At 64.1% G+C, this 57109-nt stretch carries 50 protein-coding genes, 1 tRNA gene and 2 pseudogenes (2 of these 53 running past the window's edge); 32 read left to right on the top strand and 21 right to left on the bottom strand.

Going from position 1 to position 57109, the window contains the following annotated elements; genetic code table 11:
* The 5 genes from FG93_RS03925 to glpX all read left to right on the top strand — a co-directional run.
* Positions 1 to 433, top strand: the final stretch of a protein-coding gene (locus FG93_RS03925) for an LL-diaminopimelate aminotransferase (protein WP_043232319.1). The gene continues 788 nt to the left of window position 1, outside the view; the window shows 433 of its 1221 coding nt (coding positions 789–1221); its start codon lies beyond the left edge, outside the window; it ends in the stop codon at positions 431 to 433.
* A gap of 77 nt (positions 434 to 510) precedes the next feature.
* Positions 511 to 942, top strand: a complete 432-nt coding sequence (locus FG93_RS03930) for a hypothetical protein (protein WP_043232092.1) — start codon at positions 511 to 513, stop codon at positions 940 to 942.
* A 177-nt stretch (positions 943 to 1119) separates the two neighbouring features.
* Positions 1120 to 1935 carry a class I SAM-dependent methyltransferase gene (locus tag FG93_RS03935; protein WP_043232094.1) on the top strand — a complete coding sequence of 272 codons (816 nt, stop codon included), beginning with the start codon at positions 1120 to 1122 and terminating at the stop codon, positions 1933 to 1935.
* Between the two features lie 108 nt (positions 1936 to 2043).
* Positions 2044 to 3390, top strand: a complete 1347-nt coding sequence (locus tag FG93_RS03940) for a homoserine dehydrogenase (RefSeq protein ID WP_052513360.1) — start codon at positions 2044 to 2046, stop codon at positions 3388 to 3390.
* A 64-nt stretch (positions 3391 to 3454) separates the two neighbouring features.
* Positions 3455 to 4450, top strand: a complete 996-nt coding sequence (gene glpX, locus FG93_RS03945; protein ID WP_043232096.1) for a class II fructose-bisphosphatase — start codon at positions 3455 to 3457, stop codon at positions 4448 to 4450.
* Positions 4451 to 4578: 128 nt separating this feature from the next.
* Here glpX and FG93_RS03950 read toward each other — a convergent pair whose 3' ends face one another.
* Positions 4579 to 5472 (bottom strand): LysR family transcriptional regulator, encoded by an 894-nt coding sequence (locus FG93_RS03950; RefSeq protein ID WP_043232097.1) that lies wholly within the window; start codon positions 5470 to 5472, stop codon positions 4579 to 4581.
* 120 nt (positions 5473 to 5592) lie between these two features.
* On the opposite strand from FG93_RS03950, the gene ilvD reads away from it, so the two are divergent.
* Complete coding sequence (ilvD, locus tag FG93_RS03955; protein WP_043232323.1) at positions 5593 to 7266, top strand: dihydroxy-acid dehydratase; 1674 nt, start codon at positions 5593 to 5595, stop codon at positions 7264 to 7266.
* A 292-nt stretch (positions 7267 to 7558) separates the two neighbouring features.
* Here the strand turns inward: ilvD and FG93_RS03960 are convergent, their stop codons facing one another.
* The 3 genes and pseudogenes from FG93_RS03960 to FG93_RS03970 all read right to left on the bottom strand — a co-directional run bounded on the left by FG93_RS03960 (position 7559) and on the right by FG93_RS03970 (position 12794).
* Positions 7559 to 9208, bottom strand: coding sequence for a bifunctional aspartate transaminase/aspartate 4-decarboxylase (locus FG93_RS03960; RefSeq protein WP_052513361.1), 1650 nt, complete (start codon positions 9206 to 9208; stop codon positions 7559 to 7561).
* Positions 9209 to 9226: 18 nt separating this feature from the next.
* Entirely contained in the window at positions 9227 to 10912 is a 1686-nt protein-coding gene (gene aspT, locus FG93_RS03965) for an aspartate-alanine antiporter (protein ID WP_043232099.1), read from the bottom strand.
* Positions 10913 to 11137: 225 nt separating this feature from the next.
* Positions 11138 to 12794: pseudogene (locus FG93_RS03970) on the bottom strand (FAD-binding dehydrogenase).
* Between the two features lie 114 nt (positions 12795 to 12908).
* Between FG93_RS03970 and recJ the strand changes: the two are divergent.
* From recJ to FG93_RS03985, 3 genes are all read left to right on the top strand, one after another.
* Complete coding sequence (recJ, locus tag FG93_RS03975; RefSeq protein ID WP_043232101.1) at positions 12909 to 14711, top strand: single-stranded-DNA-specific exonuclease RecJ; 1803 nt, start codon at positions 12909 to 12911, stop codon at positions 14709 to 14711.
* A 131-nt stretch (positions 14712 to 14842) separates the two neighbouring features.
* Positions 14843 to 14917, top strand: a tRNA-Glu gene (locus FG93_RS03980).
* Positions 14918 to 15395: 478 nt separating this feature from the next.
* Complete coding sequence (locus FG93_RS03985) at positions 15396 to 15695, top strand: hypothetical protein (protein ID WP_043232102.1); 300 nt, start codon at positions 15396 to 15398, stop codon at positions 15693 to 15695.
* 674 nt (positions 15696 to 16369) lie between these two features.
* Here the strand turns inward: FG93_RS03985 and FG93_RS32255 are convergent.
* On the bottom strand, positions 16370 to 16846 hold the full coding sequence (locus FG93_RS32255) for a hypothetical protein (protein WP_152579295.1): 477 nt from the start codon (positions 16844 to 16846) through the stop codon (positions 16370 to 16372).
* A gap of 318 nt (positions 16847 to 17164) precedes the next feature.
* On the opposite strand from FG93_RS32255, the gene FG93_RS03995 reads away from it, so the two are divergent.
* The 3 genes from FG93_RS03995 (at position 17165) to FG93_RS04005 (ending at position 19411) form a co-directional block, all read left to right on the top strand.
* On the top strand, positions 17165 to 17662 hold the full coding sequence (locus tag FG93_RS03995; RefSeq protein WP_043232106.1) for a hypothetical protein: 498 nt from the start codon (positions 17165 to 17167) through the stop codon (positions 17660 to 17662).
* A 210-nt stretch (positions 17663 to 17872) separates the two neighbouring features.
* Entirely contained in the window at positions 17873 to 18373 is a 501-nt protein-coding gene (locus FG93_RS04000; RefSeq protein WP_043232108.1) for a hypothetical protein, read from the top strand.
* Between the two features lie 576 nt (positions 18374 to 18949).
* Positions 18950 to 19411 carry a L,D-transpeptidase gene (locus FG93_RS04005; RefSeq protein ID WP_244448488.1) on the top strand — a complete coding sequence of 154 codons (462 nt, stop codon included), beginning with the start codon at positions 18950 to 18952 and terminating at the stop codon, positions 19409 to 19411.
* Between the two features lie 80 nt (positions 19412 to 19491).
* On the opposite strand, the gene FG93_RS31025 is transcribed toward FG93_RS04005, so the two are convergent.
* From FG93_RS31025 to FG93_RS04050, 10 genes are all read right to left on the bottom strand, one after another.
* Complete coding sequence (locus FG93_RS31025; RefSeq protein WP_052513362.1) at positions 19492 to 20199, bottom strand: hypothetical protein; 708 nt, start codon at positions 20197 to 20199, stop codon at positions 19492 to 19494.
* 874 nt (positions 20200 to 21073) lie between these two features.
* Entirely contained in the window at positions 21074 to 21661 is a 588-nt protein-coding gene (locus FG93_RS04015; RefSeq protein ID WP_043232111.1) for a protein-S-isoprenylcysteine O-methyltransferase, read from the bottom strand.
* The gene (locus FG93_RS04020; RefSeq protein ID WP_152579296.1) at positions 21658 to 22725 is read right to left on the bottom strand and encodes a hypothetical protein; all 1068 of its coding nucleotides are present in this window, start codon (positions 22723 to 22725) and stop codon (positions 21658 to 21660) included. The genes FG93_RS04015 and FG93_RS04020 overlap by 4 nt, the downstream gene beginning before the upstream one ends.
* Before the next feature lie 203 nt (positions 22726 to 22928).
* Positions 22929 to 23051 (bottom strand): hypothetical protein, encoded by a 123-nt coding sequence (locus FG93_RS33785; protein WP_280114117.1) that lies wholly within the window; start codon positions 23049 to 23051, stop codon positions 22929 to 22931.
* A 365-nt stretch (positions 23052 to 23416) separates the two neighbouring features.
* Entirely contained in the window at positions 23417 to 24232 is an 816-nt protein-coding gene (locus tag FG93_RS04025; protein WP_152579297.1) for an IclR family transcriptional regulator, read from the bottom strand.
* Positions 24233 to 24485: 253 nt separating this feature from the next.
* Positions 24486 to 26687, bottom strand: a complete 2202-nt coding sequence (locus FG93_RS04030) for a hypothetical protein (RefSeq protein ID WP_043232120.1) — start codon at positions 26685 to 26687, stop codon at positions 24486 to 24488.
* 47 nt (positions 26688 to 26734) lie between these two features.
* Entirely contained in the window at positions 26735 to 27418 is a 684-nt protein-coding gene (locus FG93_RS04035) for a class I SAM-dependent methyltransferase (protein WP_043232122.1), read from the bottom strand.
* A 42-nt stretch (positions 27419 to 27460) separates the two neighbouring features.
* Positions 27461 to 28471, bottom strand: a complete 1011-nt coding sequence (locus FG93_RS04040; RefSeq protein ID WP_043232124.1) for a glycosyltransferase family 2 protein — start codon at positions 28469 to 28471, stop codon at positions 27461 to 27463.
* 37 nt (positions 28472 to 28508) lie between these two features.
* Positions 28509 to 29579 carry a GNAT family N-acetyltransferase gene (locus FG93_RS04045; RefSeq protein ID WP_244448491.1) on the bottom strand — a complete coding sequence of 357 codons (1071 nt, stop codon included), beginning with the start codon at positions 29577 to 29579 and terminating at the stop codon, positions 28509 to 28511.
* A 76-nt stretch (positions 29580 to 29655) separates the two neighbouring features.
* Positions 29656 to 30927: a lipopolysaccharide biosynthesis protein gene (locus FG93_RS04050; protein WP_348270466.1), complete on the bottom strand. Its 1272-nt coding sequence runs from the start codon at positions 30925 to 30927 to the stop codon at positions 29656 to 29658.
* Positions 30928 to 31167: 240 nt separating this feature from the next.
* Between FG93_RS04050 and FG93_RS04055 the strand changes: the two genes are divergently transcribed.
* Positions 31168 to 31914 (top strand): HemK/PrmC family methyltransferase, encoded by a 747-nt coding sequence (locus tag FG93_RS04055; RefSeq protein WP_043232129.1) that lies wholly within the window; start codon positions 31168 to 31170, stop codon positions 31912 to 31914.
* Positions 31911 to 33026 (top strand): hypothetical protein, encoded by a 1116-nt coding sequence (locus tag FG93_RS04060; RefSeq protein ID WP_043232130.1) that lies wholly within the window; start codon positions 31911 to 31913, stop codon positions 33024 to 33026. Before FG93_RS04055 ends, FG93_RS04060 begins: the two co-directional genes overlap by 4 nt.
* Positions 33027 to 33172: 146 nt before the next feature.
* Here the strand turns inward: FG93_RS04060 and nadE are convergent, their stop codons facing one another.
* From nadE to asnB, 4 genes are read right to left on the bottom strand one after another with little or no spacing between them, the layout of a single operon-like run.
* Complete coding sequence (gene nadE / locus FG93_RS04065; RefSeq protein WP_043232131.1) at positions 33173 to 34180, bottom strand: NAD(+) synthase; 1008 nt, start codon at positions 34178 to 34180, stop codon at positions 33173 to 33175.
* Positions 34177 to 35724 (bottom strand): class I adenylate-forming enzyme family protein, encoded by a 1548-nt coding sequence (locus tag FG93_RS04070; protein WP_043232133.1) that lies wholly within the window; start codon positions 35722 to 35724, stop codon positions 34177 to 34179. The genes nadE and FG93_RS04070 overlap by 4 nt, the downstream gene beginning before the upstream one ends.
* Before the next feature lie 25 nt (positions 35725 to 35749).
* Positions 35750 to 36016: an acyl carrier protein gene (locus FG93_RS04075; protein ID WP_043232135.1), complete on the bottom strand. Its 267-nt coding sequence runs from the start codon at positions 36014 to 36016 to the stop codon at positions 35750 to 35752.
* A gap of 23 nt (positions 36017 to 36039) precedes the next feature.
* A complete protein-coding gene (gene asnB / locus FG93_RS04080) occupies positions 36040 to 37977 on the bottom strand; it encodes an asparagine synthase (glutamine-hydrolyzing) (protein ID WP_043232137.1) in 1938 nt (645 codons plus the stop codon).
* Positions 37978 to 38488: 511 nt separating this feature from the next.
* Between asnB and FG93_RS04085 the strand changes: the two are divergent.
* The 8 genes and pseudogenes from FG93_RS04085 to FG93_RS04120 all read left to right on the top strand — a co-directional run.
* Positions 38489 to 39871, top strand: a pseudogene (locus tag FG93_RS04085) (GumC family protein); the annotation flags it as partial.
* Positions 39872 to 39880: 9 nt separating this feature from the next.
* Positions 39881 to 41212 (top strand): O-antigen ligase, encoded by a 1332-nt coding sequence (locus FG93_RS04090; protein ID WP_043232140.1) that lies wholly within the window; start codon positions 39881 to 39883, stop codon positions 41210 to 41212.
* On the top strand, positions 41205 to 41966 hold the full coding sequence (locus FG93_RS04095) for a polysaccharide deacetylase family protein (RefSeq protein WP_043232143.1): 762 nt from the start codon (positions 41205 to 41207) through the stop codon (positions 41964 to 41966). Before FG93_RS04090 ends, FG93_RS04095 begins: the two co-directional genes overlap by 8 nt.
* Positions 41967 to 41977: 11 nt before the next feature.
* The gene (locus FG93_RS04100; RefSeq protein WP_043232145.1) at positions 41978 to 43222 is read left to right on the top strand and encodes a glycosyltransferase family 4 protein; all 1245 of its coding nucleotides are present in this window, start codon (positions 41978 to 41980) and stop codon (positions 43220 to 43222) included.
* A gap of 297 nt (positions 43223 to 43519) precedes the next feature.
* Complete coding sequence (locus tag FG93_RS04105) at positions 43520 to 44647, top strand: glycosyltransferase family 4 protein (RefSeq protein ID WP_043232147.1); 1128 nt, start codon at positions 43520 to 43522, stop codon at positions 44645 to 44647.
* A gap of 76 nt (positions 44648 to 44723) precedes the next feature.
* The gene (locus FG93_RS04110) at positions 44724 to 45101 is read left to right on the top strand and encodes a VanZ family protein (RefSeq protein WP_043232149.1); all 378 of its coding nucleotides are present in this window, start codon (positions 44724 to 44726) and stop codon (positions 45099 to 45101) included.
* Positions 45102 to 45262: 161 nt separating this feature from the next.
* Entirely contained in the window at positions 45263 to 46048 is a 786-nt protein-coding gene (locus tag FG93_RS04115; RefSeq protein ID WP_043232151.1) for a DUF4239 domain-containing protein, read from the top strand.
* A gap of 131 nt (positions 46049 to 46179) precedes the next feature.
* Complete coding sequence (locus FG93_RS04120) at positions 46180 to 46470, top strand: GYD domain-containing protein (RefSeq protein ID WP_043232152.1); 291 nt, start codon at positions 46180 to 46182, stop codon at positions 46468 to 46470.
* A 23-nt stretch (positions 46471 to 46493) separates the two neighbouring features.
* Here the strand turns inward: FG93_RS04120 and hpaR are convergent, their stop codons facing one another.
* Positions 46494 to 46991, bottom strand: coding sequence for a homoprotocatechuate degradation operon regulator HpaR (gene hpaR, locus FG93_RS04125; RefSeq protein ID WP_081881292.1), 498 nt, complete (start codon positions 46989 to 46991; stop codon positions 46494 to 46496).
* Positions 46992 to 47206: 215 nt separating this feature from the next.
* Here hpaR and FG93_RS04130 point away from each other — a divergent pair, with 215 nt between their 5' ends.
* The 7 genes from FG93_RS04130 to FG93_RS32790 all read left to right on the top strand — a co-directional run bounded on the left by FG93_RS04130 (position 47207) and on the right by FG93_RS32790 (position 52979).
* Positions 47207 to 47605, top strand: coding sequence for a 5-carboxymethyl-2-hydroxymuconate Delta-isomerase (locus tag FG93_RS04130; protein ID WP_043232154.1), 399 nt, complete (start codon positions 47207 to 47209; stop codon positions 47603 to 47605).
* 53 nt (positions 47606 to 47658) lie between these two features.
* Positions 47659 to 49152, top strand: coding sequence for a 5-carboxymethyl-2-hydroxymuconate semialdehyde dehydrogenase (gene hpaE / locus FG93_RS04135; RefSeq protein WP_200878064.1), 1494 nt, complete (start codon positions 47659 to 47661; stop codon positions 49150 to 49152).
* A gap of 121 nt (positions 49153 to 49273) precedes the next feature.
* Positions 49274 to 50254, top strand: coding sequence for a 3,4-dihydroxyphenylacetate 2,3-dioxygenase (hpaD, locus tag FG93_RS04140; protein WP_043232157.1), 981 nt, complete (start codon positions 49274 to 49276; stop codon positions 50252 to 50254).
* A gap of 6 nt (positions 50255 to 50260) precedes the next feature.
* Positions 50261 to 50443, top strand: a complete 183-nt coding sequence (locus tag FG93_RS04145; RefSeq protein ID WP_043232158.1) for a hypothetical protein — start codon at positions 50261 to 50263, stop codon at positions 50441 to 50443.
* 99 nt (positions 50444 to 50542) lie between these two features.
* Entirely contained in the window at positions 50543 to 52186 is a 1644-nt protein-coding gene (locus FG93_RS04150) for a thiamine pyrophosphate-dependent enzyme (RefSeq protein WP_043232161.1), read from the top strand.
* A 123-nt stretch (positions 52187 to 52309) separates the two neighbouring features.
* Entirely contained in the window at positions 52310 to 52630 is a 321-nt protein-coding gene (locus FG93_RS04155) for a c-type cytochrome (RefSeq protein ID WP_043232334.1), read from the top strand.
* A 181-nt stretch (positions 52631 to 52811) separates the two neighbouring features.
* Complete coding sequence (locus FG93_RS32790; protein WP_161783768.1) at positions 52812 to 52979, top strand: hypothetical protein; 168 nt, start codon at positions 52812 to 52814, stop codon at positions 52977 to 52979.
* Between the two features lie 66 nt (positions 52980 to 53045).
* Here the strand turns inward: FG93_RS32790 and FG93_RS04160 are convergent, their stop codons facing one another.
* Entirely contained in the window at positions 53046 to 54230 is a 1185-nt protein-coding gene (locus FG93_RS04160; RefSeq protein ID WP_161783769.1) for an ROK family protein, read from the bottom strand.
* Between the two features lie 118 nt (positions 54231 to 54348).
* Between FG93_RS04160 and FG93_RS04165 the strand changes: the two genes are divergently transcribed.
* From FG93_RS04165 to FG93_RS04175, 3 genes are all read left to right on the top strand, one after another.
* Positions 54349 to 55092, top strand: coding sequence for a glucosamine-6-phosphate deaminase (locus FG93_RS04165; protein ID WP_043232166.1), 744 nt, complete (start codon positions 54349 to 54351; stop codon positions 55090 to 55092).
* 19 nt (positions 55093 to 55111) lie between these two features.
* Positions 55112 to 56161 (top strand): N-acetylglucosamine-6-phosphate deacetylase, encoded by a 1050-nt coding sequence (locus FG93_RS04170; RefSeq protein ID WP_043232167.1) that lies wholly within the window; start codon positions 55112 to 55114, stop codon positions 56159 to 56161.
* 74 nt (positions 56162 to 56235) lie between these two features.
* Positions 56236 to 57109, top strand: partial view of an ABC transporter substrate-binding protein gene (locus tag FG93_RS04175; RefSeq protein WP_244448492.1) — the 5' portion only. Its footprint extends 263 nt past the window's final position; 874 of the gene's 1137 nt are visible here — the first part of the coding sequence; its start codon is at positions 56236 to 56238; the stop codon falls past the right edge of the window.

A 57109-nucleotide genomic window follows, 5' to 3' on the forward strand; every position in this document is an offset into this window, starting at 1 on the left:
GGTCAAATCCTATCTCGATTACGGCGCCTATACGCCGATCCAGGTCGCCGCGGCGGCAGCGCTGAATGGCCCGGACGATTGCATCCGCGAGATGCGCGAGATCTATCGCAAGCGCCGCGACGCGCTTGTCGAAAGCTTCGGCAAGGCCGGCTGGGAATTCCCCGCACCGCGGGCCTCGATGTTTGCCTGGGTGCCGATCCCGGAAAAATTCCGCCATCTCGGCTCGCTCGAGTTCTCGAAGCTGCTGATCGAGAAGGCCGAGGTCGCCGTCGCGCCCGGCATTGGCTTTGGCGAACATGGCGACGAGTTCGTCCGCATCGCCATCGTCGAGAACGAGCAGCGCATCCGGCAGGCAGCCCGGAATATCGGTCGCTTCCTCAAGGGTGCGGACCAAACGCTTCACAACGTCATCCAGATATCCAAAGCCGGGTAAGCTGAGCTAAGACGAGGGCGCGATGGCCGGCGCAGACGCGCCGCCATCGGTCTTGCAGTTTGGGGCAGGGGCTCGGCATGTTCAGCAAAGGCCGCTTGATCGGCATCGGTTTTGGCCTGTTCGCGCTGGTCTGCCTCGTCGTCACCTATGATTATTCGCGCGGGCGCAACACGCAGACGAACTCGCCGCTGGTGTCGGATGTCCTCACCGCGACTCGCTCCAATGAGTGCGGCCGGGACGCGACCGAGATTGCCGCGCGCTATTTCCCCCTGGGACTGGAGCAGGCCGAAGCCGAACGGCGCCTGGGCACCATCAGCATCGTGCCGCCTGCAGCCTGGTTCTGGCGGCCCGCGATCGAGAACGCGACGACCTGGACCGGGCCGACGCTGGAAGCGCTGCACACCATCAAGACCACGGCTTTCGGCAATCAGCTGCTGCGCCTGCATCTGACCTTTGTCGATGGCAAGTTGAAGCGGCTCGCGGCCGAGGTCGTCTGCCGGTTCGACTGACGCCTGGGCGCAATCAGACGACAGCGACCCAGGCCCACACCAGCGTCGAGCCATTTGAGATATCCGTTTCGCGGCCGCATTCTCCAGCGTAAGCTCCTTCGGCTTGGATACGCGCGAACGACCGGCTGCGGCTCGGTCCAGCGCCAGATCGAACGTCCTGCCTCACAGGAGCGTGCCATGGCATCGACCGACAAGCTCTTCGCGGGGCCGATCCCTGAAATCTACGACCGCCTTCTCGTTCCGCTGCTCTTCGAAACTTACGCTGCCGATCTTGCCGACCGTGTCGCGCAGGCGAAACCGCAGCGCATCCTGGAAATCGCGGCCGGCACCGGCGCGTTGACGCGGGCGATGGCAGCCAGGCTCGATGGTGAGGCGCGTTTCGTCGCATCCGACCTAAATCAGCCGATGCTCGACCGAGCCGCAGAGCGACTGGGTGCGGATGCAAGAATCACCTGGCAGCAGGCCGATGCGCTCGCTCTCCCGTTCGAGGATCGCCGCTTCGATCTCGTGGCCTGCCAGTTCGGGGTGATGTTCTTTCCGGACAAGGCGCAGGGCTACAAGGAGGCGTACCGCGTCCTGAAGCCTGGCGGGCGCTACCTTTTCAATGTCTGGGACAGCATTGCGGAGAACGAGTTTCCGCAGGTCGTGACGGAGGCGCTGGCGACGATGTTCCCGACCGATCCGCCACGCTTCATGGAGCGCGTCCCGCATGGTTATCATGACCTGGATGCGATCCGCCGGGAACTTGCTGGCGCAGGCTTTGATGCGATCGCGATCGAGACCGTGACCCGCAAGAGCAGGGCAGGATCAGCTCAGGAGGCGGCGACGGCCTATTGCCAGGGCACACCGCTGCGGGCGGAAATCGAAACGCGTGATCCATCCGGTCTGGAAGCTGCCACCAACGCCTCGGCCGAGGCGTTGGCTCGCCGGTTCGGAAGCGGGCCGATCGAAGGGCGGATCAGCGCGCATGTGGTGTCTGCTATGAAGCCTTGATTGGTTGCCGGCGCTGAGCTGAGAAACCGCGCCCGTCGCACCAGGCTTCGGACCGAACCGTGCATCCGCTCCGTTGACTCGCCCGTTGTCGCGTGCGACCCCGGCGACATGACGACGCTCGCTCCCTCACCCGGTCCCGCTCCCCTGCGCGTTGGCGTGGCCGGCCTCGGCACGGTCGGCGCTTCGGTGCTGCGCATCCTCAACCGCCATGAAAATGCCATTGCGGCGCGCTGCGGCCGCGCCGTGCGTGTGACGGCCGTTTCGGCCCGCGACCGAACCCGTGATCGCGGCATTGATCTCGACGGCTTCACCTGGTTCGACGATCCGGTCGAGCTGGCTCGCTCTTCGCAGATCGATTGCTTCGTCGAGCTCGTCGGCGGTTCGGACGGGGTTGCCAAGGCAGCGGTCGAGGCCGCTCTGTCCTCCGGAAAGTCGGTGGTGACCGCCAACAAGGCGCTGCTTGCGCACCACGGCGTCGCGCTTGCCGCGCTCGCCGAAGAGAAGGGCGTGGCGCTTGCGTTCGAAGCGTCCTCCGCCGGCGGCATTCCGGTGGTCAAGACGCTGCGCGAGGCGCTCTCCGGGAACAATGTCTCGCGGCTCTATGGCATCCTCAACGGCACCTGCAATTACATCCTCTCGCGCATGGAGATGGAGGGGCTGACCTTCGAGGCCTGCCTCAAGGATGCCCAGCGTCTCGGCTATGCTGAGGCCGACCCGACCTTCGACGTCGAGGGCTACGACACGGCCCATAAGCTTGCCATCCTGACCAGCCTCGCATTCGGGGTGAAGATCGACGCCGAAGCGATTCATGTCGAAGGTATTTCCTCGATCGCGCCGCTCGATCTCAAGATGGCCGACGAGCTCGGCTACCGTATCAAGCTGCTCGGCGTCGCCGAGCGCACCCGCACCGGCATCGAGCAGCGTGTGCATCCGACGATGGTGCCGAAATCCTCCGCCATCGCGCAGGTCATGGGCGTTACCAATGCGGTCACGATCGATGCAGACGCGGTCCGCGAACTGACCCTGGTTGGTCCGGGCGCCGGTGGCGATCCCACTGCGTCTGCCGTCGTTGCCGATATCACCGATGTCGCGAGCGGCACCGCTGGCTTGCCCTTCGGCCTGCCGGTCTCCCGGCTCGAACAGCCGGTGCGCGCGCCGATGCAGCGCCACGAAGGCGGCTACTATATCCGCCTCGCGGTCGCCGACCGGCCGGGCGCGGCTGCTGCCATCGCCACCCGCATGGCGCAGGCCGATATCTCGCTCGAGAGCATCGTCCAGCATCGCTCGGAAGCCGCCGCCACCCGGGATCCGACGGGGCGCTCCGGGGCTCCGGTGCCGGTTGTGCTCATCACCTACGCCACCAGCGAGTCGGCGATCCGCGACGCGCTCGAAAAGGTCACCGCCGACGGTCACATTGCTGAACCGCCGCAGGTGATAAGGATTGAACGGGAATAGGCCTTCGGCCCCCCGCGTCTCCGACGTGCCGATTGCCGACTGCTGAATAGTTCGAGGGAGCCTCATGTCCGAACTCACCATCGCCTCAACCCATATCATCGAGCGCTATCTCTCGATGGAACTGGTCCGTGTCACCGAGCGTGCAGCGGTCTCCGCGGCGCGCCTGCGCGGCCATGGCAATGAGAAGGCGGCCGACCAGGCAGCGGTCGACGCCATGCGCCGCGAGCTCAACCGCCTGCCGATCGATGGCGAGATCGTCATCGGCGAGGGCGAGCGCGACGAGGCCCCGATGCTCTTCATCGGCGAGAAGGTCGGAAACCGGCACGGGCCCAAGGTCCACATCGCCGTCGACCCGCTCGAGGGCACGACGCTTTGCGCCAAGGACATGCCCGGCGCCATCGCCGTCATGGCCATGGCTGAAGCCGGCAAGCTGCTCTATGCGCCCGACGTCTACATGGACAAGATCGCGATCGGCCCTGGCTATGCACAGGGTGTCATCGATCTCGACGCATCGCCGACCGACAACATCCATGCGCTCGCCAGGGCCAAGGGCGTGAAGCCGAACGAGATCAGCGCGCTGGTCATGGACCGCCCGCGCCATGCCAAGCTGATCGAGGAGATCCGCAAGACCGGTGCGTCGATCCGCCTGATCACCGATGGCGACGTCGCCGGCGTGATCTTCTGCACCGAGCCTGCCAAGACCGGCATCGACATCTATATGGGCATTGGCGGTGCGCCCGAGGGCGTGCTGGCGGCGGCGGCGCTGCGCTGCGTCGGCGGCCAGATGCAGGGCCGCCTGATCCTCGATACCGAGGAGAAGCGCAAGCGCGCCCATGGCATGGGCGTCCTCGATCCGAACAAGAAGTATGACATGTCCGAGATGGCCTCGGGCGACGTCATCGTCTCCGCCACCGGCGTCACCGACGGCGGCATGCTGTCCGGAGTGAAGTTCGGCAAGGAGGTGATCGAGACCGAGACCATCGTCTACCGCTCGATCACCGGCACGGTCCGCCGCATCTATGGCGAGCACCGCGAATTCGGTAAGTTCAAGCTCGATTGAGACGGCGAGGCCCAGCGCCTCGCCGGGACAGGATTTTGAACAACGGCCGGGCATGTCCCGGCCGTTGCTTTTCGGGAGGGCTGCCTCGCACTGCGACGGGGGCATCCTCGCCCGTGCGGGCCAAACGTCTAGGACGCGATCTCGAGGAAACGCTGCAGCGTCGCCGAGCTGTTGGCCGCACGCCAGACCAGGCCGGTTTCGATCTCCGGAGCGGAATCCTGCAGCGGCAGGTAATGCGCCCCGCATCGGCGCAAGTTGGTCATGGATTGCGGCACGAGTGCTATGCCCATGCCGGCAGCGACGAGCCCGATGATCGTCTGCATCTGGATCGCCTCCTGATGGACGGCAAAGGCCACGCCATGTTCGGCGAAATAGCCGGACACGATGTCGTGGAACGCCGGGGCGATGTGGCGCGGAAACAGAATGAGGGGTGCGGCCATGATCGCCTCGGCGCGCAACGTCTCGGCCGTGAAGCCGGGGCGGCGCGCCGCGATCCAGGCCTCGGGAACAGCGGCGACCAATGGCTCGCGCAGGAGCGGGCGATAATTGAGCGTGGCCTGCAAGGCTTTGCGGTCCGGGGCGATGATCATGCCCGCGTCGATTTCCTCGTTCAGCACAGCCTCGATCTGGATGTCGCTGGTCGCCTCGCGCAGCGAGACCGCGACATGCGGAAAACTCTGGCGAAACTGGCTGACCATCCCCGGGAGCACGCTGTAATCGGCCGTGCTGACGAAGGCGAGGCGCAGGCTGCCGAGCTCGCCGCGCGAGAGGCGGCGGGCGGTTTCCGGCAGCCCGGCGGCCTTGTCGAGGACGGCGCGCGCATGAGCAAGCCATTCCTTGCCGACAGGCGTCAGGGCGACGCTACGCTTCGTCCGCACGAAGAGCTGCACGCCCAATTCACCCTCCAGGGCCTGGATCGACTGGCTCAGGGGCGGTTGCGTCATTCCCAGGCGCTCTGCGGCGCGGCCGAAATGCAGTTCCTCTGCGACGGAAAGGAAATGGCGGAGCTGACGGAGGTCCATGAGGTCTTCTAATATGCCACGCGACCTAATAGCGATGAAAAAGTATATTTCTCATTAGATTGGAGCCGCTCTAAAACGCGCTCACCACATCCGAATGCCGCCGACCGGGAGCACATGCCCATGCCCTTCAACGACCGTTCCAAGAATATCACCCAGGGCATCGCCCGCTCGCCGAACCGCGCGATGTATTACGCACTGGGTTACGAGAAGGCGGATTTCGACAAGCCCATGATCGGCATCGCCAACGGGCATTCGACGATCACGCCCTGCAATGCCGGCCTGCAACCGCTGGCGGACGCCGCGATCGCGGCGGTCAAGGCCGCCGGCGCCAATCCGCAGGTCTTCGGCACGCCGACGATCTCGGACGGCATGTCGATGGGCACTGAGGGCATGAAATACTCCCTCGTCTCGCGCGAGGTCATTGCCGACTGCGTCGAAACCTCGGTGCAGGGCCAGTGGATGGACGGCGTGCTCGTCCTCGGCGGCTGCGACAAGAACATGCCGGGCGGCATGATCGGCATTTTGCGGGCCAATGCGCCGGCGATCTATGTTTATGGCGGCACCATCAAGCCCGGAAAATGGAAGGGTGAGGATCTCTCGATCGTCTCGGCCTTCGAGGCGGTCGGTGCCTTCATGGCCGGCAAGATGAGCCAGGAGGACTTTGACGGGATCGAGCGCAACGCCTGCCCGACGACCGGTTCCTGTGGCGGAATGTATACCGCAAACACCATGAGCTCTTCGTTCGAAGCGCTCGGCATGTCGCTGCTCTATTCCTCGAACATGGCCAATCCCGATCAGGAGAAGGTCGACAGCACCGCTGAATCGGCCCGGGTTCTGGTCGAGGCGGTGAAGAAGGGCATCAAGCCGCGCGATATCGTCACGCGCAAGTCGATCGAGAACGCGGTTGCGCTGATCATGGCGACCGGCGGTTCGACCAATGCCGTGCTGCATTATCTTGCGATCGCCCATGCCGCCGAGGTGGAGTGGACGCTGGATGATTTCGAGCGCGTTCGCCGCAAGGTTCCGGTGATCTGCGACCTCAAGCCCTCCGGCAAATACATGGCAGTCGATCTGCATCAGGCCGGCGGCGTTCCGCAGGTGCTGAAGGTGCTGCTCAATGCCGGCCTTCTGCATGGCGATTGCCTGACCATCACCGGGCGCACCATGGCGGAAGAGCTGGCCCATGTGCCGGATGTGCCGGGAGCCTCGCAGGAGGTGATCCGCCCGATCAGCGGAGCGCTCTACAAGGAGGGTCACCTCGCCATCCTCAGGGGCAATCTCGCCGAGGGCGGTGCGGTTGCGAAGATCTCGGGCCTGAAGAGCCCCGTCATCAGCGGTCCGGCTCGGGTCTTCGAGGACGAGCAATCGGCGATGGAAGCCATCCTCTCCGACAAGATCCGCCCCGGCGATGTCCTGGTCCTGCGCTATCTCGGACCGAAGGGTGGGCCGGGCATGCCTGAAATGCTGGCTCCGACCTCGGCGATCATCGGCCGGGGCCTCGGCGACAGCGTCGGCCTGATCACGGATGGCCGCTTCTCCGGCGGCACCTGGGGCATGGTCGTCGGCCATGTCACGCCGGAGGCGTTCGAGGGCGGCACCATCGCACTCGTCCACGAAGGCGACCAGATCACGATCGACGCTCACAAACTGCTGCTGCAGCTCGATGTCGACGCGGCCGAGATCGAACGCAGACGGTCTTCCTGGACGCAGCCGGAGCCCCGCTACAAGCGCGGCGTTCTGGCCAAGTATTCAGCGCTCGCACGCTCCGCCAGCGAAGGCGCGGTGACGGGATAATTCCGAAGCGAATTTCGAAACGAACGCTTCTGATGATGGCCGGGCTCGTCCCGGCCATTTTCATTCAGATTGCTCGCCGCGCACTCGCGCAATCGCTGAAATGTGTGCCGGCCGACGGATCCCCCGGCGCCTCCTTCGCGTTACGACAGTGCTGGGTTCCTTCGCGGGAACGTGCCAAGCGCCACACCTTACGTCTTGCCGCACCTGCGGGATTTGTCCGGAGCCATGTCGCGGCATCACCCCAAACCGAATGTTGCGGTCCGGGATGATGCGACCGCCGATCGAAGTGTGATCAGGTTTTCTTCTTCTTGCCCGGCTTCTTCGCGGCTGAAACCTTGGCCTTGGCCGGTTTCCCGCCCTTCTTCTTGAACTCCGCATAGAATTCATCCGCCATGCCGAGCAAGGCGTGGCCGATCCGGGCATATTCGAACTCGTTCAGATTGGCGAGCGAGACGCGACCTGCCGGTTGCTGCGTGCCGAAACCGCGACCGGGCAGGAGCACGATGCCCGTCTCGTCGGCGACCCGGAACAGAAGGTCGCCGGCGCTCGCGCGATCCTTGACCCAGGCTGCGAATTCGGGGCCGTGAAGCTTGCGCGCGATATCTTCGAGATCGAGCAGGGTGTAGTAGTCGACGGCATTCGGCCCGGTTTCAGGCGGAAGTCCGAGCTCGCGGTAGAGCGCCGCTTCGCGCCGCCTGATCAGCGTCTTGAGTTCGGTCTTGTAGTTGTCGCCCTCGTCCATCAGCGCGAAGAGCGAGAACAGCACCATCTGCACCTGCTGCGGCGTCGACAGGCCGGCCGTGTGGTTGAGTGCAACCGTGCGGCTGTCGGCGACCAGCCGGTCGATGAACTTGAAGGAACGCACATCGGGAAGCAGCGAGCCGTAGCGCTTGTCGAGCCCGACCTTGGCGGACTCGGGCAAGGCTGCGAGCTGATCGTCGAAGATGTTCTGCTTGTGCGTCGCGATGACGCCGAGCCGCCAGCCGGTCGCACCGAAATACTTCGAGAACGAATAGACCAGCATGGTGTTCTGCGGGCAGATCGCGAAGAGCGACCGGAAATCATCGGCGAAGGTCCCATAGACATCGTCGGTGAGGATGGTGAGGTCCGGCCGGTGATCCCGGACGATGCGCGCGACCGTCTCCAGGCTGCGGTCGTCCATCTTGACGGAAGGCGGATTGCTCGGGTTGACGCAGAAGAACACCTTGATCGCCGGGTCCTTGAGTTTCTCGAGCTCCTTGTCCGGATATTGCCAATCCTGTTTGGGGTCGGCGTTGATCGCGACTTCTTCCAACCCGTATTCGTCGAGTTCCGGGATCTCGATATAGGGTGTGAACACGGGCAGGCCGATGGCGACCTTGTCGCCGCGCTTGACCAGGCCGTTCTGCTTCAGCGTGTTGAAGATATAGGTCATCGCGGCGGTTCCGCCTTCGACGGCGAAGAGATCGACGCTCGCCGCAGGCAGGAAGCCGCCGATCATCTCCTTGACGATGTATTGCCGGACGATGTCCTCGCTGACCTTCAGCATGCGTGGCGGCACGGGGTAATTGCTGCCCAGGATGCCTTCGACCATTTCATGCAGGAATTCCGAGGCTGAAAGCCCGAGCTGGTCACGGACATAGCTGAGGGCGCGCCCGAGGAAGACGACGCCCTGCTGGTCGCGATGCTCGGCTGTGAAGCGCTCGAACCGTCCCTCGATGCCCGCGATCTTGGGCAACCCGCCGACGCCGTTCTGCATGTAGGAATAGCTGAGCTCCGCTTCTGCGACGGCAAACAGGCCGAGGCGGAAGAAAGCCCGTCGCGGCAGCGTGGCCAGAAAGTTCGGATTGCCGCGCCCGGCATTCAGCATCAGCCGGTTTTCCCTGCTGGAGGCGAGCTTGATCAGCTCGTCCTTCAGCTCGAAGGGGCTCAGCTTGGCGTATTGCGAATAGTCGGTGGTCATGGGGCGTCTCCGGCTGGTTCAGGCAAAGGCGACGACGAGGGGGCCCAGCAAGGTGAGGAAGACATTCGCCAGCGCGTAGGTGATCGCGAAGGGCGTGGTCGGGATGGAGTTGCCGGCCTTGTCGAGCACCTCGCCAAAGGCGGGATTGGCGCTACGCGAGCCTGAGAGGGCACCGGCGAAGATGGCGGTGTTGTCGTAGCGAAGGATATAGCGGCCAACCAGCATGGTGATGATCAGCGGCAGGATCGTCACGATGACCCCGGCGATGAAGATCGAAACGCCGCTTTGCATGACCGTGCTGACCGCCTGCAGGCCCGATTGCAGGCCGACGACCGCAACGAAGCCCGCGAGGCCGAGGTCCCGCAGCAGGGTCGAGGCCGGCGTCGGCATGTTGCCGATCGTCAGGTTGCGGCTGCGATACCAGCCGAAGGCGAGGCCGGAGAGCAACGCGCCGCCGCCGCTGCCGAGAGTCAGCGGGATCGAACCGATGCGAATGACGAGGAGTCCGATCAGCAGGCCGACGACGAGGCCGCAGCCATGGAAGACGAAATCCGTCTTGTCGCTGGGCAGGATGATGCTGCCGACGATCCGTGCCATGCGCTGTACATCGTCCGACGTGCCGTAGAGGGTGACGACGTCGCCGGGCTCGATCATCGTGTCGCCCTTCAGCACAATCGGCTTGCCGGCTCGTTTGACCTCGATGACATAGATGCCGTGGCGGAGCTGCCCCGCGGTTGCCGCATTGATCTCGGCGACCGTCTTGCGCACGAAATCGGGATTGGTGATCGCGACGTCGCGTGTGACGACGATGACATCCATGCCTTCCGAGGATTGCAGCTCGGGGCCGAGCTCGGGGGCCAGTCCGACGACGCCGACCCGTCGACCGATGACAAGGACGATGTCGCCGGCTGTCAATTGCAGTGAAGGCTGCACCGCGATCAGGGCGCCGCCACGCTTGACGCGTTCGATACTGACGGGAGAAAGCGCCCTCCCTTCCAGGTCTGCAACCGTCTTCCCGGCTCCGGCCTCGATGCGGAAGATGCGGCCGACGAGATCGGGAGCGGCGGCATGTTCGCCGGCTCCATAGATCCTGGCGCCGGCCAGAAGTTCGGTCTCGGCCTTGATCGCATCGTCGCGGATGGTGCGCCCCATCAGCCAGGGCAGGACGTTGACGCAGATGATGATCGCGCCGAACGAGCCGAAGATATAGGTGACGGCATAGCCGACCGCGACATTGCCCTGCAGCCGCTGCACCTCTTCGGCTGCGAGGCCGAGCTTGCCGATGGCGGCGCTCGCAGTGCCGATGATGGCCGACTGGGTCAGGCCACCGGCCGCAATGCCGGCGGCGAGGCCCTTGTCCAGCCCCATCAGCCGCGCCAGCACGACGACGGTCGCCAGACCGCTGAGGGCGAGGACCGCCGCCATGACGATCTCGCGGATCGATCGGCGGCCGAGGGAGCGGAAGAATTGCGGTCCGCTTTCGAAACCGACCGCGTAGATGAACAGGGCGAAGAGGACCGATTTGATGCCGTTGTCGATGGAGACGCCGACCTGGCTGATCACCACGGCCACGAGCAGCGAACCGGCGACGCCGCCAAGCTGGAATTTCCCGAACTGGAACTTGCCGATCCAGTATCCGAGCGCCAGCGACAAGAAGAGCGCGATTTCGGGGGATTGGTTCAGGACAGAGTGAACCCAGGACACGAGGCCTCCTTGGTATCGACAAAGTCTTCCGCTGAGGAATTTCGCAGCTTCGGCTGGGGTTGCAAGCAAAAAGTGCAAAAACGGCATAAGGCCGCCGCATCTGACATATGTTTGCGGAACGGGCTGTCTAAAAAGCGATGAATGTCGCTGTTCTTCTCGCCTTTCCCTAAAGTACGCCGGCATGCCGCAGGCTCGTGACGCTCAGGGTCAGTCCGCCGGCGATGCTCAGCGCACCGCGCGCGCTGCTTCCCGCCCGGCAATCCTGCCTGAGAACAGGCAGCCGCCAAGGAAGGTCCCTTCCAGTGCGCGGTAGCCGTGCAGCCCGCCACCTCCGAACCCCGCCGCTTCTCCGGCGGCATAGAGGCCGGGCAGGGGCGCGCCATCGTCTCCCAGTACGCGCGAGGACAGGTCGCTCAGCAACCCGCCCAGCGATTTGCGCGTCAGGATGTTGAGGCGCACCGCGATCAACGGGCCATGGCGTGGGTCGAGGATGCGGTGCGGCCTCGCGGTTCGGATCAACCGGTCGCCGATATAGGCGCGTGCGCCGCGTAAAGCCGTTAGTTGCAGATCCTTGCCGAAGGCGCTCTCGGCCTCGCGGTCGCGGGCTTCGATCTCGGCGCGGAGACGCGCCTCGTCGATCAGGTTCTCGCCCGTCAGCGCGTTCATGCGGGCGCCGAGGTGCGAAAGCTCGGCTTCGACGATGAAATCCTCGCCCTTGTCCATGAACGCCTGAACTGGGCCCGGAATGCCGGCCGTGGCGCGCTCGATCACCTTGCGCCAGCTCTTGCCGGTGAGATCGGGATTCTGCTCCGAGCCCGAGAGCGCGAACTCCTTGGCGATGATGCTCCGGTCGAGCACGAACCAGGAATAATCAAAGCCGGTCTTCACGATGTGCTCGAGTGTTCCGAGCGTGTCGAACCCGGGAAAGAGCGGCACCGGCAATCGGTTGCCGCGCGCATCGAACCAGAGCGAGGAGGGGCCGGGAAGGAGGCGGATGCCATGCTTCGGCCAGATCGGGCTCCAGTTGTGGATACCCTCGACATAGTGCCACATCCGGTCGCTATTGATCAGGCGCGCACCGGCCGTTTCAGTGATCCCGAGCATCTTGCCGTCGACATGCTCCGGTACGCCCGACAGCAGGCGCTTCGGCGGCGCGCCCAACCGCGAGGGCCAGTGCCGGCGCACCAGGTCGTGATTGCCGCCGATGCCGCCCGAACAGACGATCACCGCCTGAGCCTTCAGCGCGAAATCTCCCGCGACGCCGCGGGAACTCGCCTCTCCGCGAGCGGCCCGGCTCGGTTCGAGGAGTTCGCCCGCGACGCCCTCGATCACGCCCGCGCTCTTCGTCAGGCGGGTGACGCGGTGGCGAAAGCGCAGCGAAACCAGCCCGCTTGCCGCGGCCTCGCGCACGCGTCTCAGGTAAGGGCTCGAGCAGACCGGGGCCGGTGCCCCATGTGACGTGGAAACGCGGCACCGAATTGCCATGCCCGGTGGCGAGATAGCCGCCGCGGTCGGCCCAGCCGACGATTGGAAACCAGCGGATGCCCTGGCCGTGCAGCCAGGCGCGTTTCTCGCCGGCGGCAAAATCGACATAGGCTCCGGCCCAGCGGCGCGGCCACTCATCCTCCTCGCGGTCGAAGCCGGCCGAGCCGAATCAGTCGTGCAGCGCAAGCGCGCGCGAGTCGCGGATGCGCAGCCGGCGCTGCTCCGGCGAATCGACCAGGAAGAGCCCACCAAAGGACCAGAATGCCTGTCCGCCGAGCGACTGTTCCGGCTCCTGGTCGAGCAGGATGACTTTGCGACCGGCATCCGCAAGCTCTGCCGTGGCAACGAGACCGGCGAGGCCTGCCCCTATGACGATGACGTCTGCATCGAGCGGCATGATCAGCCCTTCGTCAGGCCATTCCCCGCCGGCCACTATCGCCAAGCCGTCTGCGGCGACAAGGCGGCCTGGTTCAGGTTGACGAATGGCCCGGGCTGCGCGAACCCCTTGAACATGAATCTCATTGCCCAGCGCCCCTTCCTCGGTGTCACCGGCTCGGCACTCGGCCGCATCTGGCGGGACCGGCTCGATGCTGCCGGGCTCGGCCGTGCCGAGGCACTCACGCAGATTGAAGGGCTTCCTGATATCGTGGCGCGGGTGCTCGCCGGACGCGGCGTCGGGGCTGCCGATGCCATGCGCTATCTCGAGCCGAAATTGCGCGATCTCCTGCCCGACCCCTCGACGCTGGTTGGCATGGATGCGGCCGCTGCGCGCCTTGCAAGGGCGGTCGCAACAAGGGAGGCCGTCGCGATCTTCGGCGACTATGACGTCGATGGTGCCTGTTCCTCCGCCCTGCTGGCGGGTTTCCTGCGCGATGCCGGCGCCCGGCCGCGCATTCATATCCCTGACCGGCTGATCGAGGGATACGGCCCCAACAGCGAAGCCATTCGCATGCTGGCGGCCGAGGGGGCGACGCTCCTGGTCACGGTCGATTGCGGCACGACCAGCCATGAACCCCTGGCAGAGGCGCGCCGGCTCGGTCTCGATGTCGTCGTGCTCGACCACCACCAGGCACCCGAGCAGCTTCCGCAGGTCGAGGCGCTGGTCAACCCGAACCGCCAGGACGATCTCTCGGGGCTCGGCCACCTCTGCGCTGCCGGCGTCGTCTTCCTGACGCTGGTCGCGACCTCCCGCGAGCTGCGTCGGCACGGGCTCTGGGCCCAGCGTGGCGGCGAGCCCGATCTGCTCGCCGCGCTCGATCTCGTCGCGCTCGCGACCGTCGCCGATGTCGTACCGCTCAAGGGGCTGAACCGTGCCTTCGTCCGACAGGGCATCGCGATGCTGCGCGGCCGCACACGGGCGGGGCTCGCGGCGCTGCTCGACGTCGCCGGGCTCGATGGCCCCGTCCAGCCCTGGCATCTCGGCTTCCTGCTCGGGCCGCGCATCAATGCGGGCGGACGCATCGGTGATGCCGGCCTCGGCGCGCGGCTGCTGATGACCGCCGACGAGATCGAGGCGCGCAGCATCGCCGCCGAGCTCAACCGCTTGAACCAGGAACGGCAGGACATCGAGAAGCTCGCGGTCGAGGAGGCGGTGGCGCAGGCCGAGTTCGCATTGACGAAGGCTGAGGATCTGCCGGTCCTGCTGGCGCGTTCGGCGGACTGGCATCCCGGCATCGTCGGCCTCGTCGCGGCGCGCCTCAAAGAGCGTTTTCGCCGCCCGGCCTTCGCGTTGGCCCAGAACGGGGACGGTGGCGCCACCGGCTCGGGGCGTTCGGTCGCCGGCGTCGATCTCGGCCGCGCCGTCAGGCAGGCGGTGGATGCTGGCCTGGCGCTGAAGGGCGGAGGCCATGCCATGGCTGCCGGCGTCACGCTGGGGCCGGGGCAGGACGCGGCCTTCCACGCCTTTCTGGTCGAGCGCCTCGCTCCGGAGGTCGCCCAGGCGCGCGAATCGGAATCGCTGCTGGTCGATGCGGCGATGAGTGCGGGCGGCGCCAATCCCCGCTTGCTGGCCGAGATCGAGAAGGCCGGTCCCTATGGCGCCGGCTGCCCCGAGCCAGTCTTCGTCTTTCCCTCGCATCGCCTGGTCGATGCCGTCGAGATCGGCAGCGGCGGCCATGTCAGGATCAAGCTCCGCAGCGGCGATGGCGCCACGATCGGCGGTATAGCCTTCCGCGTAGCGCAGGAACCGCTGGGGCGTGCGCTGCTGGCGGCACGCGGCGAGAGCGTGCATCTGGCCGCCAGCCTCACCCTTAACCGCTGGGGCGGCAAGGAAACCGTGGAAGTCCGGGTGATCGACCTTGCCCGCGCGGCGTGAACGCATCTGGGCTGTGCATGACTGCTGCGAGGCAGCGAGAATTTGCCAAACTCAGGCTTGCCGATCCGGGAATGTCGCACTATAGCTCGCCCCGCTTCCGATGGGTTGCAACGAATTGCAACCGAAGCCCTGCGGCCTTCGTCTATCGGTTAGGACACCAGCCTTTCACGCTGGGGAGACGGGTTCGACTCCCGTAGGCCGCGCCACACTCCATAGGGGTGTCAAACATCTGAAATATGACGATAACCAGCGACGGAAAATCGAGGGTGCCCCCCCACGATGTCCCCCATTTGTGTCTCCCAGCGCGGCGCTCTAACGCATGGCGGCCAATTCTACCTACCGCCGACTCTGTCGATCGTTCGAGATCCCCGCCGGAATGACGACGAGCCCTGACACCACCTCGCGAGCATAAACGGCCAGAGCGTTCCCTATGGTCCGGGCAACCGCAAACCTGCGGGGGAGACTCTTTTCGCGGCGTGATCCAAGCATCTTCAGGTCGTGCAGCAGAGCGCGTATGCCTCCCTCGGGTCGCCTTTGAACTCGTAGATGCTCCATTCGTCGGATAGGGCGAGTCTGCTACCTAAGGCATTTTCCGTTCTGAGTACGTTCAGGTTCGCGGGTCGAAGTGGGAAACCCGTTAGCGTCCAGTACGTTGCCTGTGCACAACAGAAGGAGAACTGCGCGATGAAGCGCCTTGGCATCATGACCGCCTTATCTATCGCCGTCATCGGATGGGCCGGCATGGCCGCAGCCGATCCTTGGGAAGAGGGCGGAAAGAGGCGCTGGCGCGGTGGCTACGAACGTGACGACGACGGGTGGCGTGATCGCGGCTACGGCTACTATCGCGAGCGCCGCGCCTACAAGGAGGAGTACCGACACGGCGGCTGCAAGGTCAAGCGGAAGTGGGACGGCGACGAATACAGGGAAAAGGTTAAGTGCAAGCGTGGCTGGAACCCCCCGGCTTACGGCTATTATCGCTACTGACAATGTCGGTTGGGGTTCGTTGAAGCTGTCGTTCGGGTCCGCTACGGGGGAGTGCCAGCGGACGTTGCCACCCACGTGCTGTTGGCCCAAGCTAACATGCAGTTAATCGACCTAATAGCGGCGACCGAGTTTCGGTCTAACGATGACCTTAGGATACTTTATCGTTCAGTTTTTATTCACTTTTGACTGGTTACGTCTACCATCCACTTGATGGAGGGTGCCATGGGTGCGTTAAACCGGACGAGTGTCGTTGGCCTTCTGGCAATAGGCTTATCTATAGCCTCGTTGCCTCTTTCGACTACCGCGCAGGCCCGTGATGGCTTCAACGGCGCATTGTTTGGCGGTTTAGCGGCTGGCGCTATCGTCGGTGGCGCAATCGCCGGTGCTGGTCGAGGGTATGCTCCGCGACCTTACTACGAGCCCGCGCCCGTTTACGTAGCGCCGCGCTATTATGAGTCCGAGTGCTACGTCGTAAAGCGTCCAGTTTATGATAGCTGGGGCGATTTTGCTGGATACAGACGTGTCCGCGAGTGTGAATAGCTCGGAGCGTATGTTGAACTTTTTGAGCTGAGGGCAGTTCGACACAGGCCCTCAAGCTGGTGAGCGAATAGGCCCCGGAAGTCACCCTCCGGGGCCTCAATTCAATGCCGCCATACCGCCTAGGTGAAGTGACTTCACTCTTCGTCCCCACCCGGAACCATTGCCCGGTGCGCCCTGATCTTGTCCTTCAGGATCGCCTCACGGACCTCCGGATTCTCCTCGCCAAGGGCCCGTTCCGCTGCCTGCCGGTAAGCCCCGAGGATGCCCTTCAGGGCCTTGCTCCGTGACCCGTCGTACTCCTCATCGCCATCTGTCAGCTCTGGATTTGACCCGGTTCCGTGAACAGTCCACGGAACCGGGTCAACGTACCAACTGCTCCGGCTGAGACGCCGTTTCAGCTTCAAGGCTTCTGCCTTAGCCAGCCCATCGACCTCCTCATTCCGGAGGTGACCGGCATGAACCCTTTTGCCAACGCCATTCGAGCTTGGCCGGTTTCTCCGCCAGATCCACGCGCTGAAGCCAGAGGTCGCGATTGCTGACGGGGCTGATCGCCCGTGTTCACAACTGAACGTGAAGCGCAGCCAAGCCTTCTCAATTGCGAGCAAGCTCACCGGGGTGTAACTTCAGCGAGCGCCCAAAGTGCTGCGCAATTGCCGTTCCGCACGCCTGTTTCGGTCGGAATGATGCACGGAAGACAATTGCGCCGTGTCAGTCAATCACCTGCCAATCGCCGATCCGCGCTGGCTGCCTTCAGCACGATCAGGTCGGCCTGGAGGACCGGTTCAGCATGGCGCTTGCGATCCCGGGTGTGCCCGAGGTCGTCAGGCCGACGAGCGATGAGCATGCGGGCCAGGCTCGATGTTCTAGTGTGGCCTAACACGTGAAGGTTTCGCGATGTCTCGATAGCGCGCCAACCGCAGGAAGCGCTGATGGCGATCAAGGCCAGTTTTGAAGCTGACGAATGGAAACTGCTCCTCGGCAGCCCCCTGTTGGCCGGCATGGCTGTCACGCTTGCCGAACCCAACGGGCTGTGGGGCGTGTTCAAGGAGAGCCTGGCCAGCGGCCGCGCGCTTCTGAGCGCCAAGAGCGACGCGGACGCAGGCGAGCTTGCAAAGGCCATTGTCGCGGACATGGAGAGTTCCGAAGGTCGCGGTGAGGCGCGCGAGTCGCTTCGCGCCGAGCTGGCCGGTATATCCCCGGCTGATGCCAGGCAGAGCATTCTGGCGATGCTGACGCATGTCGCAGAGATCGTCGACGCCAAGGCTCCGGCCGAGGCTCCCGCGTTCAAGACATGGCTGTCGCATGTGGCGAAGACGGCGGCGGAAGCCGCGAGCGAGGGCGGTTTCATGGGATTTGGTGGAACCCAGGTCAGCGCAGCGGAGAAAGCCACCCTGGCGGATGTGTCCAAGGCGCTGCGCGCCGCCTGAGTGAGGCGCGTCACGCAAGCGCGCGCGTGAATGAGATAGGAGATCGACTGGGGCGCCAGGGAGCGCTGCGCAGCAGCGTAGCCCATGCGCCCTTTGAAGGGCGGGAGAGTTGGCCTGGGTGCAATCCGGCCCGCGGCGCGATGAATCGAAACCATCATCGCAGGCTTCGGGGCGACAGTGCCCAGGCGATCAGTTCGCGAGGATGGGCCAATGAAACATGCGCGAAGCTGCGGGCTGCTCATCATTGGTATGACCAGCTTCCTTCTGGTGCCACCCGCCCAATCCGCCGGTCTCCTGGATGACCTGGCGCGCGCGCTGTTCGGGCGACCTCAGCCGCCGCCCCAAGTCTATTTCGTTCAACCCGAGCCGCTGGCCGTGACCATTCGCCCCAAGCGGCGGCAGCAGCCGCGCAAACTCGTAGCGTCCAAGCCGACGCCACCCGTGGTCAAACTCGATCCGGCAGTTGATCAATACTGGTATCTGGATGACCCGACCTTGCGGCGCGGCGATATCATCGTGACCCATGCGGATGTGCTGGTCTTCGAAGGGCGCGCCGGCCAAAGCCATCGCGCCAACGATTTCACGGCCCTCAGCCGCTCCAAGCTCGTGTCGAAGGCGACGCAGCAGCGGGTCGGGGCGGCTGCCCGTGGCCACACGCCCGTGCTGCCCGCGGGCGTTCGAACGATGGCGGCTCGAGATCCGGCGGATTGATCCGTAGTCACTCGTAGCGTTGTTCGCGGTCGCGCCCGGCGCATTCAATATCCTGCTGCGCAGTTCGTGGCCCGCGCAGGCCGCTGAGGCTCCCTCTCCGAGCCGCTAGGTGCGGTGATCGGCTGGCGGGCAGTCACAAGACTGCGACGGTCCGGAAGGCCTCGTCCTAAGGCATCGGCCCGAAAAGTGGAATGCGGTTTTCGGGAAAGCCGATGCAAACACAAAAAGGTTAGATCATCGGACCGGATGCGATATCCGGTCCGATGATCTGGCTACGCCGCCGGGGGCGCTGCCTTGGCGTCGAAAACCGTGTAGGATGATAATGCCTCCACCCCGGCATGACCCTCTTGACTGTCATCATGCCGCGTACGGGTGAGCGCCCGCCGCTCCGACCTCATTGGCTCCCGGAGTGCGCGCAAAACTGCGCGTTACACTTCCTCTGGAGTAAACCCAAATCTTGCACTAATAGTCTTCGTGTTCTTGGTGTGAAGCGATCGTTGAAGTCGTCGGGACGCAGACGATCTGAGTGCAGGAAGCTTGGCAGTGCTCCGGACATGCATCGTGTTGGCGGCTATGATGGTCGCGATCCCAGTCAGCGCTCGCGAAACCGTTACCTATAAGGGAGATGCGTCACCAGGCGCCATCGTCATCAAGACAAAGGAGCGCCGGCTTTACCTGGTGCGAGGAGACGGAACTGCCATCCGCTACCGCGTCGCTGTCGGGAAGTCATCCAAGCAATGGCTCGGCGAGGTCGAGGTCGAGGGTAAGCATGTCGAGCCTGCCTGGTCGCCTCCCGATGAAATCAGGCGCGACAACCCAAATCTGCCGGACGTCATCCCCGGAGGCTCCCCACGAAACCCGATGGGAGCGCGCGCGCTCACATTGTCCGGCGGCGGTCAGTACGCAATCCATGGCACCAACAGGCCGGATTCCATCGGTACCTTCGCGTCTTATGGCTGCTTTCGCATGTTCAATGACGATATCGTCGATCTGTTCGATCGCGTCGGCGTCGGCACGCCCGTCATTGTCATGCGCTGACTGGCGCGCACGCGGCGGTTTCCGGCATCACCGGTTGCTCGTGGCGCACGCGCCAGCGAGCAACTGAGCGACGCCCCCGGCTATTGCTGGAGGGACGCCGGCGCGGTGTCGTCCCTGGCGCGCCCGCTATTGATGGCGCGCAGGCTGGCAATGTACTCAGGCGGGTAGAGCAGGGTATTGTCAGGGGCCTTCAGCCCCATGTACTGCGCAATCTCGCCAACCCATCTGTTGCAGTTATAGAGCACTGCGTGCCAGGCCGTCGGCTTCCGCTGCTTCTGCCTGATATAGGCCGCGACGCGGCGGTACTGCGCTTCAGTCAGCAGAACCCTGTATCGCGCCGAGATGTATTCATCCTCCAGGTCGCCATCGCTGGGGCCTGTCTCAGCTGGAACGGGAAGGACATGCCCGACAGACCAGAGTTGGGGGCCTTCGCCAGCCGGATGCAGGCCGGCGACCTGTTCCGCCCTGACCTGGCCGACCTCGCCCCGCGCATTCAGCCGGCCGTGGACGACAAAGGTATGGCCGTAACTGAGCGCATAGCGCGACCGGAACTCGACGAAATACTGACCGCTTCGCTGGTCAGCCTCCCGTCGCGACGCCCGGGTCGGCTTGCCGATCGAGCCGGTCGGCCGGGGATCCGGCGCGATAATCTCCTCGGAGGTCTCGGGAGGCGGCGCGTAGCGATCCTCCTGGGCACTCGCCGGGGCCAGCCAGAGAGACGATGAAATTGCAGCGGCACAAGCAAACAGAATGCTAGCGCGCGCTCGATTGTTTGAATCAAACCACACCGCAGAGCTCCGATTTCCGGAAGAACAACAGCCTCGGCGTTAGGCCCGACAACAGCGGCAGCCGTGTCATTAAACTCCCGGAAGGGTTACAAATCAAATGAAGAAAACGGCCGGATTGATCCGGCCGTTTTCAGTATATTGGGTGTCAGCCCTTCGTAACGATCGGAGAAGCAACTGGAGGCGGGGCCTTCCCCTTGCCCTTGCCAATAGCGGCACAGCCACCGACGCCTACCAACGCCACTGAAACGGCCAAGATCATAAGCTTTTTCATCGATTCGCCCTCGTTGAGAACATTCCAACTATGACTGAAACAAGTTCGCCTACTAGTGCGGATGCGCAACACCAAACCCACTTCCTTGCCCCCGGATAGCGGCAGTGCGGCACGACATCGAGTATTCCAAATATCCTCAGCACTTTCAATCGGCTAACGCCGCATCCTGCTGGAGCGAAGTCGTTCGTGGTTTCCGGGGGCTGAACCGGTCGAAGGTGCTCTAGCGTTGTCGATGCTTCGCTCGCCACTTACCGAGCGACGTCTCCGGCGTCGGGAGCGCATTCCTCGTCCGAGTACAATCGAACTCTGCAATTCTGGAATGGGATAGTTCTGTGCGACCGCCCGATCCCTGGTGGATTCTTGGGTTCCGTCGCTTCAGAACGTATTGACTGCACCAATATCGATCATTAGCCGGAAATGATCGCTGCGCCTGTCACGTGAACTTCAGCGATCGGTCCTGCCGGCCAGTCGCAGCGGCGGTCCCGCCGACGTACTTTGCAGGTGGTCAGCCGGAGCCCTGCCTCCTCCGTCGCGCCGCCCCATAGGGCCGAGCGCGCGACGGAGCCATGCGAACACGCAGGTCGCGAGACTGTGACCTGGCGCTCAGGCGTGGAATCTTGGCATGACGCGACCCGTCCGCGCCATGTAGTCGCCGTACTCAGTACCGAACGCGTCGAGCATCAGGCGCTCCTCCTGACCGACGCGGAAGAAATACAGCGTTCCAAAACCGACCAGGCCGGACAGCCCGGCGATGAAGTTGGGCAGCAGGAGAGCCTGGGCTATCGCCCAAAGCCAGAACGCCGAATACATGGGATGCCGGACATATCGGTACACGCCCTCTGTCACGAGGCGATGGCTCTCGCGGAGGTCCAGGGACACGGACCAGTTGCGGCCGAGAGCCCGGTGCGTGAGATGGAACAGGATGAGAGCCGCGATCGCGACAAGGGCGCCGAGCCAGGCAAGTGCCGGCTGAAACGGGTAGTTCGCAAAGCGCGGGAACCCGGTTGCGACATAGATGAAGGGCAGGAGTCCGAGGCCCGTGAAGGAAATGCTCAGCAGGATGATTTCCCGGAGTCCGCGAGCGCTCCGGGAAACCGGTGTCCGGCGGGCGCGCCGCTCATGCGGGATACGAATGATGTACCAGCCAATGGCAAGCAGGGCGTAGATCGCCTTGGCGATGCTCAGGGTCATCGCTTGGCGACCTCGGTGGAATGATCGCCCGTCAGGGCAGGGGAGTGCGTATCGCGAAATCGACCGTCGGCATCGAGTGCTTGCATGGCACCTTCCTTGGAATTGACCAGTTGTTCTGCATAGAGCGGCCCGCAGACGAACATGAAATAATCATACGGCGCGCGTCGATCATTGCCCCTGACGAACTGGCAATGCATCCGGTACCAGTTCCTGCGAATGCGGGGATAGCGGGCCGGATCAATCATGCGCCTGATGCTGACGCTGCGAATGACCGGGGAACCCGTGGCAGCCAGGCCCATCAGCGGCAGAGGATCGGCCCGGTAGAAATTCATGACGTCCGAGCGAGCCTGGTAGTCCGCCCAGAGCACGGCGCGGCAGGAACTCACCCGTCCGACGGCGGCGCGAAATCGACTTGCTGCGCGATGAAGCCCGATCTTGAGGGTCGAAGATCCCACGGAGAGAAAGGCCAGGCGGGGACAACCGTCCTGCTCGCCCAATCCGAGCTTCATCGCGTGGTCGATGAGATCGATGGCAAGCACGGCTCCAAGGCTATGCCCGACAATCAGGATCTCGTCCGCGGAGCCGCGACGCTGAGCCTCGACAAGATCGGCCGCCATGCGTTGCAAGCGCCCTTCGAGGATCGGATCGCCACGCCGGATGTACTGCCGGGCAAAGATCCAGTCATCAAAGAGAAGCCCGAGATAGACCCAACGGTCGGCGGCGAGAAACAGGAGGAGGAAAGCGCCAATCGCTGCCACTGTTCCCAACGTGCTCGAGTCCGTGGCTCGCGCCAAGGCCGCCCCACCAGCGAGCGAAAGCGCAGCAATGACCGCCAGTATCAGAAATGGGTAGAGAAAGAACATCGCGTAGCGCCAACTGGCGCGCAGATAGCCCCAGAGCGCTCCGGCAAGGGTAAAATCGACGAAGGCGAGGAGGCCCTGGGGAATGCGCCACCACATCGGGCGTCTGTTCGTGGCTTCGACCACATCGTCCCATCGGATCGCGCAATACTCGGTTTCAACCCGCCAGTTGGGGCCGGTCGTGCACACTTGCCAGGTCGACACGTCATCGCTGTTGGTGGCCTCCGACGAAACCGCGGAAGCCGCCCACACACGCTCAAAACGTCGCGCTTCCCTGACGAAGCGACCATGGACGACCTCCGGCTGCGCATGATCGTAGCCGCCGAGGTGATATACGCGACGTCTGAAAACACTCGAATCCGCCATCGCCGGCTATCCTGCTCCCAATGCGTGGCCTGCTCTTTTTGTTAGTGGATCGCCAGCGCTTGCGCCAGCGAGCAGCCATTCTGCCGAGCACGCATGTGGATGACCGGGACGGTCGCGTTGGCTGCCGCGAAAGGCCATTTGCCCGTTCGCTCGAGCAGAGCCATCGATTTTTCCTCGGCAGGGAGAGGTTCTCAGTCGAGCCATCGACATGTGCAGGGCGCGATCGTCAATGAAGTCCTCGACGAAGGGGGGCACCGTCCACGGGCCTACACTCGGAATCGGCTTGGCAAAACTCGTTCCACCAATTCGCAATGCGGGCCCTTTTTCAAGTCGTGTCTCCGCCCCAGGTTGCGGAGAGTGACGCTCCATCACGGCCACTGCCTTTCGTGACTGCAGCCCCGGCCACCGCGCCACGGCCAATCAGCGCGGATCGCCTCGCCTGGTCACGCGCGAATGTGAAACCCAACCCAGATCGGCCGATTCGTTGGATCGTCGCGCCTGGTTCTTCCGGGGCGAGGCGTATGAGGCGCTATCGCCCAGTTCCGGCATAGCCGAGCCCGCGCGATATCTCGTCTGCCGCCTCCACGACCTGCTCCGCCATCAGTGTGATCATCTCGGGTGTCAGCCGGGTCGAGGGCCCCGAGATGCCGACCGCCGCCTCGATCATGCCATCGGCACGCCTGATCGGGGCCGCCAGGCCATAGACGGTGCCGCGCCATTCGCCGAGATTGACGGCATAGCCCTGCGAGCGGATCGCAGATAGCTCATGCTGGAGCGCGTCAAGGCTATTGATGGTCCGTGGCGTGAAGGCGAGAAGATGCCGACCGATCTCTTCGACGACATGCGAAGACTGAAACGCGAGAATCGCCTTTCCGATCGCAACCGCATGGGCTGGAGCCTTGCCACCGATATCGGAACTGGCATGAAGTGGTTCGGGACTATCGATCTTGTCGATATAGATCACATCGGCCCCGGTGAGGACCGACAAATGCACGGTCTCGCGCGTGCGCAGGGCGAGTTCGGAGAGGTGGCGTTGCGCTTTGCGCTTCAGCTCAAGCCGGGCGAACAAGCCGACTCCCAACCCCCACAATTTCAGCGATAGCCCGCATCGTCCCGTGACGGGCTCACGAGCGAGATAGCCCGCATGTTCGAAGACGTCCAAAGCACTTTGAACGTGGCTTTCGCTCAGTTCGGTCTGCTCCGCCAGATCGCTAACGCTTCTCGGCTGAACGCTTTTGGCCAAGGCTTCAAGAATTATCAGGCCGTCTTGAAGTGTTCTGTCCATAGGGCGGGGTACCAGACTCCCAAATCGAAACGGCATTCCAGACGTCAGGGCGCGTGTCACGCACGCTCTTCTGCCGATTTCAGTCAGTATTCATGTCTGCAACAGCATGAAACGTGCCCGAAACAACAGTGGAGGGCAAGGGCGCCGACGTGGCGCGCGAGCGTCCCGTGATCCGGTCGTTTGGCTGCGTCCAGCAACCGTTCCGTGCACGAAGATGTGGTGACCGGCGGTGTTGAACCGGCGAAGAACGGTTTCAGGTCCAGGCGTTCGACGCGGACCCACACGCCCAGGGCCAGCGGACTGGACAGGGATGCTAGCCGCCTTCCAGGAGTTCCAGGAGGAAATAGGTTGTCGGCCCCGTCGGAAGGTCGTTCGAGAGGCGGAATGAAACCGGACCTGTGCCGCTGGTCATCGGCGGTCTCACCGTTCCATCGAGGGAGACAGGTGAGACCTGCCATCGCGGCGCTGTTCTGCTGATCCGCAGATCGACCTGCCCCTTGCGGATCAGGACCGGAAGCCGGCCGAAATCCTCGATCACCTTCTCCTGCCGGTCGCGGAACGTCATGCCGGTATTGCGGGCATCCGTGGCGAAGATCAGCAGGAAGCGGCTGCCCTTGGCGAGTGAGGCCGGCCTGTCGAGCGAGGCCAGGGCGACGAGGCCATCTCCCTCCGCAGCTTCGACGCTCATCGTCCCGAGCCTGGCCGGCAGGCTCTGTGAGGAGAAGGCGAGGGCTTCTGTCGCGGGGGTCGAAACGCGCAATTGCCGGTTCGGGCGGTTCAGGACGATCTCGCCCGTATCGCTCTGGTAGCGTCCCGCCGCAATGTCGGTGGTGTTTCCTTGTGGGAGTGCGCCGCTCTTCTTCAGCCTGTCGATGATCGCGGCCGCACGATTGGCGTCGCGGGGCTGAACGACGGCGATCTGTTCGCCGATGCGGTCGGTAGCCTGCAATCCGATCCGCCCGATCAGGGCCAGGTCCGTCAGATTTTCAGGTTCCCGTGCCTGCATGTCCCGGCCCAGGTCCTCCTCGCCGCGAACCGCGAACGGGATCGTGATCTGGGAGGTGGAGACATCGCCGCGCCTGAACAGAAGTGCGGAAAGGGTCTCGCCCGCGCGGGCCACCGGATCGAGTGCGATCGCGTAGGGCAGCATGGCCCGCTTGTGCGGATAGGGCTCGCCATAGGCGAGGATGATCGGGCCGTGGGCGTGCCGGCAGAGCACGTCCCAGCCCTGCAGCGCGGCATAGGCCGGAAAGACCAGCCCGCCCTCGTAGCGATAGCGGTTCCAGAACAGGTGATCGTATTCGCTGACGACGAAGGGCTTTCCGAGCCAGCGCGCCGCCGCGATCATGCGCATGGCATTGGCGCCGTCGGCGACGGAACTCTGCTGGAGCAGCTTGCTGCCGGGCGCGTAGCCCCCGATCCAGTCGTGATAGGTGTTCATCGTCACGGCTTCGAGGCCGCGGCGGCTGAGGGCGGTCTGGATCGTCGGCCAGTTGTTGTAGGTGCTGATCAGGCCCCTGTAGCCAAGCGCGCGAAGCGCCTGGCTTATCTTTGCCGCGGATTCGGTCTCGACCTCAGTAAAGAAAGCCTGCAGGTCGCGCATGCGCGCGCTGTCGGCGTAACGGTCGCCGGGCAGTGCGATCGAGCCATTCTCCAGGCGCTCGGTCCAGCCGAGACCGCCCCAGGCCTTTGAAAGAGCGGCCGTCGACACATAGCGCTTCGCCAGCCAACGATTGAAGGGGGCCGCGAGCATCGCGTCGTAGGGTGGTTTGCCGGGGCGATCGTGCACGACGCCGTCGAACTCTATGCCGTTCTCATTGGCCAGGATGACCAGCGCCAGCGCGTCATCGTCGATCGGGGCGACGCCGGTATGGGGATTGACGCGCGCGAGAAATTTCTCAGTGAAGGTCTTCCAATGGACGAAAGCGGCGTCATCGAGATGCAGCGCAAGCTTGAGGTTGCCGGCCGGGTCCCAGCGGTCGTCATAGCCGCCATAGGCGCCGCGCCACGAGGTCATCCCGTCAATGATCCAGTAGATGCCGTTCCGCTTCAGCGCGGCGAGCAGATAATGGACGCGGTCGAGCGTGTTGGGGTCGAAATCGAAATCCCTGCCGCGGCCGGACATCAGCGACGCATCAAGGAAGGTCAGCCGTGCGATGTTGTAGCCGTGGCGCGCGAGTTGCTGCGCGTAGCGGTCGGCTCCGGCGCGATCAGGGAAGCCGCCCGAGGCCGGGCTCCAGGCGAGCGAGGCGCAGAACAGGCGCGCCGGCTGCTCAGGCGCGTGGGCGAAGGCGAGACGGCCGTCTTGCCGCGCCACCACGCGTTGACCTGCGCCCATGGTGCTCCTCGGCCCGATGGCCCGGTTGGGCAGCAGCGCGGAGAAGTCGAGCGGGCTGCCGGGGCGGATCTCCAGCGACACCTCGCGAACCGGCAGCCATTGGTCAGAGGCGACGGCGCACGGCGCGGTGGCGCTCAGCGCCAGCAGCGTGGCCAGTGAGGAAAGCAGTCTTTTCATTCCGGCGCGCCCCCCTTTTCGGCGATCGCTGGACGATTGTTGCGCATTCAGGGCCGCGACGGGCCGTGCAGGGTGTAGGATTTGGTGAGGCCGGCGATCTTCTCCCGAACCAGGTTCGCCTCGGGCGCATAGGAGCGGAATTCCTTCAGCGTCAGAATCTGAATCTCCTCGAAATACTCCCGGATGTGCTCCTCGGACGGCTTGGACAGGAAACGCCACGGCGACAGCCTGACGGCATGGCGGGCGAGCGAGCGCGGCAGCCAGTGGAGGGCAGGGCAGAAGAAGTGCGGCTCGATGGGGAATACGAAGGCCGGTGTCTGGATGAAGTAGTAGTTCGAGACGCGGTTGATCTCGCGCACGAGATTGGCTCGCTTGGCCGGCGGCACGTGTTCGATCACCGAGTTGCAGACCGCCACGTCGAACGACTTGTCCTCGAAGGGAAGGCGGTCGCCGTCATAGACGATGACCTTGACGTCGCCGAACGTGCCGGTGAACGAGCGCGCCTGACCGTCGTCGCGAATGTTGACCAGCGTCAGGTCCTTGGGAACATCGACAGGGTCGAGCTTTTCCCAGAAATGCCGCGAGCCGCCGACGTCGCAGATCTTGAGCGAGGTGAATTCGGGGATGGTCTCGCGAAACAAGCCGCCGCGCTTCCTCCGGAAATATTCCGACGAGGAATGCACGATCCGGTCCCAGAGCGAAACGGTCTTCTCCGCAGTGTCGTCGGTCATGAAGGGAGCTTTCCTGAGGTGTTCGTAGCTCGGTTGCGCCCGCTAGGCGGCCGTTCTCGCCGGTTCATGGATGATGCGGCTTTCGATGGGTGCGGCAGGTGGCTGCCGCCGCCGCAGGAAGCCCACAGGCAGCGCCGCGGCATGGAAGAACCAGGCGATGACGATATAGAGACCCATGCCCAGCCCGCCCTTGCGAAGGCTCATCAGCCCCACGATGCCGGCAAAGAGGGCGAGGACCAGCCCGAGAGCCAGCGCCTTGTCGGGAAGAAACAGCAGTATCGCGATGGAGAGCCCCCACCAGAGATAGACCGCGCTCCATAGCTTGAGCTCGGGGAGCTCGCGCAGGAGTTGGAAGAAATAGGGCTTGCCGAGCGATGCGCGCAGCAATTCGCCGACGCCGTGCAGATACTTGTTCTTCCAGCGCCTCGTCAGGAGCCGGTAGGAATTGAGCGTATGGCCGAAATGCTCGACGAAGCGCCGGTCGAGCCGATGCAGTTTCCATCCACCGCTCCTCAGGCGGATGCCGAGATCGATCTCTTCATGGCCATGCAGATTGCGGTCCGAGAGATAGCCGGCCTGCTCGATCGCGCTGCGCCGGTAGAGCCCGCCACCATTCATCCGGTCGATCGGGCCGGTTCGGCTCTCGGGCCCATTGCGCTGTACCCGTCTGGCATATTCGAGATTGGAGACCTGCATTTCCTCGACATGTCCGGTGACGCCGGCCACGGCAGGGTTCTCGATGAGAAAATGGACGGCAGCATCGAGAAAGCCGGGGTCGACCAGCATGTCGCCGTCGATCAGGCAGATGTACTCGTGGCGGGAATGCTGGAAGCCGAGTTGCGGCCCGATCCCGCAACTCGGACGCGCCGGCGGAACGATCTGGGCAATCACCACCGGGTAGCCCGAAGCGATCTCGATGGTGCGGTCGGACGAGCCGCTATCGGCGATGATCACCTCGCCCTGCAGGGCGGCAAGCGCCGCCAGGGCGCTCTCGATCGTCGCGGCGATGCGCTTCTCTTCGTTCAGGGTCTTGATGATGATGGAAACGGCCAATCGGGCCTCCAGTATCAGTATGGTCGGTGCCGCGACGTCAGAAATCCGTGAGCAGCCTGCTCCAGCTTTCCGATGCAAGCCCGCCGATATAGATCTCGTTGCGTAATGCGGCGTCCTTGATCTCGGCATGGCGTGTGACCATGCAGAAATAGCCGCGGTGCTTGAATGACAGCCAGCGCTGCCGCGATATCGCGTTCATCAGGAAAGGCTGCGCTATCCCGCTCGCCTGGGCATAACCCTCCCTGTCCAGGTGCGAGAACATCTGGCCTGTGACGTCAAACTCGTGGCCGGCGGCGCACAGGACGTTCAGAACAGTGGCTTCCCGGCCTTTCCTGCCAAAGAAGAGGAATGCCCCGATCACGCTGCCGTCCTCGGCGATCACCGTCCGGTATTGCAGGGAGCCGAGGCTCTGGTTCAGCGAGGCGACGCTGACGAGCCAGTCGAATTCGGGCTTTGACCAGGTCGGACGGATCGGAAAGCGTTCCATCATTGCGCCGGCGCAGCGGAAGAACTCCTCCGGGCTGGCCCTGTTCGTCCGGCACCCCGCTGCTGCGACCGGGACCAGCGATGGCCTTTGCCGGCGCAGCAGGCCATCGAACCAGCCGAGAAGGCCGAGGACGCCACGGGAGTGCGACAGCGGCAGGTAGCGGCCGCACGCGATGGCTCCGGCGGCGAGCGGCCGGAATGAACGCTGCCATTCGAGGCTCTGGATCGGCAGAACCGCACCGCCCCCCGCAACCCAGTGATCGGCGCTGACCGGGGAGGAGTTGTCGGAGAAGCACAGATCCTGCCGGGTCGCGCGCATCTGGCGGGCAAGACGCGCCGCTCCTGCCGCGCCGTCCTTCCCGTCCGCCATGAAGGCGCAGAGAAGCTTGGCGATGATCGGGCGGCCGTGGACGGTGAACTCCATGGGGACGGCGAGGATGGCGCTGGCAACGTCGCCTGAACCGCCCTCATAGACGATGCTGCCATGCTCCGGCCGGTAATGCGGGCTGCCGAAGAAGACCGTCTCGAGATAACCTTCCAGATCAGGCGCCACCTCGCCCTTTCGGTCACGGAAGGCTTTGCTGAACAGCCGCGCAACGGTGGGAATGTCGCGCTTCGTCATCGGACGCACGCCACAGGTGCGCGGAGGGCTCTCGGCGCCAATGGTCGCGGGGGACGGGCTCAGATCCCGTTGCAGGTCAGCGTCCATGCGCGATTCCCGCCGCGAGGCCTTGCTTGCGCGCCTCTTCCCTGTCCCTGTTCACGACATGCAGGAGCGCGCTCCAGGCCGCGGCCACCATGGCGACCTCGATGACATAGAAAGAAACGAAGGTGCCGGTTGGTGGCGCATACCAGGTCGCACAGGCGGCAACCGCGGCGCCGATGATGCTGCCAAGCCCCATGACGGCGGCGCGGATCGGCTGATGGCCCGATGCTCCGAGCGCTTCCACCGCCACGGACCACATCGCCAGCGGAATCACCACCCAGCACAGAATCCTGATGAACGAGACGAGCGACACGTAATCCCTTCCGAACAGATAGGGCAGGACCGGCGCCAGAATGAAGACGGCGACCGCGGCTGCGATGCTGATCGCGGTGGCTGCAACGAGAACCTTCCTGACGCGGGGCAGGGCATGCTGCAGGCCGGCGGCCGTCGCCTTGGCCGAGCCGGGGTAGACCAGGCGATTGAGCGCCTCGACCGAGAGATAGCTGCTCTCCAGCATCCGTCGTGCGACGCTGTAGCTCGCGACGATTTCGGCTGTCGCGACAAGGCTGAGCACGAGCAGATCGGCATTCTGCCGGACCGCCCGCAGGATGAAGGGAATGCTGAAATAGAGCCCGAGCGGTAATTCTTCCCGCACGATCCGGTATTTTGGCTGGCCCAGCCCCCGGATGGCGTGCCGGCATGCCAGTGCAACGAGCACATGGCAGGCGAACTGCCACAGCGCCCAGGTCGCGACCGTGGAAACACCGAAGACGATGCAGGCAAGGCAGGCAGCGATCGTCCGTGCCATGGCAAAGCCGACCACGACGGTGTTGGCCGAGCCGAAATCGGAATGGGCGATGAAGATCTGCTCGGCCAGCACGATGATACGAACCAGCATGATGTTCGTGACGAGCATCAGGGTGATCACCGCGACATTCGTCGCCGGATCGCTGGAGAGCGTGAAGAAGAAGGGCAGAACCACTGCGCCCAGGAGAACCAGAAGGATACCGCTGGCAGCTGTCAGGATGATGTTGTGCCCGAGCATGTCCGGATAGAGCGCCCGGTCACGCGCCACGCGGCGAACCAGGCACTCCATGGCGCCGAGCCCGCACATATGGACCGCGATATTCGAGATCGCGGTGATGGCGACGAAAAGGCTGAACTCATGGACGCCGAGCCAGCGGGCCAGGATGGCGAAGGTCAGAAGTTGTGCGGCGGAGCTGATGACGAGGCTGCCGCCGGACGCGGCATAGGACATGAGCATAGGCAGAAATGCTCTGCGGCTGCTCGATCCTTTCGCGTTATCCGAAGCCATCCGGTCCTGCCTTTGACAACAACCGAGATAGCGGCACTCGGTGGCGTCCACCATCGACAATACGGCCAGTAACACGCAGAAATGATTGTGCGGTTAACACCGCCTGATCGCTGCATTTCAGCGTCCGTTTACCTGAAGGCCATAGTTTTGCGCGGATGAACAAGGCGCTCAGCAAGGGAAGGGGCGTTCATGCCGCACACAGCGTTGGATCTCGACGGCAAGCCTCGGCCCGGCCTGCATCGCTTCATGGGCGTGAGCCTGGAGCTGGCGCCCGATGTTCTCGTGCCGCGCCAGGAAACGGAGCTCCTCGGCCAGAGTGCAGCCGCGATCCTGCGTGATCGCCAGTCCGAGATTGCCGGTGTCGCGGGCCCGGTGGTGATCGACATGTGCTGCGGCTCCGGCAATCTCGGACTGGCGATCGCAGCCGAAATTCCGTCGGCGCGGGTCTGGGCTGCCGATCTGACCGACAGCACCGTCGCGCTCGCACGTCGAAATGCGGAGCGCCTGGCTCTTCAGCATCGCGTCACGATCCGGCAGGGGGACCTGTTCGCTGCGTTCGCGGAAGACGGGTTGGAGGGGGGCGTCGACCTGATCGTCTGCAATCCGCCCTATATCTCCACCTCGCGCCTCGAAGGGGAAAGCGCCCATTTGCTCGCGGCCGAACCGCGCGAAGCCTTTGACGGCGGACCCTATGGCATCTCGATCCACCAGCGGGTGATCCGGGACACCGTAGCCTTTCTCAAGCCGGGCGGCTGGCTGCTGTTCGAGTTCGGCGAGGGCCAGGATCGGCAAGCGGCTGCGCTCATCGCTCGGACCAAAGCTTATGAACCCGTGACCTTCGCCTCGAATGAGGCCGGTACACCGCGGGTCGCCCTTGTTCGCAAGCTCCCGGAGTTCGGACAGGCATCGACCGAAGCGACAGGTCGCCCGGCATGAGCGAGATCCGCCCGCTGGGCGCCGCCGATATCCCGGCGGTTACGGGGCTCTTTCAAAGGATATTCCGGGATCGCGGCGTGCCTCCTCCGCCCGCGCTCGCCACATATCTGCGCCGACACTATCTCGAAGCTCCGGGTTGCGATCCGGAGATCGCCCCCCTGGTCCATGTTTCGGGTGAGGGCGACATTTCGGGCTTTGTCGGCGTCAACGTGCTGCCGATGAGCCATGGCGGGCGCAAGCTGCGCGCGGCAATCTGCGGTTCGCTGATGGTCGAGAGGCGGGCGAGCGACCCGATGGCAGGTGCGCGGCTGCTCAAGACCTTTCTCGCCGGGCCGCAGGATCTCTCCTTCAGCGAAACCGCCAGCGAGGTCTCCGCGCAGATGTGGACGAGACTGCGCGGGATCGCCCTGCCGCAGTACAGCCTGGACTGGGTCCGTATCATCCGGCCATCGGCTTTCATGCTCGATCTGGCTGCGAGCCGAAGCGGCGCGGTGCGGTTGCTGAGCTCGCTCTCCAACGGATTGGATCGTTATTGGCGCGGCCGGATGCAGGATAACGATCTGCGCTGGTCGGGCGTGCCGGCGAACTGGAGTGTCAAGGGCGGCCTCAAGGTTGCCGAGATCGATCAGTCCGGCTTTGCAGCCCTCGTTGCTCCACTGACAGAACAGTTCGCGCTGCGTCCGGATTGGTCAGGCCAGCAACTCGCCCACATCATCGCCGAGGCGTCCGAGAAGCCGGAATATGGCGAGGCCGTGTATGCGTCGGTCACCTCGGCCGGCGGGGCGCCGATCGGCGCCTTTCTGTATCACGCCCAACCGGGACGGATCGCGCGCGTCCTCCAGATCCTTGCCAGGCCCGGGCAGGCAGGTCCGGTCATCGATTGCCTGATTGGTCACGCGGCCGCGCGCGGCGCTGCGGGACTGCGCGGCCGCATTCAGCCTGCCCTGCTGGAAGCCATGCTGGGTCGACGCATCGCCTTTAGCCACATCGCATCGACAGTCGTGCATTCCCCCGATGAGGCGCTCATCCAGGCCTTCCGCAACGGGCAAGGTTTCCTGAACGGACTGGCGGGCGAGCACTGGAACCGCCTGAACGGCGGCAGCTTCGATTAGAGCATCGGCCCGAAAGGTGGATTGCGGTTTTCGGAAAAGCCGATGCAAACACAGAAGGTTAGATCATCTGACCGGGTACGCTATCCGGTCCGATGATTTAACTTTCGCGCATCGGAGACGGGCAGGCCATCGCCGATGCGCTGGCCTCACCGCGCGATTTCGCCCACCGGGCAGACGAGCTGGGGGCCCAGATGCAGGTAACGGGTCGCCTTGCGCTTGGCTGCTATATCGGCCCAGACCCGCTCGACCTCGACAGCCGTCAGTTGCGTCGCCATGCCGACCTGTTCGGCTGTAAGGCCATGATTGAGCCCGTAGAGGCACAGGTCCATGCGGTCATAGGGCAGCGAGAAGTAGAACTCCTCCTGCGTTTGCTCGAGGGTGTAGGTGTCGGTCGTCGGCGGTCGCCTGCGGATCTCCTCGGGAATGCCGAGATGAGCTGCCAGTGCATAAACCTGGCTCTTGTAGAGATGGGCGATCGGCTTCACGTCGGCGGCTCCGTCGCCGTTCTTCACGAAGAAGCCCTGGTCGTATTCGAGCCGGTTTGGCGTGCCGAGCACGGCAAAATTTAGTCGATCGGCGTGATAATATTCGATCTGCTTGCGCGTGCGCTGCTTCATGTTGGTGGCGGCGACGATGCCGAGATAGACGGTGGGCGGCATGCGCAGCTTCGTCTGCCGGCCTTCGGGGTCCTGAACGACCAGATACGAGATGTTGTAGCCATCGCCCGAGAGCGAGTTGGCGATGACGATCTTGGAAGCCCAGCCCGGCCCATACTCGGGTACGAGTTCGCGGATGAAGCCGTCGCGTCGTTCATAGCAACCCATGGCCTGCAGCGTCGGGCCGATATCCTCGACCGCGGCCTCGATCCCGAAGGTCTCGGCGACCAGCCGGCCGAGCCGGAGGCTCTCAGGATCGGAATCGTTCTCCGGCATGAACAGGCAGAAGACGTTCTTCGCGCCGACGGCGCGAACCGCCAGCGCGACAGACACGCTGGAATCGATGCCGCCGGAGAGGCCGAGCACGAGCCCGCGCTTGCGCATGCCGCGCAATTGCCCCCGCAGTTCGGCGACGATCCGGTCCGTCTCCACGGCATTGTCGATCTTCAGCGTCTCTGCGGAGAAGGCGAGCGTGCTCGGGGAAGGGGCGATGTTCATTCCGCTGCTCCCAGCGTTTCGGCTGCCAGCCTGCGGCTGACCTTGCCGGTATCCGTCTTCGGCAGTTCGGTGCGGAACTCGATGATCCTCGGCACCATGAAGTCCTCGAGATGGGCGGCGCAGTGGCGAATGATGTCCCGCACGCTCAGGCTCTCGTCCGACAGGACGACGAGGGCGGCAATGGCCTGGCCGAGCACCGGGTCAGGCACACCTATCACCACCGCTTCCGCAATGCCGGGATGGCCGTGCAACACCGTTTCGACCTCCTTCGGGGCGACTTTCTCGCCGCGCGTCTTGATGATGTCGTCCTTGCGGCCGACGAAATAGAGGAAGCCCTCCTCGTCCGTCTGGAAGAGGTCGCCGGTATGAAGCCGCTTTTCCCAAGGATTCGGGCCGGGGCGCAGCATCTGCGCCGTCGCCGCCTCATTGCGCCAATAACCCTGCATCACATGCGGACCGCGGATCACCAGCTCGCCCGGCACTCCCGAAGGCACACGGTTGCCCTCATCGTCGACAACCAGGGCCTCGGTGTTTGGAATGGCGATCCCGACCGAACCCGGCCGACGGTCGAGCTCTTCCGGCGGCAGATAGGTGCAGCGCTTGCACTCCGTCAGGCCATACATCGAATAGAGCCGCACGCCGGGGAACAGTTCACGCAGGCGGGCGATATGGGCGGGCGGCAGGGCCGCGGCCGTGTTCGAGAGGTAGCGCAGGCTCGGCAGGAAGCCCGGCTCCAGATCGCGCATCTGCAGGATCATCGCGGCCATCGTCGGCACGAGCGGGAAACCGGTGACATTCTCAGTGCGAATGCGCTCGAAGACCGCTTGCGGGAAGGCGAAGGATTTCTCCAGGACGAGCGTCGCCCCGAGCTTCATCGCCATGAGGAACTGGTAGAGACCGTAGTCGAAGGCCAGCGGCAAGACGTTGAGGATGATGTCGTCGGGCGTATTGCGCAGATAGGTCGTGATCGAGCCGGCTGCCGCGTCGATATTGCGATGCGTCATCATCACGCCCTTGGGCCGTCCGGTGGAGCCCGAGGTGTAGATCAGCATGGCAAGATCGATATCGATGCCGCCGTGGCCGACAGGATCGGGCGGCCCCTCCAGGCAATCCTCGAAGGACACAGCGCCTTCGAGCGGCCGGCCGTCCGGTGGCTGCGTCGAGGCGACGAAGACCGTCCGCCCGGGCAGCAGCGCCCGCGCCTGTGTCACGACCGGCAGCAGCTTCGCCTGGGTCAGGACCGCGGCGGCCTCGCAATCCCCGATGACATAGGCGAGCTTGTCGGCCTTGGTCGACGCGTTGATCGGGCTGAAGGTCGCCCCGGCCTTGAGGACCGCGAAGATCGAGACGGCGGCTTCCCAGCAATTATCCATGAAGACGAGGACGCGGTCGCCCCGCTTCACGCCGTTTGCGGCGAGCGCGGCGGCGAGCCGGCTGGAAAGGTCATCCAGCTCGTCATAGCGCAGCCGCTTCTGGTCGGTGACCAGAGCCGTCTTCGCAGCCTGTGCAGCGGCGTTCGTGACGAGGAATTGCTCGATCCGCATGAGCCTGTTGCTCCACCCCTAACCGTTACGCCGTGACCGGCGCGGCTACTTTGGACGCGATGAAGGCCGAGATGCGATCAAGCGAATCCAGGTTCGCGGGCACGATATCGGCATCGGCCACGGTAATCCCATAGCGATCCTCGATGAAGGCCACGAGTTCCAGAACCCCGGTCGAATCGATGACCCCGTTCTCGATCAGCGAGTCCGTGCCCACGAGCACATGGCTGGTATCGCCGAACAGGAAGTTCTCGACGACGAATGCCTTCACGCTGTCCCTGATTGTTTCGCTCATGTCTTTCCCTTTCCTGGCCGGTTTCAGGCGGCCTCTGATCTGCTGCTGCGCGCGCCGGTGAATGTCTGCAGCCAGAGCTGCGTCGAGAGGATGCCGACGAAGGCCGCGTTGTCGCGAAAGCCGGAGGCCGGGCGGGCGCTGCATTTCTCGTGCAGCTTTGCCACGGCCTTGGGATTGAACAGACCACCGGCCGCGACCTGCGCTTCACCCATGGCGGACTGGACATAATCGGCTGCGCCCGCCCCGACAAAGGAGTGACTGTCCGGCGCTCGATAGGGCTGCTTGCTCCGCCGGCTGATCGAGGGCGGCAGCAGGTCCTTGGTTGCCTCCCGCAGGATGTGCTTCTCGACGAGCCCCTTCAGCTTCATCTCGGGGGGGAGTCCGGCGGCGAACTCGACCAGTCGATGGTCGAGGAAGGGAAAGCGCCCCTCGATGCCATGGGCCATCGCCATGCGGTCGCCCTGGCTGGACAGGATATAGCCGGGGAGCAGGAAGCGGGCTTCCAGATACTGCGCCTGATGCAAGGGGTGCCACCGGGCGAAGGCCTCAGGCAGGCGCGAAGCGAGTTCCTCGGCCGCGTCGTATCCCGATAGCGTGGCGCGCAGGTCGCCCGAGAAGAACAGCTTCGTCGCCGCCGTGCCGTCGAGCCGCGGCCGATGGGAGAATAGCGGATCGTCGAGTGCCCCGCTGCCGGCCCCGAAAAAGGATGCGAGATATTCTGCGGATTGCTGCCTCAGGCCCGGCAGATAGGGGTAGAGCTTGCGGAACAGATGCGGCCTGATCCGGGAGTTGGGCTGCCTGCCGCAGAAGCGGCGAACCCGCGCCTCCTTGAAGATGTCGTAGCCGGCAAAGACCTCGTCCGCGCCTTCGCCCGTCAGCACCACTTTCAGCCCGGCCTCGCGCACAAGGCCTGACAGTTTGAAGAGCGGAGCAGGCGCGGTTCTGAGGATAGGCCGCTCGGTGAAACGGATGACCTCGGGAAAGACCGCGGCGATATCACCCTCGCCGCAGGCGACGGAACTGTGCTGCGTCCCGAGCGCCCGGGCCATTTCCAACTGGAAGACGCTCTCGTCATGCTCGGCGCTGTCGAAGGTGACGGAAAAGGTCCTGAGACCGCCGGGCGCCATGCCGGCAGCAAGCGCCGACGTGATCGAGGAATCGAGCCCGCCGGAGAGATAGGCGCCAACCGGGACATCGGCCCGCATGCGAATGCGGGTCGCCTCGGTCAGCAGGGCGCGCAGTTCCTCGGCCACAGCGCGCTCGTCGTTGTGCCGCGACGGCTCATCCCGATCGGGATAGTCCAGGCTCCAATAGGGCCGCGTCGAGACGCTGCCCTCCTCGACGATCATGAGATGCGCTGGTTCCAGTTCGAAGATGTCGCGGAAGGCCGTGCGCGGCGCGATCGGCGCCCATAACGTGAAGATCTGGTCGAGGGCGAGCGGATCGATCTCTGCGCTGACGCCGGGGACCCGGAGAAGCGCCTTGACCTCCGAGCCGAAATAGAACCGGTCCCCCTGCCTCGTATAGAACAGCGGCCGGACGCCCATGCGGTCGCGAGCCAGAACCATGCGGCGACGCCGACCATCCCAGAGCGCGAAGGCGAAATCGCCATTGAGGACGGACAGGCAGTCCTCTCCCATCTCGTCATAGAGATGCAGGATCACCTCGGTGTCGCTCGATGTCCTGAAGCGGTGGCCCTTTGCGCGCAGTTGCTCGCGCAATTCGACATAGTTGAAGATCTCGCCGTTGAAGGCGATCGTCAGTTCACCCGTCGCATCGGACATGGGTTGCTGGCCATCCCCCAGGCCGACGATGGACAGTCGGGCATGACCGAGGCCTGCGTCTTGTGCGGTGAAGAGCCCTTGCTCGTCGGGTCCGCGATGCGCGATCGCAGCCGTCATCCGTTCAAGGAGCGCCCTCCCATCCCGGACTGCGCCGAAATAGCCCCCAAATCCGCACATGCCGAGATGCTTCCAAGTCCGTCGTGTCCGCTTGAACCATAGCCAGTCTGGGGCGAGCAAGCGTTAACGCTCGGGGATATCCATGCGAATGGTAAATTCGAAGTGCCCGGCGAAGCCCCAAGTTCTTGGTTAGACTTCGGGTCAAGGCCGAAGATCGTGCGCCCGCAGGCCTTGGTGACGCAGATGGACTTTGCCTTGGACCAGGGCGACCTCAATCGTTCCCCGGAACGGCGTTTCTGCTGCGATTAACGTAAAATTCAGGGGCGGAGCATACCCCTAGGGCATGTTTACGGGGGATAGGCGCGTCTCTTCCGTCTAGAGTTGCGTGCTGAGGGCGAAGCGGATGTACGGGCCGAAGGAGTCGGAGCAGCGACAAGCGCCTCTGCCGACAGGTCATTCCCGGCTTCGCTCGGAAACGCTGCGCGATGACGCAGCTTCTCCCGGCACACGTTCAGATCCATTGCACCGGTCCCCGCAGTCGAGCCGGGGGCAGGGTTCTTTCGAGAGCGGAAGTCCGATTGCCCGTCTCCGCTTGCTCGGTGATGTCGGGGCCGATGACATCCTGATCTGGTTGCGGCGTGGAATCGGCTGGATCGTTGCCGCCATCGTCATCTGCGTCGCTGCGGCGCTGGTCTATGCGGTCACGACGCCGCCCCGCTATACCGTCTACACCGATATCCTCATCGATCCCTCAAACCTGAACGTGGTCCGGGACGACGTCTTCACGACAAATCCGCAGCGAGATGCGCAATTGCTCGAGGTCGAAAGCAAGCTCAGGGTCCTGACCTCGCGAAACGTCCTGGCACGGGTGATAGACCGGCTCGATCTGACGAACGACCCGGAATTCGTGCAGCCCGGCTATCTCTCAGCGCTCAGGAGCCTGATCTCGTCCAGGGATGCCAGTCAGGACAATCGCCTTGCCGTGATGCGTGCGTTGGCTGAACGGGTCGAGGCGCGGCGCGAGGAACGCTCCTTCGTCGTGGTCATGAAATTCTGGGCCGAAGATCCCGACAGGGCCGTCACCATATCGAATGCGATCGTCGATGCCTTCGAGGCCGAGCTTTTCCAGTCGGCGGCCGAAAGCGCCGGCCGGGTAGTGAAGAACCTCAATAACCGCCTGGACGAACTGCGCCGCAACGTGACCGAGGCGGAGAGGAGGGTCGAGGATTTCCGGCGCGCGAAGGGGCTGCAGTCCAATAATGGCGAGCTCGTCAGCACGCGGCTTTATAGTGAGCTCAACACGCAGGTCCTGGATGCCCAGCAGCGCTTCATCCAGGCGGAATCGCGCTACAGGCAAATGAGCGCAGCGATCGCAGAGCGGCGGGCGGCCAGCGCGTCGATCTTCGATTCCGCGACCATGACGAGCCTGCGGGCGCAGTACAATACACTGCAGCAGCAGATCGGATCGATCAGGGCGACCTTCGGTGCGCGGCATCCGCAGCTGATCACCGCGCTGTCCGAACAGCAGGTGCTCGAGGGAGCCCTGTCCCGGGAAGCGCGCCGCATCCTGGAAGGCGCGAAGGCTGACTTCAATCGGGAGCAGACGACGCTCAGGATGCTGCAGGACAAGGCGGGCGATGGAAAATCGAACGTCTTCACCGACAACGACGCCGAGGTGCAGCTGCGCGACCTGCAGCGCGATGCACGGGCCAAGGCGGCGATCTACGAGACCCATCTGGCGCGTGCCCAGCAGATCGGTGAGCGCCAGCAGATCGACACCAGCAATGTCCGTGTCATCTCCTCGCCGATGCCCCCCAAGGCGCGCAGCTGGCCGCCGCGTACGTTGATCCTGCTGGCGGCGGCGGCCATGCTGGGCCTCATGTTCGGGGTTGCAGCAGCCCTGGCGCGTGGAGCCTGGATCCATATCCGTGATCCACGGCCCGCGACTACTTGAGAGGCGGCCATGAGAAGCGCCGCCAAGGGGGAGGCAGATGGAGGGGAGAGGCTGAGGAAGACCGTCGGCACCGTCCTGTTCATGGCGATCTTCCTGTTCTTCTGGATTTCCCTCAATCCCTTCGTCGACCTGACCGGAGAGGCCGTGCTGGACCCCAGCGCCGGCAACTCCAATCTGATGAACCAGATCGCATCGCTGCTGCTATTCGCAGGCATGCTCGCTTACGGTCTGCTTCATCCGATGCGCAGCGTGATCCTGCAGCCGCGCGTGCTGCTCGGCCTGCTGTTCGCCTGGTTCTTCCTTGTTTCGCTGATCTCGACCTATCCCATGCTCGGGATCAAGGGGACCGTTCTCGCCGTCATGGTGACGTTCAACGCCAGCATCTACCTGCTGCTACCAGCCTCCGAGAGGCACTTTGCCAAGATGCTCGGCATCGGCACCCTCATCATGCTGGGGGTCAGCTATTACGGCATCCTGTTCAAGCCGCTGCTGGCAATCCACCAGGCCTCCGAGCTGCGCGAGCCGATGAATGCCGGTTTGTGGCGTGGACATTTCCCGCACAAGAACAGCGCTGCAGCAGCCATGGTGATCGCTGCATTCTTCGGCCTCTTCGTCATGAATGCCTGGTCGCGGATCGCCGGCATGGCGATCCTGTGCCTGTCGTTCCTGTTCCTGATCAATACCGGCGGCAAGACCTCGACGGCCATGCTGCCGGCAATCCTCCTGCTCGCATGGGTCTTCGAGAAGGTTCGCTTCCTGCGCATTCCGATCGTGATCGGCGGCGTCGGGGCGTTCAACGTCTTTGCGATCGGGGCCGCGGTCTTCAGGCCGCTGGGCGAGTTCATCGATCAGCTCGGGATCGATGCCACCTTTACCAACCGGTCGGATATCTGGCGCTTTGCCGTCGCTGAGCTCGCGGAGCGGCCGCTGACAGGGTACGGTTTCAAGGGCTTCTGGCAGACATCGGAACTCGTCCACAGCGGCGGTTCGGTCGAGACCTGGGCGGTCGCCGCAGCAAACGGGCACAACTCCTATCTCGATGTCGCATTGATGACGGGTATACCCGGACTTTTCCTGACGCTGGTCTGGATCATCGTGCTGCCGCTCCGCAACATTTCGCGACTGGAACCGGACGCCGAGCATTCGCATCTGACGCGGCTCTTCACCCGCATCTGGCTCTACGCGATTTTCAATGCCGGTCTCGAGAGCCTGTTCTTCGAAGGCGGGAACTCGCTCTGGTTCACGTTGCTGTTCGCGCTCTATGGCCTGTCCCTGCAGGCCTCAGCCGCGCTGGCGCCGGTGCCGCGGACCAGGTCGGAAGGGGCTGTCGCGCATGCCTAGCCTATCCGAACGCCTTGGGGCGAAGGTCGACAGGTTGAGCAACCGGCTGATCTGGGGGCTCGCAGGGTCCAGGCGTCGCCTGGAGACGGACACCCCGCTGGTCTCGTTCACCTTCGATGATGTTCCAGATTCTGCCCGCAGCGAGGGAGCATCGATCCTCGAGAAATATGGCGTGCGCGGCACGTTCTACATCGCTGGAGGGCTCGCGGCGCAGGTTGAGCCAGGCCGGGTGCTGATCGCGCCTGAAGGATGCCGGGATCTGGCCGAACGCGGTCACGAGATCGGTTGTCACACCTTCTCGCATCGCAGAATCCGCGACATCCCCGGCGCCGAGTTGTCGCGCGATCTGGACCGCAATGCCGACTATCTCGCGGGGGCCGGAATTTCGCCGCCGCCGACTAATTTCGCCTTTCCATACAATGCGGCATGGCCCCTGGCGCGCCCCGAATTCCGCCGGCGCTTCCGCACATGCCGCGGGGCCGGCGAGGCGATCAATCGCGGAACGGTCGATCCCCTCATGCTCAAGGCCGTCGAGATTCGCCAGCCCGACCTGGAGGCGCGCGTCCTGACGCGCTGGATCGACGAAGTCGTCGACATGCCCGGCTGGCTCGTCTTCTTCACGCATGACATCGCGCCCAACCCGACACCCTATGGCTGTACGCCGAGCACGTTCGAGCACCTGGTGCGCCACGCGGTCGAGCGCGGATGCGCGGTCCTGCCTGTCGACCGAATGCTGGATCGGATCGGCTGGTGAGGAGCAGCGACGTGGCAAGACCACAACCTGCCGGCAAGCGCCTGCTGGCGATCAATAACTATTTCTACCGCCGCGGAGGGGCGGAGGCGGTCTTCTTCGACCAGATGACCATGTTCGGCAGGATCGGCTGGGATGTCGTCCCCTTTGCCATGCAGCACGAGAGCAATGAGCCATCGCCATGGTCAGGCTATTTCGTGTCGGAGATCGAATATGGTCGCAGGACGAGCCCGTTGCGAAAGGTCGTCCAGGCGGCAAGCATCATCTATTCGCTCGAGGCCCAGCGAAATATCGCGCGACTGATCGAGCAGGCGCGCCCCTCGGTCGCCCACGCCCATAACGTCTACCACCACCTCTCCCCGGCGATCTTCTCCACCTTGAAGTCGGCTGGCATTCCGGTGGTGATGACGGCGCATGACCTGAAGCTCGCCTGCCCGTCCTACAAGATGCTGCGCGACGGAAAAGTCTGCGAGGATTGCCGCGGCGGGCACATCTACAATGTCCTGCGCCATCGCTGCATCAAGGAATCCGTGCCGCTCAGCGCCGTGGTCCTGGCGGAAACGATGGTGCATCGCTCGCTTGGCCTGTACCGGGAGAAACTCGACCGCATCGTCGTTCCCAGTCGCTTCTATCTGGAGAAACTGGTCGAATGGGGCTGGCCCCGCGAGCAACTGGAATACATACCGAATTTCGTCGATGTCGAGCGTTACCGCAGCGACTGGGAGGAGGGCGATTATTTCGTCTTTGCCGGCCGCCTTGCGCCCGAGAAGGGGCTGGCGACATTGATCAGGGCCGTCGCTCTCTCCAAGCAGCGGCTTGTCGTGGCCGGCACGGGGCCGGATGAGGCGGTCCTTCGTCAATTCGCCAGCGAAACCGGCGCGGATGTGCGTTTCGTGGGGCATCTGTCGGGGCAGGACCTGCACCGCCTGATCGGGCAATCCCAGGCCCTGGTGCTGCCCTCCGAATGGTATGAGAACGCGCCGATCAGCATCCTGGAAGCCTATGCACTGGGACGTCCCGTGGTGGGCGCCGCCATCGGCGGCATACCGGAGATGATCCGGGAGAGAGAAACCGGAATGCTGGTGATCTCAGGGGACGCGCATGATCTCGCGCAGAAGCTGGCGGAGCTCGCTGCGCTTCCTGCTGCCGAGCGAGCCAGGATGGGAGCGGCGGGGCGGCAATGGATCGCCGCGGGCTTCTCCGCCACCGCCTTTCGCGACCGGACGTTGAGCCTCTATGCCGCGCTTGGAGCGGCCTGAACAACCTCGAGATAAAAGTGTCGTAAAGGTTAATAAATAGAAAACACCCGGAGTGCCGGGGTGACTATTGCGAATGCCCGCCTGCGTTCTGTAAAATTCATCGAAATCAGGTAGAGGGATTTCCCGAGCACTGAAGTTCGATCTCTATCTTCCCAAGAGAAATCTCTCCGAGGTCGGGGGCTGAACTGGAAACACGATGGTTTTCAACATTGTCGTTCCAGACCGGCCGGGCAGCAATCGGCGGAGGCGTCATTGACCACTCTTCCCATCGAGGTGCCTCCCGGACGGCCTGCGGCTATGGCAGATCAGGATATTCGACGGCGTGTCATCTTCCTCGGACTGCGCGGCATCCCCAATGTTCAGGGGGGCGTGGAGAAGCATGTCGAGATGTTGGCCGGCGAAATGGCGGCATGCGGCTGGAACGTCGAGGTCATCGGCCGGCACCGCTACCTGCCGTCTGTGCCAACTCCCGCGAACGGTATCCGCGTCTTCTCCCTCTGGGCGCCCCGCAAGATGGCGCTGGAGGCCATCGTCCATACCTTCCTTGGCGTTTGTTTCGCGGCGGTGCGCCGGCCTGACATCCTGCACATTCATGCGATCGGCCCGGCACTGATGGTGCCCCTCGCACGGCTCCTGGGCCTGAAGGTGGTCGTTACCCATCACGGCTACGACTACGACAGGCAGAAATGGAGCAGCCTTGCCCGGCGCGTGCTGAAGCTTGGCGAGTATCTCGGCATGCGCCTGTCCCATGGGCGGATCGCGGTCTCAAACCAGGTCGCCCAGGCCATGAGCTCCCGATACGATGCTCCCGTCAGCTTCGTGCCAAATGGTGTGGCCATTCCCCAGGGCGCGCATCCCACCGGGGTGCTGACGGAGTTCGGCCTGCAGCCCAAGCGCTATGTCCTGCTTGCCGCCCGCCTTGTGCCGGAGAAGCGGCAGACGGACCTGATCGAAGCATTCGCCAGGAGCGGCCGATCCGACCTTCGCCTGGTCCTTGCGGGCGGGGCGGAGTTTGAAACCGCCTATTCCCGCCAGGTCAGGGAGATGGCCGAGGCCGTGCCCGGCGTCGTATTGACCGGCTTCCAGTCCGGCGACCGGCTTGCCGAACTCTTCGCCAATGCAGCGCTCTTCGTCCTGCCTTCGAGCCATGAGGGGATGCCGATCGCGCTGTTGGAGGCCATGGCGTCCGGTCTCCCCGTCCTCGCCAGTGATATTGCGGCGAACCGCGAACTCGACCTGCCTTCGGAGGATTACTTTCCGCTTGGAAATATCGATGCGCTCGCGGCGGCCATGACGACAAAGATCGCCAATCCGCTCAGCGAGGAGCAGGCCCGTTCCCAGATGAAACGGGTGGAGCTGGCCTATAGCTGGCCGAACGTCGCCCAGAAGACGCTGGAGGTCTATCGGGCGCTGCTGGCGAAATAGGCGGGCTTCCATTGTGATCGAGAGCGCGCGATAGAGCGCTCGCAGCTCGCCGCCCACAGCCAGAGATCGACGGACCATGACATTCAGGAGAGTTCTACGTGCTCTGGCATGGTTCACGCTCGCCTTCATCACTTACGTAACCCTGTCCGCGATAGAGCTTCGTCCGCGAATGGGCGATGCCGTTCATCTCGAACGCTTCGGCGCATTCGCGCTCCTGGGTTTCCTGTTCGCCGCCGCCTATCCCAAGCGGATTGGGATCGTTCTCCTCCTGACCGTCATGATCGCGGTGGGGCTGGAGTTCTTCCAGTTGCTGTCGCCCGACAGGCATGCCCGGCTGGGCGATGCGCTGGTCAAGATTGGCGGAGGCGTGTGCGGCATCGCGGCGAGTTGGCTTGCTGCCCGGCTGCTGCCGGGACTTACGGTCTTCCTGGATCGGAAGCGCCGCACGAGGTAGGCAGCCTTGCTGCGCGGCGAAATCATCGATCAGAATGCTAAAGCATCGGCCCGAAAAGTGGATTGCGGTTTTCGAGAAAGCCGATGCAAATACAAAAGGTTAGATCATCGGACCGGATACGATTTCCGGTCCGATGATCTATCGTATTGGGGAGGGTGACGATGCTTTCGGTGATACAACTGATTGCAGCCCATTCGGACGCAGTGATCCTGATCATCTGCGGATTGTCGACGGCGGCACTGGCGGTATTGCTCGCCTCCATTGCTCGTCGCCTGTGGTTTGCCCCGCGCCAGGACGCTATTGAGGAGCCCAACAAGCTCGCCGAGGTCGTTCACGGCAGCCTGCTGGCTTTTTCGGTTTTCGTGCTTGCCCTGATGCTCGCGGATGTCCGTGTCAATCTGGGGCGGGCTGATGATGCGGTCTCGCGTGAAGGCTCCTATATCGCGCGCCTCGATCGGGATCTCGCGAGTCTCGGCGGGAGCGAGGCCGAGGCGGCGCGGAAGGCCCTACGAGACTATGTCGGTGCCGTGACCCGCGACGAGTGGCATTCCCTTTCAACTGAGGACGCTGGGCTCTCGGCTAGCGCGGATCGTGCGCTCGCTGCCTTGGTCCTGCAGGTGCGCAAGGTTGCGGCGGAGCAGCCGGATTCTGCCTCCTCACTGCGCGGATTGCTGGACAGGCTGGAGGAATATCGCCAGGGGCGGCTCGAAACTGCGACCAAGAGCGTGCCGGGGATTTTCTGGTGGATGATCCTGGTCTTTCTGCTCGGCGCGATGCTGATGAATGGCCGCTTTTACCTGAGCCGTGCCGCTCTGGCCCTGATCGCCGCCCATATGGGCGCAATCGGCATGGTGCTCGGCCTCATCATCGTCATGGATGAACCGTTCAGAGGCGAAACGAGCATTTCATCGGCGCGGGTGAGCCAGGCCATCAAGAGCCGGCAATGAGAGGCAAGGCGCTCCCAGGCGGTCCTGGACGCGCGATTTGCAAGCCAGGCGCTCCATTCCCCCAGGTGCAGATCGACTGGCGACTCCGTCTGTGCTGCAGTGCGCCGGGGGCTCAGTGGGAGGAGTGCGTCATGGCTACCTATGTCGTCCTCGCGAACTTCACCGATCAAGGCATCCGCAACGTCAATGATAGCGTAAAGCGCCTGGAGGCGTTCAGGGAGATGGCCAAATCCAAGGGGATCACCGTCAAGGACGCCTATTACACGCTCGGCAAATATGACGTCCTGGTCACCCTGGATGCTCCCGACGAGATGAGCGCCACTGCGCTTAGTCTTGCCGTTGCCAAGCTCGGCAATATCCGCAACCAGACGATGCGGGCCTTCACGCCAGCCGAGATGACGACCATCCTCGGCAAGGTCTGAACGGGCTGGAGCGCGGCGCGTCGTCAGCTCGCGCTGCGCTTTCGTTTCAGAGGGATCCTCCGCTTCTTCCGCCTTGTTTCCACTGGCGGGGGCGGCTTAACCGCGCTCTCCTCATGGGGCGCGACGGCGCTGGCGACATCCTCCAGTTCGCGCAGCAGGGCCTGCAGATTTGCGAGTTTCTCGTCGCCGAACCGGCTGGTGATGTCGCGGTAGATCGCTTCCGAGACCGGCGTCACCGTTTCGATCAAACGGGCGCCGGCCGGGCTGATCGAGATGATCGCGCGACGCAGATCGCGCTGATCGGCAGCACGCGTGATGAGTTGCCTGGCCTCGAGATCGACGAGGATGCGCGACAGGCTCGGCGCGAGCAGGAAGGTTGCGCGCGCGAGGTCGGTCACTTCGAGGCTGGGAACCGAGTTCAGCGCCCGCAGCACCCGCCATTGCTGCTCGGTGATCTCATATTGCCGCAGCGACGGGCGGAAGCAGCGCATCACCGCTTCGCGCGCCCGCAGCAGCGACATCGGCAGGGATTTCGAGAAATGGCGAAGATGGACGCGCGTCCCACCTGGCGAGGAATCATCTGGAGGTGGTGCGGGGCTTCTCAAACTCGGTCCCTTCCGGGCGGGTGGCGCTGGATCAGAGCAACACGTTCATTCTAGCCGTTTGCGCCGGTGATCGCTTGCTCAAATTAATTTAACACGTTAATTTAATTTCGAAACACGAGACGGGTGCGCAGATGCCGCATATCATCGTCGAATATTCAGCCAATCTTGAGCCGGCGCTGTCGCTTCGCCGGCTGGTCGACGAACTGCACCGTACAGCGCTTGCAACGGGCGTTTTCCCCCTTGGCGGCCTGCGGACGCGGGCTGAGCGCCGCGATATCTTCGCGATCGCCGATGGCGACCCTACTCATGGTTTTGTTGCCGTCCTGGCCCGGATCGGGGAGGGGCGGGATGCTGCGACGCGCCGGCGGGTCGCCGAGGCACTGATCGCGACGCTCGAGGCGGAAACCGCGGACCTGTTCAGCAAGATCGGGCTCGGCCTCACGGTTGAGGTCCAGGAGATCGACGGGACGGCCTCGCTCAAGACCAACAACTTGCATGAACGCCTCGCGCGCAAGGGAGGCCCCGCATGAACCGGGCCATCGATGCGAAATTCGCCGGCAATCTGATCGGGGCAGAGCGCGCCATGGAGCGCTTCCTCAACGGTGGGATTGTTCCACATGTCATCGCCGGGGAGCGTGTGCTCTCTGTCACGGGCGCAACGTTCGAAACGCTCGATCCGACCACCAACCGACATCAATGCACCGTCGCTTCCGGCGGTGCGGCGGAGATCGACCATGCTGCCCGCGCTGCCGAGGCGGCCTTCAAGGTCTGGCGTGATGTTCCGGGCGCGGCGCGGCGCAAGATCCTGCATGCGATCGCGGATGCGATCGAGGCGCGAGCCGAGGAGATCGCTTTCGTCGAATGCTGCGATACGGGCCAGCCGATCCGCTACATGGCGAAGGCTGCACTGCGCGGCGCCGAGAATTTTCGCTTCTACGCAGATCGCGCGAGTGAGGCGGGCAACGGGCTTTCGCTGCCCGATACCGACCATATCAACTACACCATCCGCCAGCCGATTGGTGCCGTCGGCGTGATCACGCCGTGGAACACGCCCTTCATGTTGTCGACCTGGAAGATCGCGCCGGCGCTCGCGGCCGGTTGCACCGTCGTCCACAAGCCGGCCGAATGGTCACCGCTATCCGCGGTCATCCTGATCGAGATCATGGATGAGGTGATCCGCGCCCATGGATTGCCCGCAGGCGTCGTCAATCTGGTGCACGGCCTCGGCGAGGAGGCAGGCAAGGCGCTGACCGAGCATCCTGCGATCAGGGCGATCGCCTTCGTCGGCGAGACGACAACGGGCTCGCACATCATGGCTCAGGGTGCGAAGACGCTGAAACGCGTGCATTTCGAACTCGGCGGCAAGAACCCGGTGATCGTCTTCGACGACGCCGACCTCGACCGGGCGCTCGACGCCGTGCTGTTCATGATCTACTCGCTGAACGGCGAACGCTGCACGTCGTCCTCGCGCGCGCTGGTCCAGCGCTCGATCCATGACGCCTTCAGCGAAAAGGTCGCCGAGCGCGTCCGGCGTATCAAGGTCGGTCACCCGCTCGATCCGGCAACCGAGATCGGGCCGTTGATCCACCCGCGCCATGCCGAGAAGGTGCTGTCCTACCCTGCGCTTGCGCGCGAGGGCGGCGCGCGCGTCGCTTGCGGCGGCGGGCGGGCGATGGGGGGCGCCGGTAATTACGTCGAGCCGACGCTCTATGTCGACGCTGCAACCGGAATGCGGATCGCCCAGGAGGAGATCTTTGGTCCTGTCCTGACCATGATTCCCTTCGAGGACGAGGCCGATGCGGTTCGGGTCGCCAATGATGTTCGCTACGGGCTCGCCGGCTATCTCTGGACCCGCGATATCGGCCGTGCGCACCGTGTCGCCCGCGATCTCGAAGCCGGGATGATCTGGGTGAACTCCGAGAATGTGCGGCATTTGCCGACGCCGTTCGGAGGGATCAAGAATTCCGGCGTCGGCCGTGATGGCGGCGACTATTCCTTCGATTTCTACATGGAAACGAAGAACATTGCCGTCGCCTATGACAGCCACAAGGTCCCGAGGCTGGGGATCGGAAGCTGAGCGATGCTGCGACGGATGTAGGTGGGAATGGCGGTCATGGTCACCGCCGCGTTGCCGCCTTCATAGCCTCAAGGCCTCGAAAAGCAGGCCGGCACCAGAAAAATGCCAAGGAGGAAGTCCTATGCCTGTCCCGCAGCCGGTGTTGAACCCGCCCTTCCAAGTGGTGCGGCTCAATCACGTCGTCCTGACCGTGAACGATCTCGCGGCGTCGCGAGCCTTCTGGTCCGACACGCTCGGGCTGCAGGTGACGGACAAGAGCGAGACCCGCCTCTATATGCGTGCGATGGAGGAGCGTGGACACCATTGCATCGTGCTGGAACAGGATGAAAGCCCGGTCGCGAAGGTGCTCGGCTTCAAGGTTTTCTCCGAAGAGGACCTGGACAGGGCGCATCATTTCTTCCGGGCAAACGGGCTGCCGGCCCGGTTTGTCGAAGAGCCGTTCCAGGGCCGTACGCTCAGGGCGACCGATCCGCTGGGCGTCCCGCTGGAGTTCTACTTCAGCATGGACAAGCTTCCGTCGATTCACCAGAAATACGCGCTCTACAAGGGCGTGAAGCCGCTCCGGATCGACCATTTCAACTGCTTCTCCGACGATGTCGATGCGTCCGTCGCGTTCTATAACGCGATCGGGTTCCGGACGACCGAATACACGGTGAACGAGGATGGCAGCCGGCTCTGGGCGGCCTGGATGCACCGCAAGGGCGGCGTTCACGACATGGCCTTCACCCATGGGGTGGGGCCGCGCCTCCACCATGTTGCCTTCTGGGTGCCGACGCCGCTCAACATCATCGACCTGCTCGATCTGATGGCGACCACCGGCTATGTCACCAATATCGAGCGCGGCCCCGGGCGGCACGGCATCTCGAATGCCTTCTTCCTCTATATCCGCGACCCCGATGGTCATCGGATCGAGATCTATTGCTCTGACTACCAGACGGTCGACCCCGACCACGAACCGATCCGTTGGGATCTGCGCGACCCGCAGCGCCAGACGCTCTGGGGTGCACCTGCTCCGCGCTCCTGGTTCGAGGAGGGCACGCTCTTCGCCGAGACGCCGGTGCGCCAGCCTTCCTTTCAGGCTTCCCCCATCATCGCTGCGTGAGTTCCGATGCAACAGAACGACAATGTCGCCTTCGCCGGCCCATTCGGCTGGACGGCACGACCGCTTGCTTTCCTGGCTCAGTGCGATGTCGTCGAGGGCCAGATCGAAGGCTTCGGAAACCTGGGGAACAGCTTTGTCGACGAAGCCGGCGCGACCGCGAGACAGCGTCATGCCGCTTCGTCGACATGAGTGGAGTTGAGAGCAGCGCCAGCCCGCGGGGCGCGGGGGCTGCTCTCGAGGTGACGTCGTGGCCTCTTGGGGCCGTCTGCAGGACAAGGTGAGGCGGATATGGTGAGAGCGACTGGCGGCGAGGGACTCGTGTCCGGGCTTATCGATCATGGCGTCGATACTGTCTTCGGTCTCCCCGGGGTGCAGATCTACGGCCTGTTCGACGCGCTCGAACGGAACAAGGACAAGATCGCGACCATCGGTGCGCGTCACGAGCAGGCCTGCGGCTACATGGCCTTTGGCTATGCGCGATCCACCGGGCGGCCCTCCGTCTGCACCGTTGTGCCCGGCCCCGGCATCCTCAATGCCGGGGCGGCCCTGTTGACGGCCTTTGGTGGTAACGAGCCGGTGCTCTGCCTGACGGGGCAGGTGCCAACCCCTTTCCTCGATCGCGGTCGCGGGCATCTGCACGAAATGCCGGACCAGCTTGCGACCCTGCGCGGCTTCACCAAATGGGCCGAGCGTGTCGAGCATCCTGCGCTGGCGCCGACCGCCGTGTCCCGGGCCTTCCAGGCGATGCTCTCGGGGCGGCGCGGTCCGGCGGCGCTGGAGATGCCCTGGAATGTCTTCGCCCAGCAGGCGGAAGTACCGGCAACGACCGTGCTCGATCCCTTGCCGCCGCCGCCCATCGACGCCGAGGCCATAGACCGCGCCGCGAGACTGATCTCGGAGGCGAAGGCGCCGATGATCTTCGTCGGCAGCGGCGCGTTCGATGCCGCGGATGACATCCTGCAACTGGCTGAACTGATCGACGCGCCGGTCGTCGCCTTCCGCAGCGGGCGCGGCATCGTGTCGAATGACCATGAACTCGGCCTCACCATGGCTGCGGCCTATGAGCTCTGGCCGCAAACCGATCTGCTGATCGGTATCGGCACGCGTCTGGAACTGCCGGGCTGGCGCTGGTCGCATACGCCTCCGAACCTGAAATCGGTTCGCATCGATATCGATCCGGTCGAGATGCGCCGCTCTGTTCCGGATGTCGCGATCCTGGCCGATGCGCGTGCTGCCACCGCTGCGCTCGCCAAGGCCGCCGGACGCCTGCCGCAGAGCCGCCCCGGCCGTCGCGCCGTGATTGCCGAGGCGACCGCGACGGCTGAAGCCAAGATCCAGGCGATCCAACCGCAGATGGCCTATTTGCAGGTCCTGCGCGCGGTCTTGCCGAGAGACGGCATCGTCACCGACGAAATGTCCCAGGTCGGCTTTGCCTCCTGGTACGGCTTCAAGGTCTACGAGCCCAGGACCTATCTGTCCTCCGGCTATCAAGGCACGCTCGGCTCCGGCTTCCCGACGGCGCTTGGCGCGAAAGTGGCATGGCCGGACCGGCCCGTGGTTGCGATCACTGGCGATGGCGGCTTCATGTTCGCCGTTCAGGAACTGGCGACGGCCGTGCAGTACGGCATCGGCGTCGTCACGCTGGTCTTCAACAATGGCTCCTACGGCAATGTCCGGCGCGACCAGCTGACGGGTTTCGAGGGCCGGCTGATCGGCTCGGAGCTCGTGAACCCTGACTTCGTCCAGCTCGCCCGCTCCTTCGGAGTCGAGGCAGCGCGGGTCGAGACACCCGAGGCCTTCCGCCCGGTGCTGGAGAAGGCGCTGGCCGATGATCGTCCCGCCTTGATCGAGATCACCATTCCGCGTGGCACTGAGGCAAGCCCCTGGCCGTTCATCCATCCGGCTCCGCCGGCGGCGCGCCAGGGAGCCTGAATGTACAAGCAAATGCGGACCCTGTGCATGTCAGGGCAGGGGGTTCCGCGTTCTTAACGCTTACCGTGCGACAGGCTTGCCCATGGCTTTGCGGCGAAGGCTGCGATGGGAGGGGCCTCGATCATGAGCTGGTTCAGATTTCGCTTGGGGATCATTGCAGCGGCCTCGATCACGGCAGCCGGACTGATGATTGCACCAGGGGCGTCCGAGCTACGGACGTCCCCGCTCGATGACTGCGCCGCCTGCCACGGTGCAGACGGTATCGCCCGCGACACCGAGGTGCCGCATCTGGCGGGGCAGAATGAGCGCTATCTTTTCAACCAGATGATGGCCTTTCGCACCGGCAAGCGCGCGCACAAGGAGATGCGCTTTATGGCCCGGCATATGTCGGTGAACGAGATTGCTGCGATCGCAGCCTATTACGCGGCGCTGCCGCCGCGTTAAAGCAGCGGCCCGAAAAGTGGATAGCGGTTTTCCGGAAAGCCGATGCAAAAACAAAAGGTTAGATCATCGGGCCGGGCACGATATCCGGTCCGATGATCTAGCGGAACATCCGCACCGGTTTTCAGTTACACTCTGGATTGGGTCAGCCTCTTTCGTGGCCCGGGCGCAATGCGGGGCCGTGATGAAGCAGCCGATCGTGATCCACACCGACGAAGATTATGAGCAAGCGCAGCTGCGTGTCGCGGAGCTTCAGGCAGCATCCGATTCCAGCGCCAAGGAACAGGAACTGCAGGCGCTCGCCGAGGCGATGCTCGCTTGGGAGCTGCGGCGCGAAACAGCCGAGGATTGACGCTCAGCATCGGCCCGAAAAGTGGAATGCGGTTTTCGGGAGCCGATGCAAACACAGAAGGTTAGATCATGCGCCTTGCAGCTGCGCTTCGAGCGCCTTGCTGAGCAAGGGCGCCGCTGCCCCCTGGACTTCATATTGGCGGCTCGAGCGGTCGCTGACGAGTTCAGGCATCATCAGCCCGTGCATCGTGCCCTCCGCCCTGAACAACGCGTCGAAATGCGCCCATAGCTGTGCATTGGCAACGAATGGGCCAGTCACGATGATCCGGGTCGGGAAGAGCAGGCGGCTCGCATTGGCGAGTGCGCGCGCCAGCAACTGCGCCGCCGTATCGATCTCGGGCAGGCTGGTCAGGTCACAACGCGCCAGTTGCCGGTAAAGCCGGTTCTCGTCCTCTGCGAGATCGGGCCAGTGCCGGCGCATGTCGGGCAGGAGCGACCAGAGCGCTGCGCCGGTTTCGAGACAGGCGGTGTTGCCGCAGCCGCAGCGGCGGCCATCGAGCGCCGCGAAGCGCCAGTGCCCGACTTCTCCGAAGGAGCCGCCAGGCGGCGCGAGCGAGCGTCCTCCGATGGCGTAACCCAGCCCGATGCCCCAACCCCAGTGCAGCAGAAGCGCACCGTCCGAAAACTGCTCGGAATCCTGCGCCATGCGCGCGCGCAATTCGGCATCGAGATTGCGGCAGACCACGACAGGTCTGGCGACGTCTCCGAGCGCGGTTCCGACATCGAGCCCGCGCAGGTTCGGCCAGCGTGACGACATCAGCCATTGCTTCCGCCTGAGATCGAGCAGGCCTGAGAGCGAGACGGCGGTGCCGGCATGTTCCATGCCGCGCGGCATGGCGGCGAGCAGCTCTGCACCAATCGTGGCCATTACCTTGGCGATGAGGCTGTTATCTGCGTCCGAGGCAATCTCAACGACGCGTTCCTCCAGCAACTGGCCGTCGAGATCGACCAGAGCGCCGACCAGCGATTGGCTCGCCACATGGATGACGGATGCGCCGATGCGGCGTGGATTGGCAATGAGAAGGCCGGCCGGACGGCCGCGGCCAGCTTTCTGCCCCGCGGTTTCCAACAGCAGGCGGCGTTCCACCAGATCGCCCACGAGGCGCGATGTCGTCGTCGAGCGCAGTCCGAGCGCTGCGCCGATCTCAGGTCGGGAATGGGCTTGGCCTTGTGCGACGAGCGCGAAGGCGCGCGCGCGGTCGCTGCCGTGCCCGTCAGAATACTGCATCTGGTCGATGGCTGGCAGTGTCATGGGCATCCATATTTTAGAACCTGGCGGTTCTGAAATTGAGATTGCATTTTACAAAGGCGCTCATAAGCTTGATCCAGGAATTTTGAAACAATTTGCTCTGTTCGGGTTCAGAAATAGCATGATCGACATCAACATCGTCGCCGACAAGGAGACACTCGGCGTTCAGGCTGCAGCCCGTGGCGCTGCGGCCATTCGCGAGGCGCAGGCGCGTCACGGCCAGGCAACGATCATCGTCGCGACCGGGGCCAGCCAGTTCGAGATGCTGAATCACCTCGTCATTGCCGAGGGCATCGACTGGTCGAAGGTCACCGCCTTCCACCTCGACGAGTATGTCGGTCTCGGCCAGGAGCACCCGGCGAGCTTCCGTCGCTATTTGCAGGAGCGCTTTGTCGCCCCGCTGGGTGGCAAGGTCGAGTTCATCCCGGTCGATGGCGAGGGCGATGCCGAGCAGGAGGCACGCCGGCTCGGCGAGCTGATTGCGGGACGGCGCATCGATGTCTGTTTCGCCGGCTTTGGCGAGAATTGCCATCTGGCCTTCAACGACCCGCCGGCCGATTTCGAGACGGAAGAGCCCTATATCGTGGTCAAGCTCGATGATGCCTGCCGCCAGCAGCAATTCGGCGAAGGCTGGTTCCCGAGCTTTGACGCCGTGCCGGAGCGCGCGATCTCGATGAGCATCCGCCAGATCCTGAAGAGCGAGTTGATCGTCCTTTCGGTGCCGGACGAGCGCAAGGCGAAGGCGACGCGCGATGCGCTGGAAGGTCCGGTGAGCCCGCTCTACCCGGCCTCGATCCTTAAGACCCACAAGAACACGGTGCTGTTCCTCGATCCGCCGGCCGCCTCCTTGCTCAAGCGCGGTTGATAGTGAGAAAGGCGCGATCATGCTGACGGCCGGCCTCGTCGATCTCCAGGTCAACGGCTTTGCGGCCGTCGACTTCAACTCAGACGCTGTGACGGCGGCCGAGATCGACCGGGCGCTGGAGGCGATGCTTCGGACGGGCGTGACCACTTGCCTGCCGACGGTGATCACCGCCCATCCGCATGAACTGGCAGAGCGTTTGCGCGCGCTCGATGCGGCGATCTCGGCGAGCCGCCTCGGCCCGCTGATGTGCCCGGGCTACCATCTCGAAGGGCCCTTCCTGAACCCGGCAGACGGCTATTCCGGCTGCCACCCGGCGGCTGCGATGACCACCGCCGATCCAGGCCTCGTCGATCGCCTGGAGGCAGGGCTCGACCGGCCGATCCTGATGGTGACGGTCGCCCCCGAGGTCGAGGCCGTGCCGGCCCTGATCGCGGCGCTGCATAGCCAGGGAAGGATCGTCGCCCTCGGTCATACCGCGGCTGATTTCGAACAGGTCGCTGGCGCTGCAGAGGCGGGTGCGACCCTGTCCACGCATCTCGGCAACGGCATGCCGCAGGTCACGCACAAGCTTGCCAATGCGATCTTCGCTCAGCTTGCCGAAGACGGGCTATGGGCGAGCTTCATTGCCGACGGAATTCATGTCCACCCCAAGGCCCTGAAATCGCTGCTGCGTGCCAAGGGCCTTGCTCGTTCGATCCTCGTCACCGACGCGGTTTCGGCCGCGGCCGCCGAGCCCGGCAACTATCCCTTCGCCGGCATGAGCGTGGAGCGGAAGGCCGACGGTTCCGTGCGCCAGCCGGGAAGCGTCTCGCTCGCCGGCTCGGCGCTCTGCCTCGATCAGGGCGTGCGCAATGTCGTGGCCTGGGGCCTGGCGACGCCTGAGGAGGCGGTCGCAATGGCGTCGAGCCATCCGCTGGCGGTGCTGGAGCCTGCCTTGCAGGCGAGGGGGCTGGTGCTGCCGCAAAACGAGGTCGAATGGTCCGAAGATCTCGCCGTTCGGCGCGTGAGAATCGGGCCCGAGGAACGCCGCTACGACGCGGATGTGCTGAAAACCCACCGATCAGCCTAACCAAAGAGGGAGAGACCATGAGCAAGGATTTCACGGGGATTGACCGCCGCACCGTGCTGGGCGGCCTGGCTGCGATGGCGTCGGGAGCGCCGGCGGCTTTTGCGGCTTCGCCGCCGCTGCCGACCTCGCCGGTCGGCATCAACATCATCGATGTCGGCGGTGCGCTGGCCTTGATGCAGAAGGCGTTCGAGGATTATCGCGCCGCCAATCCGAAGCTGGTCTCGCGCATCACCTTCGTGAAGGCGCCGGCTCCGGAACTCGCCAGCAAGATCAAGGCGCAGCAGGAGGCCGGCCGCGCCGATCTCGATCTCGTGCTGACCGGCAGCGATGGCCTTGCCGCCGGCCTCGAGCAGAAGCTCTGGCTCAAGATCCTGCCTGATTTCGCCGACAAGTTCCCGAATATCGAGGAGAACTACGAGCCGGCCGCGCTCAACCTGCACCGTGTGCAGGGTGATGGCTTTGGCGTCGTGGTCAACTACTACCCCTCCGGCCCGCTGCTCGAATACGCGCCGGAACGCGTCAAGAACGTGCCGACCACGGCGGAGGAACTGCTCGCCTGGGCCAAGGCCAATCCCGGCAGGTTCATGTATGCGCGCCCGACCAATTCCGGCCCGGGCCGCACCTTCATGATGGGTCTGCCCTATATCCTCGGCGACAAGGACCCGCAGGATCCGGTCGGCGGCTGGGACAAAACCTGGGCCTATCTGCAGGAACTCGGCCAGTACGTCGACTACTATCCTGCCGGCACCGGCGCGACGATGAAGGAGTTCGGCGAGGGTTCGCGCGACATCATCATCTCGACCACCGGCTGGGACATCAATCCGCGCGCGCTCGGCATCGTGCCGAAATCGGCGATGGTCGGCACGTTGAAGGGCTTCCACTGGGTTTCGGACGCCTTCTTCATGTGCGTGCCGAAGGGCGTCCCGAACGACCGCCTCGCCGTGGTGC

The organism is Allobosea sp. LC85, assembly GCF_000735605.1.
Lineage (GTDB): Bacteria > Pseudomonadota > Alphaproteobacteria > Rhizobiales > Beijerinckiaceae > Allobosea.

Coding starts and splice junctions, on each gene's coding strand:
- FG93_RS03930 (WP_043232092.1), top strand. CDS start 511: ATGTTCAGCAAAGGCCGCTTGATCGGCATCGGTTTTGGCCTGTTCGCG.
- FG93_RS03935 (WP_043232094.1), top strand. CDS start 1,120: ATGGCATCGACCGACAAGCTCTTCGCGGGGCCGATCCCTGAAATCTAC.
- FG93_RS03940 (WP_052513360.1), top strand. CDS start 2,044: ATGACGACGCTCGCTCCCTCACCCGGTCCCGCTCCCCTGCGCGTTGGC.
- glpX (WP_043232096.1), top strand. CDS start 3,455: ATGTCCGAACTCACCATCGCCTCAACCCATATCATCGAGCGCTATCTC.
- FG93_RS03950 (WP_043232097.1), bottom strand. CDS start 5,472: ATGGACCTCCGTCAGCTCCGCCATTTCCTTTCCGTCGCAGAGGAACTG.
- ilvD (WP_043232323.1), top strand. CDS start 5,593: ATGCCCTTCAACGACCGTTCCAAGAATATCACCCAGGGCATCGCCCGC.
- FG93_RS03960 (WP_052513361.1), bottom strand. CDS start 9,208: ATGACCACCGACTATTCGCAATACGCCAAGCTGAGCCCCTTCGAGCTG.
- recJ (WP_043232101.1), top strand. CDS start 12,909: ATGAATCTCATTGCCCAGCGCCCCTTCCTCGGTGTCACCGGCTCGGCA.
- FG93_RS03985 (WP_043232102.1), top strand. CDS start 15,396: ATGAAGCGCCTTGGCATCATGACCGCCTTATCTATCGCCGTCATCGGA.
- FG93_RS03995 (WP_043232106.1), top strand. CDS start 17,165: ATGGCGATCAAGGCCAGTTTTGAAGCTGACGAATGGAAACTGCTCCTC.
- FG93_RS04000 (WP_043232108.1), top strand. CDS start 17,873: ATGAAACATGCGCGAAGCTGCGGGCTGCTCATCATTGGTATGACCAGC.
- FG93_RS04005 (WP_244448488.1), top strand. CDS start 18,950: ATGGTCGCGATCCCAGTCAGCGCTCGCGAAACCGTTACCTATAAGGGA.
- FG93_RS04015 (WP_043232111.1), bottom strand. CDS start 21,661: ATGACCCTGAGCATCGCCAAGGCGATCTACGCCCTGCTTGCCATTGGC.
- FG93_RS33785 (WP_280114117.1), bottom strand. CDS start 23,051: ATGGCTCTGCTCGAGCGAACGGGCAAATGGCCTTTCGCGGCAGCCAAC.
- FG93_RS04030 (WP_043232120.1), bottom strand. CDS start 26,687: ATGAAAAGACTGCTTTCCTCACTGGCCACGCTGCTGGCGCTGAGCGCC.
- FG93_RS04035 (WP_043232122.1), bottom strand. CDS start 27,418: ATGACCGACGACACTGCGGAGAAGACCGTTTCGCTCTGGGACCGGATC.
- FG93_RS04045 (WP_244448491.1), bottom strand. CDS start 29,579: ATGACGAAGCGCGACATTCCCACCGTTGCGCGGCTGTTCAGCAAAGCC.
- FG93_RS04050 (WP_348270466.1), bottom strand. CDS start 30,927: ATGCTCATGTCCTATGCCGCGTCCGGCGGCAGCCTCGTCATCAGCTCC.
- FG93_RS04055 (WP_043232129.1), top strand. CDS start 31,168: ATGCCGCACACAGCGTTGGATCTCGACGGCAAGCCTCGGCCCGGCCTG.
- FG93_RS04060 (WP_043232130.1), top strand. CDS start 31,911: ATGAGCGAGATCCGCCCGCTGGGCGCCGCCGATATCCCGGCGGTTACG.
- nadE (WP_043232131.1), bottom strand. CDS start 34,180: ATGAACATCGCCCCTTCCCCGAGCACGCTCGCCTTCTCCGCAGAGACG.
- FG93_RS04070 (WP_043232133.1), bottom strand. CDS start 35,724: ATGCGGATCGAGCAATTCCTCGTCACGAACGCCGCTGCACAGGCTGCG.
- FG93_RS04075 (WP_043232135.1), bottom strand. CDS start 36,016: ATGAGCGAAACAATCAGGGACAGCGTGAAGGCATTCGTCGTCGAGAAC.
- asnB (WP_043232137.1), bottom strand. CDS start 37,977: ATGTGCGGATTTGGGGGCTATTTCGGCGCAGTCCGGGATGGGAGGGCG.
- FG93_RS04090 (WP_043232140.1), top strand. CDS start 39,881: ATGAGAAGCGCCGCCAAGGGGGAGGCAGATGGAGGGGAGAGGCTGAGG.
- FG93_RS04095 (WP_043232143.1), top strand. CDS start 41,205: ATGCCTAGCCTATCCGAACGCCTTGGGGCGAAGGTCGACAGGTTGAGC.
- FG93_RS04105 (WP_043232147.1), top strand. CDS start 43,520: ATGGCAGATCAGGATATTCGACGGCGTGTCATCTTCCTCGGACTGCGC.
- FG93_RS04110 (WP_043232149.1), top strand. CDS start 44,724: ATGACATTCAGGAGAGTTCTACGTGCTCTGGCATGGTTCACGCTCGCC.
- FG93_RS04115 (WP_043232151.1), top strand. CDS start 45,263: ATGCTTTCGGTGATACAACTGATTGCAGCCCATTCGGACGCAGTGATC.
- FG93_RS04120 (WP_043232152.1), top strand. CDS start 46,180: ATGGCTACCTATGTCGTCCTCGCGAACTTCACCGATCAAGGCATCCGC.
- hpaR (WP_081881292.1), bottom strand. CDS start 46,991: ATGTCGCTGCTGCGGGCGCGCGAAGCGGTGATGCGCTGCTTCCGCCCG.
- FG93_RS04130 (WP_043232154.1), top strand. CDS start 47,207: ATGCCGCATATCATCGTCGAATATTCAGCCAATCTTGAGCCGGCGCTG.
- hpaE (WP_200878064.1), top strand. CDS start 47,659: ATGGAGCGCTTCCTCAACGGTGGGATTGTTCCACATGTCATCGCCGGG.
- hpaD (WP_043232157.1), top strand. CDS start 49,274: ATGCCTGTCCCGCAGCCGGTGTTGAACCCGCCCTTCCAAGTGGTGCGG.
- FG93_RS04145 (WP_043232158.1), top strand. CDS start 50,261: ATGCAACAGAACGACAATGTCGCCTTCGCCGGCCCATTCGGCTGGACG.
- FG93_RS04150 (WP_043232161.1), top strand. CDS start 50,543: ATGGTGAGAGCGACTGGCGGCGAGGGACTCGTGTCCGGGCTTATCGAT.
- FG93_RS04155 (WP_043232334.1), top strand. CDS start 52,310: ATGAGCTGGTTCAGATTTCGCTTGGGGATCATTGCAGCGGCCTCGATC.
- FG93_RS32790 (WP_161783768.1), top strand. CDS start 52,812: ATGAAGCAGCCGATCGTGATCCACACCGACGAAGATTATGAGCAAGCG.
- FG93_RS04160 (WP_161783769.1), bottom strand. CDS start 54,230: ATGACACTGCCAGCCATCGACCAGATGCAGTATTCTGACGGGCACGGC.
- FG93_RS04165 (WP_043232166.1), top strand. CDS start 54,349: ATGATCGACATCAACATCGTCGCCGACAAGGAGACACTCGGCGTTCAG.
- FG93_RS04170 (WP_043232167.1), top strand. CDS start 55,112: ATGCTGACGGCCGGCCTCGTCGATCTCCAGGTCAACGGCTTTGCGGCC.